46 protein-coding genes (2 of these 46 running past the window's edge) are annotated in these 57,671 nt (G+C 68.7%); 18 read left to right on the plus strand and 28 right to left on the minus strand.

Annotated elements, in window-relative coordinates; genetic code table 11:
• Positions 1–308 carry the 5' portion of an outer membrane protein transport protein gene (locus tag ASG60_RS21310; protein WP_056387785.1) on the minus strand. Its footprint begins 1,012 nt before the window's first position, so the window shows 308 of its 1,320 coding nt (coding positions 1–308); it begins with the start codon at positions 306–308; the stop codon falls past the left edge of the window.
• Between the two features lie 378 nt (positions 309–686).
• Here ASG60_RS21310 and ASG60_RS21315 point away from each other — a divergent pair, with 378 nt between their 5' ends.
• Both ASG60_RS21315 and bioB read left to right on the plus strand, forming a co-directional pair.
• Positions 687–1,571: a fumarylacetoacetate hydrolase family protein gene (locus ASG60_RS21315; protein WP_056387788.1), complete on the plus strand. Its 885-nt coding sequence runs from the start codon at positions 687–689 to the stop codon at positions 1,569–1,571.
• Positions 1,572–1,629: 58 nt separating this feature from the next.
• Positions 1,630–2,652 (plus strand): biotin synthase BioB, encoded by a 1,023-nt coding sequence (gene bioB / locus ASG60_RS21320; protein WP_056261765.1) that lies wholly within the window; start codon positions 1,630–1,632, stop codon positions 2,650–2,652.
• Between the two features lie 31 nt (positions 2,653–2,683).
• On the opposite strand, the gene ASG60_RS21325 is transcribed toward bioB, so the two are convergent.
• The 4 genes from ASG60_RS21325 to ASG60_RS21340 all read right to left on the minus strand — a co-directional run bounded on the left by ASG60_RS21325 (position 2,684) and on the right by ASG60_RS21340 (position 6,865).
• Complete coding sequence (locus tag ASG60_RS21325) at positions 2,684–4,168, minus strand: HAMP domain-containing sensor histidine kinase (RefSeq protein WP_244476737.1); 1,485 nt, start codon at positions 4,166–4,168, stop codon at positions 2,684–2,686.
• Positions 4,169–4,479: 311 nt separating this feature from the next.
• Positions 4,480–5,286 (minus strand): VTT domain-containing protein, encoded by an 807-nt coding sequence (locus ASG60_RS21330; RefSeq protein WP_244476738.1) that lies wholly within the window; start codon positions 5,284–5,286, stop codon positions 4,480–4,482.
• 199 nt (positions 5,287–5,485) lie between these two features.
• A complete protein-coding gene (locus tag ASG60_RS21335) occupies positions 5,486–5,887 on the minus strand; it encodes a hypothetical protein (protein ID WP_056174784.1) in 402 nt (133 codons plus the stop codon).
• A 105-nt stretch (positions 5,888–5,992) separates the two neighbouring features.
• Positions 5,993–6,865: a hypothetical protein gene (locus ASG60_RS21340; RefSeq protein WP_244476739.1), complete on the minus strand. Its 873-nt coding sequence runs from the start codon at positions 6,863–6,865 to the stop codon at positions 5,993–5,995.
• 265 nt (positions 6,866–7,130) lie between these two features.
• On the opposite strand from ASG60_RS21340, the gene ASG60_RS21345 reads away from it, so the two are divergent.
• The 3 genes from ASG60_RS21345 (at position 7,131) to ASG60_RS22320 (ending at position 11,283) form a co-directional block, all read left to right on the plus strand.
• On the plus strand, positions 7,131–8,141 hold the full coding sequence (locus ASG60_RS21345; protein WP_056387795.1) for an LLM class flavin-dependent oxidoreductase: 1,011 nt from the start codon (positions 7,131–7,133) through the stop codon (positions 8,139–8,141).
• 246 nt (positions 8,142–8,387) lie between these two features.
• The gene (locus tag ASG60_RS21350) at positions 8,388–9,419 is read left to right on the plus strand and encodes an aspartate-semialdehyde dehydrogenase (RefSeq protein ID WP_056387798.1); all 1,032 of its coding nucleotides are present in this window, start codon (positions 8,388–8,390) and stop codon (positions 9,417–9,419) included.
• A 163-nt stretch (positions 9,420–9,582) separates the two neighbouring features.
• On the plus strand, positions 9,583–11,283 hold the full coding sequence (locus ASG60_RS22320) for an AIPR family protein (protein ID WP_082531866.1): 1,701 nt from the start codon (positions 9,583–9,585) through the stop codon (positions 11,281–11,283).
• 80 nt (positions 11,284–11,363) lie between these two features.
• Here ASG60_RS22320 and glgB read toward each other — a convergent pair whose 3' ends face one another.
• The 7 genes from glgB to ASG60_RS21385 form a co-directional block, all read right to left on the minus strand.
• The gene (gene glgB / locus ASG60_RS21355) at positions 11,364–13,658 is read right to left on the minus strand and encodes a 1,4-alpha-glucan branching protein GlgB (protein WP_056387801.1); all 2,295 of its coding nucleotides are present in this window, start codon (positions 13,656–13,658) and stop codon (positions 11,364–11,366) included.
• Positions 13,659–16,916, minus strand: a complete 3,258-nt coding sequence (treS, locus tag ASG60_RS21360) for a maltose alpha-D-glucosyltransferase (RefSeq protein ID WP_056387804.1) — start codon at positions 16,914–16,916, stop codon at positions 13,659–13,661.
• A 169-nt stretch (positions 16,917–17,085) separates the two neighbouring features.
• Positions 17,086–20,469 (minus strand): maltotransferase domain-containing protein, encoded by a 3,384-nt coding sequence (locus ASG60_RS21365; protein ID WP_056387808.1) that lies wholly within the window; start codon positions 20,467–20,469, stop codon positions 17,086–17,088.
• 170 nt (positions 20,470–20,639) lie between these two features.
• Positions 20,640–25,547 carry a malto-oligosyltrehalose synthase gene (locus ASG60_RS21370; RefSeq protein WP_056387810.1) on the minus strand — a complete coding sequence of 1,636 codons (4,908 nt, stop codon included), beginning with the start codon at positions 25,545–25,547 and terminating at the stop codon, positions 20,640–20,642.
• Positions 25,547–27,358 carry a malto-oligosyltrehalose trehalohydrolase gene (treZ, locus tag ASG60_RS21375; protein WP_056387813.1) on the minus strand — a complete coding sequence of 604 codons (1,812 nt, stop codon included), beginning with the start codon at positions 27,356–27,358 and terminating at the stop codon, positions 25,547–25,549. Before treZ ends, ASG60_RS21370 begins: the two co-directional genes overlap by 1 nt.
• 185 nt (positions 27,359–27,543) lie before the next feature.
• Positions 27,544–29,640: a glycogen debranching protein GlgX gene (gene glgX, locus ASG60_RS21380; protein WP_056387816.1), complete on the minus strand. Its 2,097-nt coding sequence runs from the start codon at positions 29,638–29,640 to the stop codon at positions 27,544–27,546.
• Positions 29,641–29,716: 76 nt separating this feature from the next.
• Positions 29,717–31,138 carry a trehalose-6-phosphate synthase gene (locus ASG60_RS21385; protein ID WP_056174763.1) on the minus strand — a complete coding sequence of 474 codons (1,422 nt, stop codon included), beginning with the start codon at positions 31,136–31,138 and terminating at the stop codon, positions 29,717–29,719.
• Between the two features lie 376 nt (positions 31,139–31,514).
• Here ASG60_RS21385 and ASG60_RS21390 point away from each other — a divergent pair, with 376 nt between their 5' ends.
• From ASG60_RS21390 to ASG60_RS21420, 7 genes are all read left to right on the plus strand, one after another.
• Positions 31,515–32,129, plus strand: a complete 615-nt coding sequence (locus tag ASG60_RS21390; RefSeq protein ID WP_244476740.1) for a hypothetical protein — start codon at positions 31,515–31,517, stop codon at positions 32,127–32,129.
• 10 nt (positions 32,130–32,139) lie between these two features.
• Complete coding sequence (locus tag ASG60_RS21395) at positions 32,140–32,535, plus strand: phage holin family protein (RefSeq protein WP_056174762.1); 396 nt, start codon at positions 32,140–32,142, stop codon at positions 32,533–32,535.
• Positions 32,532–32,927 (plus strand): DUF3618 domain-containing protein, encoded by a 396-nt coding sequence (locus ASG60_RS21400; RefSeq protein ID WP_056174760.1) that lies wholly within the window; start codon positions 32,532–32,534, stop codon positions 32,925–32,927. The genes ASG60_RS21395 and ASG60_RS21400 overlap by 4 nt, the downstream gene beginning before the upstream one ends.
• Positions 32,928–32,974: 47 nt before the next feature.
• Positions 32,975–33,673: a hypothetical protein gene (locus tag ASG60_RS21405; protein ID WP_082531863.1), complete on the plus strand. Its 699-nt coding sequence runs from the start codon at positions 32,975–32,977 to the stop codon at positions 33,671–33,673.
• A 100-nt stretch (positions 33,674–33,773) separates the two neighbouring features.
• Positions 33,774–34,496 (plus strand): 5-oxoprolinase subunit PxpB, encoded by a 723-nt coding sequence (pxpB, locus tag ASG60_RS21410; protein ID WP_056387819.1) that lies wholly within the window; start codon positions 33,774–33,776, stop codon positions 34,494–34,496.
• A complete protein-coding gene (locus ASG60_RS21415) occupies positions 34,493–35,542 on the plus strand; it encodes a biotin-dependent carboxyltransferase family protein (RefSeq protein WP_056387821.1) in 1,050 nt (349 codons plus the stop codon). Before pxpB ends, ASG60_RS21415 begins: the two co-directional genes overlap by 4 nt.
• Positions 35,543–35,582: 40 nt before the next feature.
• Positions 35,583–36,134 carry an alpha/beta hydrolase gene (locus ASG60_RS21420; protein ID WP_056387824.1) on the plus strand — a complete coding sequence of 184 codons (552 nt, stop codon included), beginning with the start codon at positions 35,583–35,585 and terminating at the stop codon, positions 36,132–36,134.
• Here ASG60_RS21420 and ASG60_RS21425 read toward each other — a convergent pair.
• The 12 genes from ASG60_RS21425 to ASG60_RS21480 all read right to left on the minus strand — a co-directional run bounded on the left by ASG60_RS21425 (position 36,118) and on the right by ASG60_RS21480 (position 45,867).
• Positions 36,118–37,176, minus strand: coding sequence for a TIGR01620 family protein (locus tag ASG60_RS21425; RefSeq protein WP_056358015.1), 1,059 nt, complete (start codon positions 37,174–37,176; stop codon positions 36,118–36,120). The two genes, ASG60_RS21420 and ASG60_RS21425, sit on opposite strands and share 17 nt — an antisense overlap.
• A gap of 7 nt (positions 37,177–37,183) precedes the next feature.
• A complete protein-coding gene (locus ASG60_RS21430; RefSeq protein ID WP_056387827.1) occupies positions 37,184–38,623 on the minus strand; it encodes a YcjX family protein in 1,440 nt (479 codons plus the stop codon).
• A gap of 100 nt (positions 38,624–38,723) precedes the next feature.
• Positions 38,724–39,983 carry a hypothetical protein gene (locus ASG60_RS21435; protein WP_056174749.1) on the minus strand — a complete coding sequence of 420 codons (1,260 nt, stop codon included), beginning with the start codon at positions 39,981–39,983 and terminating at the stop codon, positions 38,724–38,726.
• Between the two features lie 78 nt (positions 39,984–40,061).
• Positions 40,062–40,586: a histidine phosphatase family protein gene (locus ASG60_RS21440; RefSeq protein WP_056387830.1), complete on the minus strand. Its 525-nt coding sequence runs from the start codon at positions 40,584–40,586 to the stop codon at positions 40,062–40,064.
• A gap of 10 nt (positions 40,587–40,596) precedes the next feature.
• Positions 40,597–41,577 carry an aldo/keto reductase gene (locus tag ASG60_RS21445; RefSeq protein WP_056387833.1) on the minus strand — a complete coding sequence of 327 codons (981 nt, stop codon included), beginning with the start codon at positions 41,575–41,577 and terminating at the stop codon, positions 40,597–40,599.
• A 79-nt stretch (positions 41,578–41,656) separates the two neighbouring features.
• The gene (locus tag ASG60_RS21450) at positions 41,657–41,968 is read right to left on the minus strand and encodes a type II toxin-antitoxin system RelE/ParE family toxin (RefSeq protein WP_056387836.1); all 312 of its coding nucleotides are present in this window, start codon (positions 41,966–41,968) and stop codon (positions 41,657–41,659) included.
• Complete coding sequence (locus ASG60_RS21455; RefSeq protein ID WP_244476741.1) at positions 41,958–42,287, minus strand: type II toxin-antitoxin system ParD family antitoxin; 330 nt, start codon at positions 42,285–42,287, stop codon at positions 41,958–41,960. Before ASG60_RS21455 ends, ASG60_RS21450 begins: the two co-directional genes overlap by 11 nt.
• A gap of 50 nt (positions 42,288–42,337) precedes the next feature.
• Complete coding sequence (locus ASG60_RS21460; protein WP_056174741.1) at positions 42,338–43,189, minus strand: MoxR family ATPase; 852 nt, start codon at positions 43,187–43,189, stop codon at positions 42,338–42,340.
• Between the two features lie 119 nt (positions 43,190–43,308).
• Positions 43,309–43,710 carry a DUF2442 domain-containing protein gene (locus ASG60_RS21465; protein ID WP_056387838.1) on the minus strand — a complete coding sequence of 134 codons (402 nt, stop codon included), beginning with the start codon at positions 43,708–43,710 and terminating at the stop codon, positions 43,309–43,311.
• On the minus strand, positions 43,703–43,933 hold the full coding sequence (locus tag ASG60_RS21470; protein WP_056387839.1) for a DUF4160 domain-containing protein: 231 nt from the start codon (positions 43,931–43,933) through the stop codon (positions 43,703–43,705). Before ASG60_RS21470 ends, ASG60_RS21465 begins: the two co-directional genes overlap by 8 nt.
• A 66-nt stretch (positions 43,934–43,999) precedes the next feature.
• Positions 44,000–44,650 carry a hypothetical protein gene (locus ASG60_RS21475; protein WP_056174735.1) on the minus strand — a complete coding sequence of 217 codons (651 nt, stop codon included), beginning with the start codon at positions 44,648–44,650 and terminating at the stop codon, positions 44,000–44,002.
• On the minus strand, positions 44,647–45,867 hold the full coding sequence (locus ASG60_RS21480) for a hypothetical protein (protein WP_056357998.1): 1,221 nt from the start codon (positions 45,865–45,867) through the stop codon (positions 44,647–44,649). The genes ASG60_RS21475 and ASG60_RS21480 overlap by 4 nt, the downstream gene beginning before the upstream one ends.
• Before the next feature lie 247 nt (positions 45,868–46,114).
• Between ASG60_RS21480 and ASG60_RS21485 the strand changes: the two genes are divergently transcribed.
• Positions 46,115–47,992 carry a cation:proton antiporter gene (locus ASG60_RS21485; RefSeq protein ID WP_056174731.1) on the plus strand — a complete coding sequence of 626 codons (1,878 nt, stop codon included), beginning with the start codon at positions 46,115–46,117 and terminating at the stop codon, positions 47,990–47,992.
• Between the two features lie 31 nt (positions 47,993–48,023).
• Here the strand turns inward: ASG60_RS21485 and ASG60_RS21490 are convergent, their stop codons facing one another.
• On the minus strand, positions 48,024–48,197 hold the full coding sequence (locus ASG60_RS21490) for a metallothionein (protein WP_056094491.1): 174 nt from the start codon (positions 48,195–48,197) through the stop codon (positions 48,024–48,026).
• 175 nt (positions 48,198–48,372) lie between these two features.
• Here ASG60_RS21490 and ASG60_RS22980 point away from each other — a divergent pair, with 175 nt between their 5' ends.
• Positions 48,373–48,630: a hypothetical protein gene (locus ASG60_RS22980; RefSeq protein WP_244476742.1), complete on the plus strand. Its 258-nt coding sequence runs from the start codon at positions 48,373–48,375 to the stop codon at positions 48,628–48,630.
• 75 nt (positions 48,631–48,705) lie between these two features.
• Here the strand turns inward: ASG60_RS22980 and ASG60_RS21500 are convergent, their stop codons facing one another.
• Complete coding sequence (locus ASG60_RS21500; protein WP_056174727.1) at positions 48,706–49,080, minus strand: DUF6481 family protein; 375 nt, start codon at positions 49,078–49,080, stop codon at positions 48,706–48,708.
• 205 nt (positions 49,081–49,285) lie between these two features.
• Positions 49,286–49,495 carry a cold-shock protein gene (locus ASG60_RS21505; RefSeq protein WP_056174725.1) on the minus strand — a complete coding sequence of 70 codons (210 nt, stop codon included), beginning with the start codon at positions 49,493–49,495 and terminating at the stop codon, positions 49,286–49,288.
• A gap of 804 nt (positions 49,496–50,299) precedes the next feature.
• Between ASG60_RS21505 and ASG60_RS21510 the strand changes: the two genes are divergently transcribed.
• Entirely contained in the window at positions 50,300–52,237 is a 1,938-nt protein-coding gene (locus tag ASG60_RS21510; RefSeq protein ID WP_244474194.1) for an autotransporter assembly complex family protein, read from the plus strand.
• Positions 52,237–56,604, plus strand: a complete 4,368-nt coding sequence (locus ASG60_RS21515; RefSeq protein ID WP_082531864.1) for a translocation/assembly module TamB domain-containing protein — start codon at positions 52,237–52,239, stop codon at positions 56,602–56,604. The genes ASG60_RS21510 and ASG60_RS21515 overlap by 1 nt, the downstream gene beginning before the upstream one ends.
• A 22-nt stretch (positions 56,605–56,626) precedes the next feature.
• Here ASG60_RS21515 and ASG60_RS21520 read toward each other — a convergent pair whose 3' ends face one another.
• Positions 56,627–56,815, minus strand: coding sequence for a hypothetical protein (locus ASG60_RS21520; RefSeq protein ID WP_056303448.1), 189 nt, complete (start codon positions 56,813–56,815; stop codon positions 56,627–56,629).
• 149 nt (positions 56,816–56,964) lie between these two features.
• Here ASG60_RS21520 and ASG60_RS21525 point away from each other — a divergent pair, with 149 nt between their 5' ends.
• Together ASG60_RS21525 and ASG60_RS23240 are read left to right on the plus strand one after the other, a co-directional pair.
• Positions 56,965–57,462: a peptide deformylase gene (locus ASG60_RS21525; protein ID WP_056387846.1), complete on the plus strand. Its 498-nt coding sequence runs from the start codon at positions 56,965–56,967 to the stop codon at positions 57,460–57,462.
• A 44-nt stretch (positions 57,463–57,506) separates the two neighbouring features.
• Positions 57,507–57,671, plus strand: partial view of a hypothetical protein gene (locus ASG60_RS23240; RefSeq protein ID WP_200947691.1) — the start only. Its footprint extends 282 nt past the window's final position; the window shows 165 of its 447 coding nt (coding positions 1–165); it begins with the start codon at positions 57,507–57,509; its stop codon lies beyond the right edge, outside the window.

Consider the following 57,671-nt stretch of genomic DNA (forward strand, 5'->3'; position numbering starts at 1 on the left):
TCGTTGCTGCCGCCGAGCGGCAGGAAGCCCGGATTCGTGCCGGCCTGCGGGGTGATGTGCCCGGACAGGCCGATGAAGGTGAGGTTCTGCTCGGTGACCCAGCCCGGACGCATGGTCACGGCCGCCGGGTTCCAGAACATGGACGAGACGCCGCCCGATCCGGATGCGGCGCCGGCGAAGGCCTGGCCCTGGGCCAGGGTGCTCTGCTCGCGGATGCCGAAGGCGCCGGCGGACGCATCCGCGATCCCGCCGAGGAGCATCGCCGACGAGACGCCCGCGAGGGCGATGGAACGCAACGTGATTGCCATGGATGTCTTCCCCGCCCTGGAATGATGCTCGAAGCCGGCATCTTGAGGGGCAGAGTGGCGGACTGTTCGCGACTTCGCAAATCGGAGCGTTGCTTGAATTGACTAGTATATTTTCATGACTGACCTGTCGAATGATTGTCGTTCTCGTGCGCTTCACGTATCGCCCCGACGACGGATAATTTTAGTTCAGATGTGAACCGTCTCGTGATCGTTCCCCGATTCGACGCAAAAGTGATCGAGGCTCGGTTTCCGTCGACGGGTGTCGCATTCCTGTAACAGCGGGCCGTGGGGTTTCGGTCTGGCCGCGTCTGCGTCACCCTTGCGGCGGCGCCCTCGGTGAGCGATGGCGTCTCTGGGTTCATGCGAGGGAGTTGCGCGATGAAGCTGATGCGGCACGGTGCGAGCGGGGACGAGAAGCCGGGGATGGTGGACGCGGCGGGCGGTCTCCGCGACCTGTCCGGGCACGTGCGCGATCTCGGCGGTCTGGCTCTCTCGCGGGAAGGGCTCGACCGCCTGCGCATCATCGACCCCGAGAGCCTGCCCCTGCTGCCGCCCGACACGCGCCTCGGCCCCTGCGTCGCCGGCACCGGAAACTTCATCGCCATCGGCCTCAACTACGCCGACCATGCCGCCGAGATCGGCGCCAGCATCCCGGCCGAGCCCATCGTCTTCAACAAGGCGCCGTCCTGTATCGTCGGTCCGAACGACCGGGTGATCCTGCCGAAGGGGTCGGCCAAGACGGACTGGGAGGTGGAACTCGCCATCGTGGTCGGCGCGCGCGCCTCCTACGTCCACGCCAACGAGGCGCTGTCCTACGTGGCGGGCGTCTGCGTCTGCAACGACCTGTCGGAGCGCGAATACCAGCTCGAGCGCGGTGGAACCTGGACCAAGGGCAAGGGCTGCCCGACCTTCGGACCGTTGGGTCCCTGGCTCGTCACCCTGGACGAGATCCCGCGCCTCGACGCCCTCGGCCTGTGGCTCGACGTCAACGGCGAGCGGATGCAGACCGGCTCGACGGCAACGATGATCTTCGGCGTCGCCCAGATCGTCGCCTACCTGTCGCACTTCATGATGCTGATGCCCGGCGACGTCATCACCACGGGCACGCCCCCCGGCGTCGGCATGGGCGCCAAGCCGCCGCGCTTCCTCAAGAGCGGCGATGTGGTGACGCTGGGCATCGACGGCCTCGGCACCCAGCGCCAGGAGGTGGTGGCCTTCGACGACTGGACCGCCAAGGTCGCGGCGGGCGAGCCGACCCACTGAGGGCGCGGGAATTCGGCGGCCGGCTTGATTTTCCGGCCGGGATTCGTCTTCTGGAGCCATGATCGAGACGATGACCGCGCTTGCCGCACCCCGCCCCGCCCTGGCGACCTCCGCCATCCGGCACGATTGGACCGTGGCCGAGATCCAGGCGATCCACGACTTGCCGCTCCTCGACCTCGTCTATCGGGCGGCGGAGGTTCACCGCGCCCACAACGACCCGGCCGACATCCAGCGGGCGGCGCTCCTGTCGATCAAGACCGGCGGCTGCCCCGAGGATTGCGCCTACTGCCCGCAATCGGCCCACCACAAGGAGGCCGGCGTCCCGCGCGAGCGGCTGATGCCCGTGGACGCCGTGCTGAAGGAGGCCGCCGCCGCCAAGGCCTCCGGCGCACACCGCTTCTGCATGGGCGCGGCCTGGCGCCAGCCCAAGGACGGGCCGGAGTTCGACGCGGTCCTCGCCATGGTGCGCGGCGTGCGCAATCTCGGCATGGAGGCCTGCGTGACGCTGGGCATGCTCAACCCCTCGCAGGCGACGCGTCTGGCCGAGGCCGGGCTGACCTCCTACAACCACAACCTCGACACCGGGCCGGATTTCTACGGCGACATCATCTCCACGCGGACCTACGCGGACCGCCTGAACACCCTGCAGAACGTGCGCGACGCCGGCATCGGCCTGTGCTGCGGGGGCATCGTCGGCATGGGCGAGGGCGTGACGGACCGCGCCGCCATGCTGCAGGTGCTGGCCAACCACGCACCGCACCCGGAGAGCGTGCCGATCAACGCCCTGGTGGCGGTCGCGGGCACGCCCCTGGCGGAGCGCCCGCCCGTCGATCCCCTCGACCTCGTGCGCATGTGCGCCACGGCCCGCATCGTGATGCCGCGCGCCCGCGTGCGCCTCAGCGCCGGACGCAAGGACCTCACCCGCGAGGCGCAGATCCTGTGCTTCCTCGCCGGGGCCAACTCGATCTTCTACGGCGAGCGCCTGCTGACCACGGCCAACAACGAGACCGATGCCGACGCCGAACTGCTGCGCGACATCGGCATCACCGTCCCGGGTCTCACCCTGGCGGCGGCCGAGTAGGCCTGCCTGGGCGTCGGCGCAGGGCCTTAAGTCAGGCCCGCTTCTCCGCCGGAAGGGTGATCCGGAACCGGACGCCGGTCTCGCTCTGATCGAGGGTAATCGTGCCGCCGTTGAGGCCGATGAGCTCCGCCGCGATGGCGAGGCCGAGGCCGGTACCGCCGGGCCGGGTCGACCCTTTGAACGGGGCGAACAGATGCGCGCGCGCGCGCGCCGGCAGGCCCGGACCGTTGTCGCTGACGAGGATCATAACGGTGTCGCCGGTCCGGCTCGCCTCGAGGATGATCCGGGGAGCATCGTTCGATTTCTCGTCCGCCATGGCCTGGACCGCATTGCGCACGAGGTTGGCGAGCGCCCGCGACAGCTGTTCGGGGTCGGCATGCACGGTGAGGTCCGCTGTGCACCGCTCCTGGATGACCACGGGCGAGTCCGGCGCGCATCCGGACAGATCGGCCTGATCCGCGAGGAGCGGCGCGAGCGGAACCGTGCGTTGCTGGGGATGGCGTTCCGTCGCCCGCCCGTAGGCCAGGGTCTCCTCGCAGAACCGGATCGCGCGGCCGAGGGTGGCGACCAGGCGCGGGGCGACGCGCTGCACCACCGGATCGGTGACCCCTTCGAGGCGATCGCCGAGCAGTTGCGCGGTGGTGAGAAGGTTGCGCATCTCGTGGTTGATCTTGCTGACGGAGAGGCCGAGATCGGCCAGGTGCCGCTTGGCCCGCAGCTCGCCGGCCAGGGCCGTCTCCATTCGCGCCAAGGCCGTCTCGGCGTCGCCGAGCTCGTCGTTGCGCCCCGACGGAACGATGACCCGGGCGGTCTCCTCCGGATCGTCGGCGAAGGCGGTGATGTTCGAGACGAGCAGCCGCACCGGCCGTACGATGACCCGCTGCAGCACGAAGAAGACGAGGCCGGCGACGACCGCCGCGATGATCAGCGAGGTGCCGAGCAACTGCAGGCAGAACGCCACCATGGCGCGCCGCAGGGGGGCCTCGTCGAGGATGACCTCCACCGGATCGAAGCCCTCCTGGGGCTTGCCGACGACCCGGATCGGCGTTGATGCCGGCAGGAACAGGGTCGACCACGTGCCCGCGATGGAGTGCCCCCAACTGTTGGCCCCGAGATCGACGACGCGGGACACGGAGTCCGGCAGGGGCTCACGGGCGATGACCTTGCGGGCGTCGCTGCCGGACACGATCACCGCGCGGGCGCCGACGCCGCGCAGAAGCCGTTCGGTGAGGTCGTTCGAGACGCCGGAACGGGGCGAGACATCGACCACGAGGGCGGCCACCCGGGCCGCCGCGATCCGGTCCGACAACCACATCACCCGGTAGTTCGCCACCGTCGGAACGTAGATCAGGACCTCGCACAGGCCGACGAGGGCGACGGTCAGCAGGAACACCCGGCCGGAGAGGCCGATCCTCCGGCGGATCCACCAGGAATGGGCCGGTTCCGCGTCCGCCGCCGGGGCGGTGACGGGCGTGCCCATGGAGAGAGTCTCGGGTTCGGAGCGAGACCTGGTCAAGACTTTCAACCTCGGCAATAGGAATTTCGTGTGAAAAGCTCTCAATCGTGATCGTTGTTCCGGATCGAAGTCTCGATCCATCGAACATCACGTATCATGCCCAGCAAGGTCCATCGGAACAGCGACGCGAAATTCGATGCTCGGATCGCCGTTCTGAATAAAATATACGAGGCGACAGTCCAGGTTTTGGCGGGAGGTCTCCCAGCCGGTATGCTTTTCCCGCATCATGACAGGAATCTGGTTGGCTTGGACGCCGTTTCTAGTACGATTCTACATGAACGAAAACCGGGCTGCGCTTTCGGCCGCGCGCGTCAGATGCCGGAACCGATTTCCGCGTCGTCGCCTCGATCCCGTCCCGATCGTCGGGCCAGGCGGCGGCGCAGCACGACGGACAGGAGCGCGAAGGCCGCCAGGGCACCGAGGCCGGCGAGCATTTTCGGAGTGATCAGGCTGCGCAGGGTCAGGGTCTGCCCGCAATCCGCGCCGTCCGCCAGGATGCAGGCGGCCTTCGCGGTCTCGTGCGCCGCCACCACTTCCTCGATGGCGGCACCCGTGGTGGCGTAGACCAGGGCACCGGGGCTGAGGCCGACGATCGTGGCGAGCAGGAAGGTGCGCAGGGGAACGCCGAACGCGGCCGGCGCGAGGTTGGTCAGCCAGAACGGGAAGATGGGCAGGAGCCGCAGGAAGGCGACGTAGCCGAAGGCGTCGCGGCGGAACCCTTCGGCGAGGCCGGCCAGGCGTGGACCCGCCCGCCGTTGCAGCAGTTCCGAGGCGGGTCCGCGGCCGATGGAGAACACGATGGCCGCGCCCGTGCTCGCCGAGGCCACGGCGATGAGCGCACCCGGCACGATGCCGAACAGGAAGCCGCACAGGACCGTGAGAAACAGGCTCGCGGGGACGGAGACGACCACCGCAGTCACGTAGGCGAGGGCCGCCACCGCCATGGCGCCGATCGGATTCCCTGCCACCGCCGTGGTCAGCCAGGCGCGGGAGGCCAGGAGCGTGTCGAGGTCGAGGAGGTGTGCGACCCCCGAGACGAGGATCGCCAGCGATACGGTGACCAGCGACGCGATCGGCAGCCAGCGCAGGGCTCGGCGCCAGCCAGACCCTCGGGGCACGTCGCGAGCCGTCTCCTCTGTGATCATGTGCGGCGCGTCCGACCCGGCGGGCGACGGTGCGGCCGGAGATTCGCCGTTGTAATCGCGACGCGACGGGAATTCGACATGTCTTCGAGGCGAACGAAAGCTCTTCGAGGCGAACGAAAGCGGCGCCGTCCCGGGGGACGACGCCGTTCGATTCACGTCGCGATCGGATCGCTCAGTAGCGACCGGCCAGGGGCGAGGTCGGATCGAGGATCGGGTCGAGCGGCGAGAAGTCGATGTTGCGGATCGCACTCGACCGGGCTCCGATGAAGGGACCGTTGGTGATCGGATCGGCCAGGATGCCGGTGCCGAAACGATCGTTGCGGCCGTAGGGCGGGGAGTTCAGGTAGCTCGCCGTGATGAGCTGCGGGTTGGTGGCCGGGTTGCTGACCGAACCGTTGTTGGCTTCGACGACGTTGCCGGCATCGAGCCAGCTGCGCGGACGAATGCGGATCGGAAGCGGCTGGCTCACGCGCACGCCGGCGGGAGCGTAGCGGCCCTGGGCCTCGGCGGCGGTGTTGAGTCCGACGCCGGAGAGGGTCAGGGCGCCCATCAGGGCAATCGTGGCAGCGCGCATGATGCACCTTGTTCAGATGAGAGGAGGATGTGTAGGCCGAACTGATTAAGAAACTCGGCCGTCCTTATGGGGATACGACGTGCGAGCCCAGGGCTGGTTCCACAATTATGGCCGCGCTTGCGTGTTCCGCCGCACTTGAGCCTCATTTTTTCGTTTGCCCACCACCGCTAGGGAGCCGGTTCGGGTGTCGGGGGCCGGGCGGCAGGCCGGATCGCGCGGACCATCGAAGCCGGGAACGCCTGGCGCCAGGGGTACCAGGGCGTCGAGGGCACAGGCCACGGCGCGGGGCTCCGGTGCCTGCCCGAGGGGAGCGCAGAGCCAGCCTTCGAAGCGGAGCGCCGCGCCGGCCGATCCGGCAAAACCGGTGCAGACCCGGTCGAGGGGGCCGCTGAAGGTCGCCTCCAGGGTCTCGATCAGGCCGAACTTGGTCGCGAGGCGTCCGCGCTCGCCCGTACGGATCACCGAAAGGCCCGGCCCGTCCGCCGCGCGCCGCACCAGGGTGACGAACAGGCCGGGGGTGGGGTCCCCCTGCCCCGTATCGCCGACGGTCATGCGCAGATAGGGCGCCTCGATGTTCGGGAAGGCGCCCTGGTTCAGGGTCTCCTCGCGACGCCCGCTGGCGGGATCGATGCGGGTTCCCTCGGCACGGGCCGGCTCCAGGGCATCGGGATCGTCGAGGCGGAAACGCGGCGCTGCCATGGCGGTGGGTACGGCCGGCCGGACGGCGACGCCCACGCTCGGCACGAACGGCTTCGGCGCCTCGGACATGACCGTCGGGGCATCGCCCGCCAGCGCCCCGGGCGGCGGGCCGGTCCTGCCGTTCTCGCGACTCTCGCGGGCGAGCAGGCTGAGCGCTGCGATGGCGGCCGCCGCGCAGACGAGGCGCGCGGAGATCCGCAGGGCCGTCGAGGGATGCCGCTGGCCGCCGGTCGAACCGGGTCTCTCCGCCGTGTCGTCGCTCGTGGTGATCCGCCGCAACCGCACCCCTCCGCCGGACGAGCGGCCCCCCTGGACGACCCGTGGCGTCGACCCTCGCGGATCACCCGGTACGATCCGGTTTCCCACGCGGGGATCGGCGGCGGATTTCTTGGTCTCGGTGAATCTCACCTTAAAGGACGGGGGCGCCGACCCATGCGGCGGCCGCATGGGAGCCCCGGCTTGTCTCCGCGCTTTCCCGTCGCGATCTCTCGAACGGGGGACGTTCACGTCCGAGCTTGGGCGCGATCAGGGATACCGACACGCTATGATTCCGCTCTCCGTCCTCGACCTCGCCCCGGTGCCCGAGGGCTCGACCCCCGGGGATGCCCTGCGCAACGCCCTCGCGCTCGCCCGACACGCGGAGGATCTCGGCTACCGGCGCTACTGGGTGGCCGAGCACCACAACATGATCGGCATCGCCAGCGCGGCCACGGCGGTGGTGGTCGGTTATCTCGCGGGCGGCACGCAGCGCATCCGCGTCGGTGCCGGTGGCATCATGCTGCCGAACCACGCGCCTCTGGTGGTCGCCGAGCAGTTCGGCACCCTCGAGGCGCTGTATCCCGGCCGGATCGACCTCGGCCTCGGCCGCGCGCCCGGCACCGATCCGCGCACGTCGCGGGCTCTGCGCCGCATGCCGGAGGCGGCCGACACCTTTCCGCAGGACGTGCGTGAACTCCAGGCGCTGTTCGGCGATCTCCAGCCGGGTCAGGCGGTGCAGGCCGTGCCGGGCACGGGGCTGAAGGTGCCCATGTGGATCCTGGGGTCGAGCCTGTTCGGGGCGCAACTCGCCGCCGCCTTCGGGTTGCCCTACGCCTTCGCGTCGCATTTCGCCCCGGACGCCCTGCTGCCGGCCCTGGCGACGTATCGCGCCAACTTCACCCCCTCCCCGCAGTGCCCGAAGCCCCACGCCATGATCGGCGTGAACGTGGTGGCGGCCAACACCGATGCCGAGGCGCGCCGCCTGTTCACCTCGGCCCAGCAGCAGTTCACGCACCTGTTGCGCGGCACGCGCGGCCTGCTGCAGCCCCCCATCGACAGCATCGAGACCTACTGGTCGCCGGCGGAGAAGGCCCAGGCCTCGCGGATGCTCGCCCGCGCCCTCGTCGGGTCGCCCGAGACCGTCGCGCGGGGCCTCGTCGATCTGGTGGCCGAGACCGGAGCGGACGAGCTCATGGTCGCGAGCGCGATCCACGATCCGGCGGCCCGCCGGCGCTCCTACGCGATCCTGGCCGAGATCCGCGACGGTCTCGCGCAGCGGCCGGCGCGGGTGGCGTAGGCGCCCTTCCCCGGGGCTCCGAACCCTTGACAGGTTCGGGAGCAAGGCGTCTTGCTCCCGCCCTTGACGAATCATGCCGCGCTGCGGTGTGACCTCCGCGGCCGGCAGGCGACCGCACCACCCGAAGGGGCGGCGCGGCGCACGGCGGGGAGGGTCTGGACACGGCGTCCGATCCCGAATGGTGCCGCCGCGCTCGTGCCGGGCGCCGGCCCCGGGCCGGGCGCTTCGAGCGGATTGGTGAGGATCATGGGTTACAAGGTCGCCGTCGTCGGTGCCACGGGCAATGTGGGCCGCGAGATGCTGGATATCCTGTCCGAGCGGGCGTTTCCCGCCGACGAGGTGGTGGCCATCGCCTCGCGCCGCTCCATGGGGCAGGAGGTCTCATTCGGCGACAAGATCCTGAAGGTGCAGGCGCTCGATTCCTACGATTTCTCCGACACGGACATCTGCCTGATGTCGGCGGGCGGCGAGACCTCCAAGGAATGGTCGCCGCGCATCGGCCAGACCGGCTGCGTCGTCATCGATAACTCGTCGGCGTTCCGCTACCATCAGGACGTGCCGCTCATCGTGCCCGAGGTGAACCCGGACGCGATCCTGGGCTTCTCCAAGCTCAACATCATCGCCAACCCGAACTGCTCCACGGCCCAGCTCGTCGTCGCCCTGAAGCCCCTGCACGATGTGGCGAAGATCACCCGCGTGGTGGTCTCGACCTACCAGTCGGTCTCCGGCGCCGGCAAGGACGCCATGGACGAGCTGTTCCAGCAGACCCGCTCGGTCTTCACCGCCGGTCAGATGGTGCAGGAGAAGTTCCCCAAGCGCATCGCCTTCAACGTCATCCCTCAGATCGACGTCTTCATGGAAGACGGCTTCACGAAGGAAGAGTGGAAGATGATGGCCGAGACGAAGAAGATGCTCGACCCGAAGATCAAGCTCACGGCCACCTGCGTGCGGGTGCCGGTGTTCATCGGCCATGCCGAGGCGGTCAACGTCGAGTTCGAGAGCCCGATGTCCGCCGACGAGGCCCGGGCGATCCTGCGCTCGGCCCCCGGCATCCTCGTGGTCGATAAGCGCGAGCCGGGCGGCTACATGACCCCGCACGAGGCGGCGGGCGAGGACGCCACCTACATCTCGCGCATCCGCGAGGACGCCACCGTGGAGAACGGTCTCGCGTTCTGGTGCGTGTCGGACAACCTGCGCAAGGGTGCCGCCCTCAACACCGTGCAGATCGCTGAGATGCTGGTGAACCGCAAGCTGCTGCGGCGCCATCAGGCCGCCTGAGTCCCCTCCTCCGGTCCCTCGCGGACCGGGTTTTTCCTGAATCGCTGAAAAACGCCGTCCCGTTCGCGGGGCGGCGTTTTTTCTTTCAGGCCTGCTATCTTGAAAACAAAATCCTACGAGAGCATCCTGCCACCTATATTATGGTATCGGAGGAATATATTTCATGGATTTGGTGACAAAATCTCTTATTCGCGAGTTCTCTAAGGAATTTGAGATTGAAAACTTCGATCAAAGCAAGCAATTTGAAATAATGTCTGCATATCTTACTGTAAAAAGAAATTACTCAGAGAGTTTTAATCCAACAGATATTGTTTCTGGGGGAGGAAATGATCTCGGGATAGATGCTATTGGTATAATAGTAAACGGACAATTAGTCACCGAAATAGACTCACTCGGCGAGATGCTGGCAAGTAAGATAGATTATCTTGATGTTACATTTATATTCGTTCAGGCTGATCGAGGGTCGTTCGATGCGTCCAAGCTTGGATCGTTTGCATATGGCGTAACTCAGTTTTTCACGCCGGATACAAAAGAGCCGCGTAATCAATTCATTGCCGATGCTGCGTTGATGATGACTGCAATTTACGACAAGGGTGCTAAATTTAAGAAAGGCAATCCACGCTGCCTCATGTATTATGTTACTACTGGTACTTGGCCTGTCGATGGAGCTCTCAATTCACGTAGAGATAAGTTTTGCTCTGACCTTATGGCACTTAATGCTTTTCGAGAGGTCGATATTCAACCAATTGGCGCGAGTGATATAAGTCAGCTGTATCGGCTTTCAAAGCATTCACTGCAGAGAAAATTCGAATTTACGAAAAGAAGCGATGTTCCGGAAATTCCTGGCGTCATTGAGGCGTTTGTAGGCTTCATACCCGCAACTCAGTTTATGTCTATAGTTAAAGATGAGGGCGGATCTATAGTAAAATCTATATTTTATGACAACGTTCGGGATTTTCAGGGGGGTAATGAAGTAAATAATGAAATGTATGAGGCATTACAGTCTGACCGTAAGCGCAGATTTGTTCTGATGAATAATGGGGTAACAATTATAACTCGCGGGCTTCAACATACTAGAGAAACTTTTACTATCGAAGATTTTCAAATTGTTAATGGTTGTCAGACTACGCATGTACTATTTGCGAGTGAAGAAACCTTGGATGATACGGTCCTTATTCCATTGCGGTTGATTTGGACGCAAGATGAAGACGTTATTTCAGATATCATAAGGGCAACAAATCGACAAACCGAGGTCAAGGAAGATCAATTCTTTGCTTCGACTGAATTTGCCCGTCGCCTCGAAGATTATTTTAATAGCCATGATCTTAATGAGAAATTGCATTTTGAGAGACGTTCTCGTCAATATGATAGTATAGAACTGGAGAAGACGCGTATTATTAATCAGACAAACGTAGTCAGGGCGTTTGCTTCGGTTTTTCTAGAGGAGCCTCATAGTACAGTAAGAAGTTACAATACGTTGTCCGAAAGAATCGGAAAAGAAATATTCGTTGAAGGACATAAGCTATCTGCATATTACACGGCGGCTTCCGCATACTATCGGCTTGAACGGCTATTCCATAACGGGATAATAGACCGAAATTTAAAGGTTTGCAGATTTCAGCTGCTAATGACGGCAAAGCTATTGATAGAGCCCAAGAAACCTCCTTATTTCAATTCAAATGTCATGGATAAATATTGTAATCCAATACTAGAAGTTTTATGGGATAAAGAAAAATCATTAGAATTATTTAATTCGGCCATAGATGTACTATTGGAACTTAACGGGTTTCTGCTCGATAGGGATAAGATACACACACAAGGCTTTACTCAAAAATTAATCAAGCGGTTTCGCCCTGATGAATAGCAATATGGGGATGCGTTAAAGAGCCGGCGGCGTCGCGAGGACTCCGCCGGCTTTTCATGGAACCCGCGTAGAAACCCGATTCAATCCTCGCGCACAAAGATTGTCGTAGCGAGCGGCGGGATGGTCAGGCTGACGGAGTGGCTCTGGCCGTGGCTCGGGATTGCCTCGGCCCGGACCCCGCCCATGTTGCCGACGTTGGAGCCGCCGTAGCGCTCGGCATCCGAGTTGATCGCCTCGCGGTAGAAGCCCGCCTCCGGCACGCCGATGCGGTAGCCTTCGCGCACCACGGGCGTGAAGTTCGAGACCACCACGGCGACCTCGCCGGCCTCGCGGCCCTTGCGGGCCCAGGCGATGACGCTGTTGTCCTGGTCGTCCGCCACCAACCACTGGAAGCCGGCGGCCTCCGTGTCGCGGGTGTGGAGGGCCGGCACGGCGGCGTAGAGGTGGTTGAGGTCGCGCACCAGATCCTTGACGCCCTGGTGATGGGGATCGTCGAGGAGGTGCCAGTCGAGGGACTGGTTGTGGTTCCACTCCTTCTCCTGGCCGAACTCGCAGCCCATGAAGAGCAGCTTCTTGCCGGGGTGACCCCACATGAAGCCATAATAGGCCCGGAGATTGGCGAATTTCTGCCAGCGGTCGCCGGTCATCTTGCCGAGCAGCGAGCCTTTGCCGTGCACCACCTCGTCGTGGGACAGGGGTAGGATGAAGTTCTCCGAGAAGGCGTAGAGCAGGCCGAAGGTCAGGTCGTGGTGGTGGTAGCGCCGGTGGATCGTCTCCTTCGAGACGAAGTTCAGGGTGTCGTGCATCCACCCCATGTTCCACTTGAAGCCGAAGCCGAGGCCGCCCGTGTAGGTGGGGTGCGAGACGCCCGGCCACGAGGTCGATTCCTCCGCCACCGTCAGGGTGCCGGGGGCGTGACTGTAGGTGGCCTCGTTGGTCTTGCGCAGGAAGTCGATGGCGTCGAGGTTCTCGTTGCCGCCGTAGCGGTTGGGGATCCACTCGCCCTGCCGGCGCGAATAGTCGAGGTAGAGCATCGACGCGACGGCATCCACGCGCAGGCCGTCGAGATGGTAGTGTTCGAGCCAGAACCGGGCGTTGGCGGCGAGGAAGGTCGAGACCTCCGTTCGGCCGAAATTGTAGATGTACGTGCCCCAATCCTGGTGGAAGCCCTGGCGCGGGTCGGCGTGCTCGTAGAGGTGCGTGCCGTCGAACTGGCCGAGCCCGTGGGCGTCGAGGGGAAAGTGGCCCGGCACCCAGTCGAGCATCACGCCGATGCCGGCCGCGTGCGCGGCGTCGACGAAGGCGGCGAAGTCGTCGGGGGTGCCGAACCGGCTCGTCGGTGCGAACAGCGAGACCGGCTGATAGCCCCACGAGCCGTCGAACGGGAATTCCGTGATCGGCAGCATCTCGATGTGGGTGAAGCCCATTTCCTTGACGTAGGGGATGAGCCGGTCGCCGAGCTCCTTGTAGGTGAGGTAGCGGTTGCCCTCCTCGGCCACCCGCGCCCACGACCCGAGATGGACCTCGTAGATCGAGATCGGCACGTAGCGCGGGTCCTTGACCCCGCGGGTCTCCATCCACTTCGCGTCGCTCCAGGTCGGGGTGCTGGTCCCCTGGAGCACGGAGGCGGTCTCGGGCGGGTGCTGCGCCGCGAAGGCGACGGGATCGGCCTTGAGGGGCAGGACCGTACCGTCGGGGCCGCGCAGCTCGAACTTGTAGTGCGCGCCGGCCTTCAGGCCCGGAATGAACAGCTCCCAGACGCCGCCGTTCTGCCAGAGGCGCATGGGGTGGCGCCGGCCGTCCCAGGCGTTGAAGTCGCCGACCACGCTGACCCGGCGGGCGTTGGGGGCCCATACGGCGAAGCGGAAGCCCTGGATGCCGTCGACGTCGCGCGCCTGAGCTCCGAGGATGCGGTAGGTGACGTTGCTGCCGACCTCGCGCAGGGCGTCGATGTCGTGCTGCTCCAGGGACGAGCCGAAGCCGTAGGGGTCGTGGCGGGTGCGCTCGGTGCCGTCCCAGTCCTCGACGGCGAGTTCGTAGAGCGGGCGGCCCTGGGATTCGACCCGGGCGACGAAGAAACCGTCCGGATGCTTGCGCTCGAACGGAATGCGCTGGCCCGCTGTCAGCAGGGTGGCGCCCTTCGCCTCGGGCAGCACGGCCCGAACCTCCCAGGTACCAGGCCCGACCTCGTGGGGGCCGAGCACCGAGAACGGGTCGCCGTGGTTCGCCGACATGATGGCGGCGACCGCGTCGGGGTGCACGCCACGCGTTTCAGGCGCCCGCGTGCCCGTGGCAACAGGCGTTACGTTCGCGGCCCCCGAGGTTGCCGATGCGTGCCCGGTGCGGCCCGCGAACGTCTCGTCGATGCCCGTCATTCAAACGCCTTTCTTGATGTCGTCCAGAATGGTCAGAACCCCACGTGCGGGGATTTCGATCCAGTCGGGACGGTTGTTGGCCTCGTAATCGACCTCGTAGAGGGCCTTGGTCAGGAGGCAGAGCTTGAGCAGCCGGCTCTCCGTCTCCGCGTCCGTCACGGCGGCGCGGCTGACCGAGACGGCCTCCCGGTAGCCGTCGAGGAAGGCTGCATCGATCATGCCGCGCCAGGCGATGGAGGCCCGGCGCGCCCGCTCCTCGGAATCGGCGAAGCGCACGGCGATCTCGCGGGTGACGGTCTCGGCGCCGTAGGCGAACGAGCGCATCATCCCAGCGACGTCGCGCAGGGGCGTCGACTTGAGGCGGCGTTCGTCGGCCGGCCGCGAGGGCTCGCCCTCGAAGTCGACGATGATGAGGTCGTCCTCCGCGGCCAGGACCTGGCCGAGGTGGTAATCGCCGTGGATGCGGGTCTTCATCGCGCCGACGGGTGCCCGGGCCGTGAGCGCCTCGATGGCGTCCTCGACCTCGCGGCGGCGGCCGGCGAGTTCCGTGCTCGCCACGTTGGCCGCCCGTCCCGCCAGGGCGTCGAGGCCCCGGAAGGCGCGCTCGGCCTGACGGCGGGTGTCTTCGCCGAGCGCCTGCAGGTCGGCATGCTCGAACGGCTCGGCCGCGAAGGCCGGGTCGTCCGTCTCCACCGCGAAGGCGTTGTGCATCTCGGCCGTGCGCCGGCCGAGCAGGACCGCCCAGCGCAGGTGGGATTCGAAGGCCTCGTCCGGCGTCGGCGCCTCGCTCTCGGGGGCGAGCACCACCGTGTCGAAGTCGCGGCGCAGGCCCTCGAGCATGAGGGTCCAGGCATCGCCCTGGTTCGGCACGAACTTCTGCAGAACGGCGATGGCGGTGCGGACGCCGTCGGGATCGACATGCTCGACCACGCCCAGCAGCGCCGGCGTGTTGGAGAAATGTGCCGTCTCCGTGAGGAAGCGCCCGACCTCGATCTCGGGATGCACGCCGGTCTGGAGCCGCCGGAGCAGCTTCAGCATCATCTTGGAGCCGATGGCGATGGAGGTGTTGCTCTGCTCGGCGCTGAGGTTGCGCACCTCCCCGGCCTCGAAGGTGATCGCCGGGTCGAAGGCGGAGGTGGTCGAGAACACGAGCTTGCCCGTCTCGGTGGGCAGTTCGCGGCCTTCCCGCATGCCTTCCACCATGGCGACGGCGAAGGCCGGCGAGGCGGAGGCTCCGAACAGCAGGCCCGTGCGCGGACCGCGCCGGACGCGGGCCACGGCGAACGGCATCAGGGTCTCGTCCTCGCGGCCCTCGTCGACGGCCACGGGCACGAAGTAATCCTGCCGCTCGCCGTTGGCGAGGTGGACCGCCACGCGCGGCAGGAGGAAGCGCGCCTCGCCGGTGTCGTCCTTGAGGGCGACGCTGTCGATGACCTGCACGGACTTGATGCGCGAGCCCTTGGCGCCGAACCAGCGCCGGGTGGCGATGAAGCGCGGCGCCACGGTGCGCTCGAAGGCGGTGCGCTCGCGGCCCGCCATCAGGGTGTCGATGCCGCCGGTGAGCACGAGGGTGAACAGTTCCGGCGTCTCCGGCTGCGGGCCGATGCTGCCGGTGTTGGCGGCACTCAGGGAGAACCAGTAGAAGCCGTAGCTCGGTAGCGTCAGCAGGTAGGGCAGCTCGCCGATGGCCGGGAATTCCGAGCCGCCGGTAAGCTCGATGGGCACGGCGTTGCGCAGTTCCGACAGGTCGAGCTGCACCGCCTGCGGGGCCCGCGACAGGTTGGCGACGCACAGAACGCGCTCGCCCTCGAACTCGCGGATCCAGGCCAGCACCTTGCGGTTCGACGGATACAGGAACTGCATGCCGCCGCGCCCGAGGGCGACGGAGTTGTTGCGGATGGCGATCATGCGCCGGGTCCAGTTCAGCAGACTGGTCTGCGACTGGGTCTGCGCCTCGACGTTGATGGCGTCGAACCCGTAGATCGGGTCCTGCACGGAGGGCAGGAACAGCTTCGCCGGATTGGCCCGCGAGAAGCCGCCGTTGCGGTCGGGCGACCACTGCATCGGGGTGCGCACCCCGTCGCGGTCGCCGAGATAGATGTTGTCGCCCATGCCGATCTCGTCGCCGTAATAGAGCACCGGCGTGCCCGGCATCGACAGGACGAGGGACTTCATGAGTTCGATCTTGCGCCGGTCGTTCTCGAGGAGCGGCGCGAGGCGACGGCGGATGCCGAGGTTGATGCGGGCGCGGCGCTCGGCGGCGTAGAACGACCACAGGTAGTCGCGCTCTTCCGCCGTCACCATTTCGAGGGTGAGTTCGTCGTGGTTGCGCAGGAAGATGGCCCACTGGCAACCCTCGGGGATCTCCGGGGTCTGGCGCATGATGTCGGTGATCGGGTGCCGGTCTTCCCGGGCGATGGCCATGTACATGCGCGGCATCAGGGGGAAGTGGAACGCCATGTGGCATTCGTCGCCGTCGCCGAAATACTGCGCCGTCTCCTCCGGCCACTGGTTGGCTTCCGCCAGCAGCATCCGGTCGGGATAGCTCGCGTCGAGGGCGGCGCGGATCGCCTTGATGACCGTGTGGGTCTCGGGCAGGTTCTCGCAGTTCGTGCCGTCGCGCTCGATGAGGTAGGGGATCGCGTCGAGGCGCAGACCGTCGACACCCATGTCGAGCCAGTAGCGCATCACCTCGATGACGGCCTCCAGCACGACCGGGTTGTCGAAGTTGAGATCCGGCTGGTGGCTGTAGAACCGGTGCCAGAAATACTGCTTGGCGACGGGGTCCCAGGTCCAGTTCGACGTCTCGGTGTCGAGGAAGATGATGCGCGTGTCGGAATACGGCGTGTCGGTGTCCGACCAGACGTAGAAGTCGCGTTCCGGCGACCCGGCCGGCGCTTCGCGGGCGCGCTGGAACCAGGGGTGCTGGTCGCTGGTGTGGTTGATGACGAGCTCGGTGATGACGCGCAGGCCGCGCTCGTGCGCGGCCTCCACGAACTTCCGGAACTCCTCCATGGTCCCGTAGGAGGCGTTGACCTCACGGTAGTCGCCGATGTCGTAGCCATCGTCGCGCAGGGGCGACGGATAGAACGGCATCAGCCAGATCGCCGTGACCCCGAGGTCGCGGACGTAGTCGAGCTTCTGCGTCAGGCCCTCGAAATCGCCGATCCCATCGTTGTTCGAGTCGAAGAACGACTTGACGTGGATCTGATAGATGATGGCGTCACGGTACCATTGCGGATCGCTGCGATCGATCATCGCGTCGTTGCCTCATGCATCGAGTTCAAGGGCGTGGTCGGAGTGTGCGCACCGGGGCCCGTACGGGGATCGCCGGGTGCGGCGTCCGTCGGAGGGATAGGCGCCGACACTGAGGCGACACCGCGACGATCGGGTCCGATCGCCGGGGTTTCTGCTGACATGGGTGCGTTCAAGGCGCAACCCGGCGCGGGGCCCGAAGGCGCCAGACGATGGCCGAACGCTCGGCCGGATCGAAGGCGATGCGGTGGGATTTGCCCCGCAGTTCGAACGTGTAGCCCAGCAACAGGTCCTCGACCTCGACGGCGCCGTCGTCGGGTTGGCCGAGAAGCCAGAGCGGCACCTCGTAGGTGCATTCCTGGCGGTTCTTCGGGTCGAGGTTGACCATGGTGAAGATGCAGTTGTCGCCCTCGGGCGTCGTCTTGGCGTAGGCGATGATCTCGTCGTTGTAGGCGCCCGTGAACACCACATTGCGGAAATCCCACAGGGCCGGGTTGTCCTGGCGGATGCGGTTGAGCTTGACGATGTGCTCACGGATGTTGCCGGGCCGGTCGTAGTCCCAGGCCTTCAGCTCGTACTTTTCGGAGTTGAGATACTCTTCCTTGCCGGGATAGGGCGCGGCCTCGCAGAGTTCGAAGCCGTTGTAGATGCCCCAGACGCTCGACAGCGTCGCGGCGAGGGTGGCGCGCACCACGAATCCGGCCCGACCGCTGGTCTGCAGGTAGATCGGGTTGATGTCTGGCGTGTTGGCGAAGAAGTTCGGCCGGTAATACTCGCCCATCTCGCCGGCGAGCTCGGTGGAGTACGCGATGAGGTCGGCCTTGGTGTCGCGCCAGGTGAAGTAGGTGTAGCTCTGCTGGTAGCCGGCCTTGGCGAGCTTCTTCATCATCTTGGGCCGGGTGAAGGCCTCGGCGAGGAAGATCACGTCCGGGTAGCGGCCGTTCACCTCCCCGATCATCCACTCCCAGAACGGGATCGGCTTGGTGTGCGGATTGTCGACGCGAAAGATGCGGGCACCCAGGGCGGCCCAGCCGAGCACGATGTCGCGCAGCTCGATCCACAGGGACGGCAGGGCACCGCCATAGAAGTGGACGTTGGAGATGTCCTCGTACTTCTTCGGCGGATTCTCGGCGAACTTGAGCGTGCCGTCGGGGCGCCACTCGAACCACTCGGGGTGGTCCTTGATCCAGGGGTGATCGGGCGAGCACTGGATGGCGAAGTCGAGGGCGATCTCCATGCCGTAGGCGTGGCTCGCCGCCACCAGCCGGCGGAAATCTTCGAGGGTGCCGAGGTCGGGATGCACCGCCTCGTGCCCGCCCGCCTCCGAGCCGACGGCGTAGACCGAGCCGACATCGCCTTCCAGCGCCTTGAGGGTGTTGTTCTTGCCCTTGCGGTTGGTCTTGCCGATGGGGTGGATCGGGGTGAAGTACAGCACGTCGAAGCCGAGTTCGCGGATCTCGGGCAGGCGAGCGATCACGTCGTCGAAGGTGCCGTGGCGGCTGACGTCCATGGACTGCGAGCGCGGGAAGATCTCGTACCAGGCCGAGAACCGGGCTGCGAGGCGGTCGGCGATGACGGGCACGTTGACGGGATAGCGCGACAGGTTCACCCGCGGTGCGTAGCGGCGGACGAGGCGGGCGTTCTCCGGCGCCAGCATGAGGTCGAGCTGGGCCGCCGAGCCCGTGGTCTCGGCGTCCAAGGCGGTGGCCAGCGCCTTCAGGCGTTCGCGATCGGCGCCGTCGGCCTCGTCGGTGGCGTCGACCACGAAGGCGATGCCCTCGACGGTCTCCAGCTGGACGTCGACCCCAGCGTCGCGCTTCTTCAGGGTGTCGCGCATCCAGGACGAGAAGGCGTCGCGCCACGCCCGGATGGTGAACTCGTAGCGGCCGTTGCGCTCCAGGGGAAAGTGCCCGCCCCAGCGGTCGTTCTCGATGAACGCCATCGGGTCGGAGGCCCAGATCTCCTCGCCGACGACGCGGGACAGGATCTCGGCGTCGATGATCTCGTGGCCGTCGCTGAAGATGTCTGCGGTGACGTGGACGCTCTCGCCGACCACGCGCTTGACCGCCGAGCGGCCGCCGTCGATCTCGGGCGACACCGCCTCGATCACGACGCGGCCCTCGCCCGTCGGCGTGGTGAGCGGCGGATCCTTCGCGACCGTGTCGCGGGTGGCGCTCAGGATGCGGACTTCGCCGGGCTGCAGGTCGATGCTGATGCCGGGCGTGAACGCGATGGGGGCGACGTCCGGCGTGCGGTCGGTGAAGGCACCGAGCATCCCGCCCGTGCGGGCGACGAGGGGGGCGGCGTCCAGCGTCACGGGCGTCGCGCCGGGATTGTGCAGCACCAGCACGGCGTTGCGGGCCGAGGCGCCGTGGCCGGTGTCGAAGCGCAGGAGGGCGACGAAATCCGCGTCGGGGGCCGAGATCCGCGCCTGCGCCCCCTCGACGTTGGCGGCCGAGAGCTCGGCCCGCAGGGCGTTGATGGCGGTGACATAGGCAGAGATATCGATGCCGGTGCTGGATTCACGGGCCTCGGGGGTGGTCTCGACCACGTGCAGGCTCTTGGCGTAGCCCCACTCGTACCCGATGGGCATGAGCACGCCGGCCGAGAAGAAGGCCGCGAGCGCGTAGCGGGCCTTGAGGTGGCGGGCGACGGCCTCGGCATCGCCGTCGAGATCCGCCGCGAGGCGGGCCATGTCGTGGTTCTCGGGGAACGCGATGGAAGGGGCGACGACGCGCAGGCGGTCGTACTGTTCCAGGGCCCAGGGAGCCCGGAGGTCCCACCAGGCGAAGCTGTTGAACAGGTAGTCGAACCCGGCGCCCGCCGTCGCCTGCGCCTCCTCGAAGGTGCAGCCGAGGGTCTCGGCGGCGAACAGGCACCCGGGCTCCACCGCCTTGGCGGCCCCGATCAGGTCGCGCCACACGGGGGCCGGCACCTTGTAGGCGGCGTCGCAGCGGAAGCCGGCGACACCGAGATCCTGCAGGCGGTTGACGTAGCCAGACCACAGGGCGGTCAGCTCCGTGCGGCTTTTTTCCGTGTGATAATCGAGCTCGGCGAGATCGCCCCAGACCGTGCGCTTGCTCGGATCGTCGGGATCGACGGCGTAGGGGCTCTCGATCTCGCCGTCGGCGTCGCGCAGGAACAGGTCGGGCCGGTCGCGGGCGAGCGCGCCGTCCCGGGCGGTGTGGTTGACCACGAGGTCGGTCATCACCGAAAGGCCCTGAGCGCGGGCTGCGGCGCAGAACCGGCGGATCTGCTCGTCGTCGGAGGTGCCGTCCTGGTCGCGGAAGCGCTCGTCGAGGCGGTCGGTGTCGGCCACCGCGTAGAGGCTGCGCGAGCCGCCGGTCTGGTGGAACGGGTTGAGGTACACCCAGTCGAACCCGAGGCCGGCGATGCGCGGCAGTTCGGCGGTCCAGGCCGAGACCCGTCCGACGAGGAGCGGGAACAGGTTGTAGATGCGCGGTCCCTCGGCGCGGGGTGCGAGGCTCTGCGGGAGCGTCACCACGCCGGCGTCGGTCCGCGGGGCGGTACGCGTTGCGGGGCTCGGTGCGTTCATGCGTGCTCCATTGGGGTTTGGTGTCTGGCGCCTTCCCTCTCCCCTCTGCGGGAGAGGGTGGCCCGCGAAGCGGGTCGGGAGAGGGGAGCGCGGTGTCCGGAGGGGGCGTCCCCTCTCCCGCCTGCTCCGCAGGAACCCTCCCCCGCAGGGGGGAGGGTTGTGAAAGGCGTTTAAGCCGTCCGCTTCAGGACCGCGTAGGGCAGACGCGCGAACAGGCGGTCGAGTTCGATTCGTCCGTCCGTCGCCTCGGCGGTCTCCCCGGTGACGAGGTCGATCCAGGCACTTTCAGCCATCACCGGCAGGTATGTTCCAGCGAACCCCGCCCCGCTCCACACCGCATCCCCGACGAGGTCGGAAACGAGGCGCGGCACGGCCACCAGAAGGTCGCCCGTGCCACTCGTCGCATCCGAACGTGTGAACGCGATGACATGGGCGGCGCGCCCGCCGGTCGGCACCACGGCCTGATAGTCCGCCTCGGCGTAGAAGGCCGGCCGCTCGGTGCGGTCGGCGAGCAATCGGGCGAGGGTCGCCTGCTTCACCCGTCCGTCGCTCCAATGCGCCAGGAGGTCGGCGACGTCGCCACCCTGTTCGAGGGACCGGGCCAGCGCCGGATAGTCCACCGGGCGACGATTGTCGGGATCGACGAACGAGAAGTCCCAGAACTCCGTGCCCTGGTAGGTGTCGGGCAGGCCCGGCAGGGTCGCCTTCAGCACCGTGCGGCCGAGGCCCGCGATCATGCCGAGATGCGCCAGACGCTTGGCGAAGGGCCGCATCCGCGCCAGGAACTCCGACCCCAGGACCACGAGCTTGGCGAAGAGGGCGTGGACGGCGCCCTCGTAGGATTCGTCGACGTTGACCCAGCTCGACCGGCGCTTCGCCTCGCGCAGGGCTTTTTCGGAATAGGCGTCGAGGCGCGTGCGGAAATCCTCAATGGCCGCGGGCTCGTCGTCGTCAAGCAATTCCAGCGGCCACGCGCCCAGGATCGCCTGGAAGAACATCCACTGGTCGTTGGCATCCGGCACCGCCTCGCCGTCGATGGTGGTGAGGTGCGGCCCGGCCAATTCCCGCCACGTGGTCCAGGCCTCGGCCCAGTCCCCGGGCATCTCCGAGAGGGCGAGCAGGCGCGAGCGGGCGTCCTCGCCCCGCTTGGTGTCGTGCGTCGCCGTCGCGATCATGGCGTTGGGCCAGTCGCGGGCCCGGGCCGCCTGGAGGGCGTGGAAATGCTCCGCGTCGATGCCGTACTCGCCCGGATCGCCGCCGACCTCGTTCAGCGCCAGCAATTCGGAGAAGCGGTAGAACAGCGTGTCCTCCAGGCTCTTCGCCATGACCGGGCCGGTGAGCTGCTGGAAGCGGCGGCGGAAGCGCAGGATCACCGCCGGATCGGGGCGGCCTGGTCCGGTGACGTCGATGCGGCCCAGCATGGCGTCGGCGGCGAAGTCGTGCACGGAGCGGTCCGGCAGGGCGCTCCAGCGCTTGGCCTTCTTCACCGCGTTCTCGATGAGGCGGACATCCTCGTCCTCGACGTCGCTCTCGTCGAGGTCACCCGGCAGATAGCTGCGATAGGTGGGGAAACGCGCGATGATCTCGATGAGCGCCCGACGGATGGCGTTCACCGAAAAGTCGCGGGTGCGTCGGTCGGCATCCGCCACGGCCTTGAGGTCGGAGGTCATCACCTCGAGTTCCGAAGCGAAGCTGATCTCGAGGATCTCGGCCTTGGCGGCCCGCAGCTGGAACTTGTAGGCCTCGTCGAAATGCGTACGCGCCTCGTAGAGATCGCGGATCGCCGCTTGCTTGCTCCTGTCGACCAGGATGCCGTCGAGCTGGTTCAGCACGTCGTAGCCGGTGGTGCCGGCGACGGGCCATGGCCGCAGGCGCTCGCCGGGCTCCAGAATCTTCTCCACGACGACGTAGAAGCCGGGGCCGACGGCGGCCTGCAGGGCGCGGGCGTAGCCCTGCGGATCGGCCAGACCGTCGATGTGGTCGATGCGCAGCCCGTCGATGCGGCCTTCGCGGATATGGCGGAACACCGTCTCGTGCGAGCGCTGGAACACATCCGACTTCTCAACGCGCAGGCCCGCGAGCCCGTTCACGTCGAAGAACCGGCGATAGTTGATGTCGCTCGCCGCCACCCGCCAATGGGCGAGCCGGTAGGATTGCTGTTCCAGCAGGCGGTGCAAGGGCCCGAAGCTGTCGGGATGGCCCTTGGCGCCGTTCAACAGGCGAAGGGTCCGCCCGATGGCCTCCGCGATGGCGGGCGACGCCGCCACCGCTTCGACGAGGCGCTCCTTCAGGTCCTCGGCCTCGGCCGGGAAAGCCATGCGGCGTTCCGCATTGGTCTCCTCGCCCATGAGGCGCAGGCGTTCGGAGATCCCCAGCACTTCGAGGGCCGCAGCGTCCTCGATGTCGCCCAGCGCCGCCAGCGAGCGGTTGAGGATGGTCGGATATTGCTGCGGGCAGATCGGGAATTCGTGCTCGTAGTGCCAGACGCTAAAGGCGCCTTTCTGCGGGTCGAACTTGAGTTCGAGCGTACCCTTCTCCAGGGCCTCGCCGTAGCGGTCGCCGAGGAACGGCACCACGAGCTTGTTGTTCGCGCCGAGGCGCGACCAGTCGATGTCGAACGCGTCCGCGTGGGGCGACAGGCCGCCCCATTCGAGCACCGAGAGCCACCACGGATTGTCGGCCCCGCCGACGCCCATGTGGTTCGGAACGATGTCGAGGAGCAGCTTCAGTCCGGCCGCGTGCAGGGTCTCGGAGAAGCGCACGAAGCCTTCTTCCCCGCCGAGCTCCGGGTTGATGGTGGCGTGATCGACGATGTCGTAGCCGTGGGTCGAGCCCGGCCGTGCCTTCTGGATCGGCGAGGCGTAGACGTGGCTGATGCCGAGCTTCGCCAGGTACGGAACGATCTTTTCCGCGTCCGCGAAGGTGAAGTCCTTGTGGAACTGCAGGCGATAGGTGGCGCGCGGCGGGGCCGAGGCGAGGCGCGCGGCACCCGAGCGCGGCCCGCGTTCCTCGGCCGCCAGGGAGGCGGCGAGCTTGGCCAGCGGCCCGCCCGGGGCCGCGATGGCCTCGAGGGTCCGGTCGAGCTTGCGCCGCCAGTTCGGGTAGCCCTCCGTCGAGCCCGGCACGTTGGCCTGAGACAGTTCGGAGACCACGTCCTCGTACTGCACGGCGGTCAGCATCGACGGCGCGCGGGCGAGGTAGCGCGCGGCGGCCTCCAAGGGCGCGGCTTCCGGCGGATCGTAGCTCGGCAGCAACTGCTCGGCGGCCAACGCCTCGGTGAGGCGGGTGCGCTCGTCAACGCGCTCGCGCCGCTCGGCGTCGGCGCGCTCGGAATCGTAGAGGCCGAGCGCCTGGCGGGTGTCGGTGTCGACGCCGCGCCACCAGCCGAGGAAGGTCGGCAGGTCGTGGGTGGTGATGGCCGTCAGCGCCTCGCGCGGATAGGCGGCCGGCGGCTTGAAGCGGGCGCCCTGCTCGCGCTCGAAGGCGAGGATGCGGTAGCTCAGGATTCCGGCCTGCATCAGGGCATCGGAGAAGCCCTCGGGTGCCGTGCCGAGATCCTCGGCGATGACGAGGCACTTCGCCCGGTGGCTCTCGAGGCGCAGCACGGCCAGCATCGGCTCGAACGGCATCGCCACGTAGGCGCCGGCCTGGGCCGTGGCGCCCAGCGGGATCAGGAACAGGCGGGCGAGCTGGAACGCGTGGTCGATGCGGATGGCACCGGCGTGGCGCATGTTCGCCTGGACCAGCGCCCGGAAGGCGGCGAGCCCGTCCCGCTCCAGTTCCAGCGGATGGAAGGCCGGGAGGCCCCAATCCTGGCCCTTCGGGGCGAGCAGGTCGGGCGGGGCGCCGATGGAGACGCCGTTGGCGAAGCGCTCGGGGTGGGACCAGATCTCGGACCCGCCGCGATCGGCGCCCACGGCGAGGTCGCGGTAGAGGCCGAGACGCATGCCGGTGCCCAGCGCGATCTCGGATGCCTCTTCGAGCTGCCGGTCGGCGAGGTACTGGAGCCACACGTGATAGGTCACGGCCTCGGCGTGCTCGACCGCGAAGGCCCGCACGGCCTCGGTGCCGTTGCGCTGGAACTCTTCCGGCCAATCGCCGAGCCATTGGGCGCCCTGGCCCTGGAAATGTTCGGCCAGCGCCTCGAACGTGCCGTGGGCTTCGAGATCGGCCCCCCCGGCGGTGCGGAAGGCGGCAAAGCGCGCATCGGTGCCGTCGCGGACGGCGGATTCCTGCCACAAGGCGCGGAGCACCGGCGAGAGCACGCCCCAGATACCGGCGTGGTCGACGAGCTTCGATTCGCGCAGGGCCTCGACGCGCGCGGACATGGAATCGAGGAGGGCGGCCGCCTTCGAGCCGACGAAGCCCGGCAGGACACCGGGCTCGATGAACAGGGTCTCGAGGAACAGGCGCGAGGACGGCGAATAAGGCGATATCTTGGTGCGGTCGGTGGCGAACAGGGCGTGGACCGGGCTGAGGCCGAGGAACGACGCGCCGCGCAGGCCGGCGTCGCGGGCGGCCCGCCCGGCATCCGCGTAGGAGCCGATGCCGAGGTTGTCCGGCGAGCGCAGGCCGTAGAGCTGGGCCGCGAGCCCCCAATCGCGCGCACCCTCGTCCGCATAGGCGCGCGGACGCCAGCAGCGCTGCGGCGCGGCGATGACCCAGGACTCGGCGCGGTGCTCGCCGAGGGTCGCGGTCAAACGGTGGTAACCGGGCGTGAGCGGGGGAAGCTCGAAGCCGGCGTCACCTGAGGCCGAAACCGCGACGCGGCCCTCGCGGACATGGCCGCGCTCGTCGACGAGGCGCCACGCCAGGGTGCCGGCCGACGACGCCCGCAGGGGTACCCGCGTGGCCCGTCGGGCCTCGACCGGCAGGAGCGACGGAACCAGGCCCTCGCGGACCGCCATCACTTCCGCGAGACTCCCGGCGATCTCGGCATCGGTGCCCACCGGGAAGCCGAGGGCGGCGATCATGCCGGCCCGGGTCTCCAGGCTCGTCTCGACGGGCTGCCCGAAGGCGTCGGTGTAGCCGGGGGCGACGCCGAGGAGATCGGCGAGGCGTTCGAGGTCGCGGCTCATCAGTTCACACCCGTCAGGAAGATGCCCGTCCAAGACGGGAGTTCGATGGTCTGCCCGGTGACGACGTCGGCGCCGTTGCACCAGACGATCTGGCCGCCGCCGCGCGCCGTCTGGAGCGGCGCGTCGCCGAAGTTGGCAACGAAGCGAAGCCAGCCGCCGTCGTAGCGCCACGTGCACTCCACGGCGTCCGGACGCGGCAGGGAAGCCGTTGCTCCCCGATAGGCGGTCTTGGTGAGCGGCACGACGGTCTGATGCCGGATCTGCAGCAGGTTGCGGGTGTCGGCCCAGACCCCGCGATGCGGCGCACGCTCGATCTCCGACCAGTCGATCCGCGAATCCGTGAAGGTCTTCTCCTCCGTCGGATCGGGAATCACCGAGGTGTCGTCCGCGAACGCCGCGAAGCTCTTGAACTCGCGCCGCCGGCCCTCGCGGACGGCCTTGTTCAACTCCTCGTCCGGCGCGAAATCGACGAAGAACAGGAACGGCGCCGTCGCCGACCACTCCTCGCCCATCCACAGCATCGGTATCTGCGGGCTGAGCAGCAGGCCGGCGCGGGCGAGGGCCAGCTTGGCCGGGTCCGAGAGCGCGCTCAGGCGCTCGCCGAGGGCCCGGTTGCCGACCTGATCGTGGTTCTGCAGGAAGGTGACGAAGGCCGACGGCGGCAGATGCGCCGAGGGTTCGCCGCGCGGGTGGTTGTCGAGGGTCGGGAACGGCTCGCCCTGGTAGGCGAAGCCCTCCGACAGGCAGCGGGCGAGATGCGCGACGGGTTTGTCCGCGAAACTCTCGTAGTAGCCGGCCTCTTCGCCCGTCAGCAGCACGTGCCAGCAATGGTGCAGGTCGTCGGCCCATTGCGCCGTGTGCTGGACGGGCTGGCCGTCGTCCTTGCGCTCCAGCCACTTGGCCTGATTGGCCTCGTTCTCCAGCACCAGATGGATGTGGCGGCCGGGCAGACGCGCCCGGATGGTCTCGGCGAGCTCACCGATGAAGTGTTTCTCGGAATCGTCGAGGATGGCGTGCACCGCGTCGAAGCGCAGGCCATCGAAGTGGTACTCTTCGAGCCAGTACAGGGAATTCTCGATGAAGAAGTCCCGCACCGTCCGGCCGCTGGTCTCGCCGTCGAAGTTGATGCCCGCACCCCACGGCGTCTGGTGCCGCTCCGTGAAGAACGTCTTGGCATAGGCGTGGAGGTAGTTCCCGGCCGGCCCGAAGTGGTTGTAGACCGCGTCGAGGAAGACCATCAGGCCGAGCGAATGCGCCTTGTCGACGAGGCGCTTGAGATCGTCGGGGCGGCCATAGGCACCGTCCGGCGCGTAGGGCAGCACGCCGTCGTAGCCCCAGTTGCGGGTGCCCTTGAAGTCGGCCAGCGGCAGAAGTTCGATGGCGGTGACGCCGAGGTCGCGCAGCTCCTCGAGCTTGCCTTCGAGGGCCGCGTAGGTGCCCTCTCGCGTCGCCGTCCCGACATGGAGTTCGTAGAGGACGGTTTCCTCCCACGGACGTCCGGTCCAGTCGGAATCGCTCCAGTCGAAGCTGCGCGGGTCGATCACCTCGCTCAGGCCGGACACGTCGTCGGGCTGAAACCGCGACGCCGGGTCGGGCACCACGAGATCGTCGTCGATGCGGTAGCCGTAGCGTGCCCCGGCTTTCACGCCCGGCAGGGTGACGCGTCGCCAACCCTCGCCGGCATCCGGGATGTCGTGGTCCGTCCCATCGACCACCAGGGCGACGCTCTGTGCCGTGGGGGCCCAGAGGGCGAATCGCACGCCGTCTTTTCCCGCCTCGCCGCCGAAGGCCATCGCATGGGCTCGCCGCATTGCGGTTCGTCTTTCGTGATCACGTGAGGGGCGACGGGCGGACGCAGCCGCCGACCCTTCAAAAGGCTACGGGCCGCGCTCTGGTTCCATCGTTTCGAGGTAAGGCGGACCCGCGCTCCGGCAACCGCCCACCCCAAGAGAATTGTGCGGTGCGGGATCGGTTCCTCGACCAAGTGGACGTGGCCTTAACGCCCGTACGTCGCCGGTCGTGTCCGCAGGACATAGAGCGCACGCGGCTCGAGATGCACGCGCGCCCCGGCCGGAAACAGGGTCTGCCCTTCGGGTACGGCACCGGTCGCCCGTGTGGTGTCGAACATCAGGCTCCAGGGTCCGTCGATGATCGGCGCGAGGGTGAAATCGCACGGGGACTCGGCGGCATTGACGAGGAGCAGGAGGCGGTCGGCATCGGGCAGATCATTGCCGATCTGCATGCCGAAAGTCTGGCGGCCGTCGTCGGCCCAGGCCGCGCCATCCATCTCCGCCCCGCAGGGCGACAGCCAGTGCACGTCGCGCAACGGGCCCTCACCGACGGTACCCCCGGTGAGGAAATCGCGTCGGCGCAGGGCCGGCTGCTCCCGGCGCAGGCGGGTGAGGTTCGCGACGAAGGCCGTGAGCGCCGGATCGGGGTCGCTCTCCCAATCGACCCAGTTCGTGGCGTTGTCCTGGTTGTAGGCGTTGTTGTTCCCATTCTGGCTGCGCGAGCGCTCGTCGCCCATGAGCAGCATCGGCACGCCCTGCGCCAGGAAGATCGTGGCGAGGATGTTGCGCTTCTGGCGGGCGCGTACCGATAGAATCGCGGGATCGTCGCTCGGACCCTCGACGCCGTAATTGCGCGTGAGGTTGTGGCCGTGGCCGTCGCGGTTGTCCTCGCCGTTGGCGAGGTTGTGCTTGTCCTCGTAGGCGACGACGTCCGCGAGGGTGAAACCGTCGTGCGAGGCGGCGTAGTTGATGCTCGCCAGCGGCGTGCGGCCGGAGGCGGCAAAGATCTCGCGGGAGCCCGACAACCCCTGCGTGACCTTCGACAGCACGCCCGGGTCGCCGCGCCAGAACCCGCGCACGCTGTCACGGAACTGGTCGTTCCACTCGCTCCAGCCGCGCGGATAGGCGCCGAGCTGGTACCCGCCCTGGCCGATGTCCCACGGCTCGGCGATCATCTTGACCCGCGAGAGGACCGGATCCTGGGCCACGGCCTGGAAGAAGGCAGCCTTCGCCGAGAAATCGTGCGGTACGCGCCCAAGACTGGTGGCGAGGTCGAAGCGGAAGCCGGCGACGCCGTAGGCCGTCACCCAGTGGCGCAGGGAATCGAGGGTGAGCTGCATCACCCGGGGATGGTCGAGGTCGAGGGTGTTGCCGCAGCCGGTGCAGTCGATCTCCCGGCGCGGGTTGGACGGGTCGAGCTTGTAGTAGCTCGCGTTGTCGATGCCGCGGAACGACAGGGTCGGGCCGGAATGGTCGGCCTCGGCCGTGTGGTTGTAGACCACGTCGAGGAACACCTCGATCTCGGCCGCGGCCAATTCGCGGATCGCCGCCTTGAGGCCGCCGATCCCGGCCGGCCCGCGATAGCGCGGATCGGGGGCGAAGTAGTTGAGCGGCGAGTAGCCCCAGAAATTCACCAGCCCCTTGTCGACGAGGAAGCGGTCGTCGGCGAAGGCCTGGATCGGCAGGAGTTCGACGGCGGTGACGCCGAGCTTCAGCAGGTGCTCGATGATCGCCGGATGGGCCAGGGCGGCGTAGGTGCCGCGCGCGGCCTCGGGAACGTCGGGGTGGAGCTGCGTCAGCGCCTTGACGTGGGCCTCGTAGATCACCGTCTGCGACACGGGCCGGCGCACGGGGTGGATGGCGAGGTCGGGCACCTCCGGCGCGGTGACGACGCCGCGCGGCGTGTAGGCGGCACTGTCGCGCCGATCGATCTGGTCCTCGCGCAGGAGGCCGCGGCGGTGGCCGTAGAGGGCGTCGTGCCAGCGAATACGGCCCTGGATCTCGCGGGCGTAGGGGTCGAGGAGGAGTTTCGCCGGATTGAACCGGTGCCCACGCGCCGGGTCCCACGGTCCATGCACGCGGTAGCCGTAGAGCTGCCCGGGAAACACCCCGCGCAGGTGCCCGTGCCAGACATCGTCCGTGCGGCAGGGGAGCCGGATACGACGCGTCTCGAGCCGCTCGCCCGGCTCGAACAGGCACAGGTCCACGGCGGTGGCATTCTGGGAGAACAGCGCGAAGTTGACGCCGCGGCCGTCGAAGTGGGCCCCGAGCGGCGCAGGCACGCCGTCGTCGAGGCCGATCATGCTGTCAGTCACAGAAACGTCCGGGATAGGGAGAGCCAGACGAGCGGCAGCCGCTCGTCATGGGGGCCTGCAAGGCTTATTCCGCAGCGGCCGCCGTGCGGGTCGGCTCACGCTCCACGCTGCGAAAATTCTCCAGCTCGGTCATGAAGTTGCGCGCCCACCAGTCGACGTCCTCGCGCGTCATGCGCTCGACCATCGGCTTCCACCGCTCCAGGCGTTCGCCACGTGGCATGTAGAGGGCCGTACGGATGGCCTCGGCCACCTCGAACCGGTCGTAGGGATTGACGAGCAGCGCTTCCGGCAGCTGCCGCGCGGCGCCGGCGAACTTCGACAGGACCAGCACACCCGGATCCTCGTCGGACTGGGCGACCACGTACTCCTTGGCGACGAGGTTCATGCCATCGCGCATCGGCGTGACGAGACCGACGCGGGCGGCGCGGTAGAGACCGGCGAGCACCGGCCTCGGATAGGCCTTGGTGACGTACTGGATCGGGGTCCAGTTCGGTTCGCCGAGCGCCCCGTTGATCTCGCCGACGGTCTCGTTCACCTCGCGGCTGAGATCCTCGTACTCGGGGACCTCCGTGCGCGATTTCGGCGTGATCTGGATGTAGACGACGTTGCCGCGCTGGTCCGGGTTCGAGGCGAAGAAGCGCTCCACCGCCTCCATGCGCTCGGGCACGCCCTTGGAATAATCGAGGCGGTCGACGCCGATGAGGAGCTTGCGGGTGCGCAGGCCCGCCATGGTCTCGCGCACGGTGCGGTTGGCGCCGGCATTCTCCGCCGCTTCCTTGAAGCCCGCCACATCGATGCCGATGGGGAAGCTGCGGATGCGGGTCCGGCGTCCGTCCACCATCAGCGAGCCGCCGCCGAGGGGAATGGCGCGCAGCTCGTCGATGAGGTTGCGGGTGAGGTTGTGGACGTCGGGGTCTGTCTGCAGGCCGATGAGGTCGTAATCGGCGATGCCGCGCAGGAGGTCGTTGCTCGCCGGCAGGGTGTTGAACACGTCCGCCGCCGGCCACGGGATGTGGTGGAAATACCCGATGGGGTTGGCGATGCCGAGGCCGCGCAGCTCGGAGGCGAGCGGCAGCAGGTGGTAATCGTGCACCCAGATGATGTCGTCGGGCTGGATCAGGTCGGCGAGCGCCCGGGCGAAGATCCGGTTGACGCGCTGGTAGCCGGCATAGTCCGATCGGGAGAAGGCGCCGAGGCCGAGCCGGTAATGCATGATCGGCCACAGGGCGCGGTTGGCGAACCCGCTGTAATATTCCCGGTGATCCTGGGGCGAGAGATCGACGACGGCGTATTGCACCCGCCCCCGGTCGATCAGAGTCGGCTCCGTCGAGGGATTCTCGACGACGTTGCCGCTCCAGCCGAACCAGAGACCTTCATAGGCCGTGAAGGCCTCCTTGACGGCAACGGCGAGACCACCGGCCGCCACGGCCTTGCCCCCATCCTCGGGGACTGCAACGCGGTTCGATACGATGACGAGACGTGCCACGAAGCCGGCTCCGGTCCTCAGGGCGCTGCGCGGGAATCGCGCGCGCTCAGACTGATACAGTGGGTGAACGCGCGGAAGCCGAGCGCGATCCGTTGCTCGCAGCCAAGCGCGTTAAGACTGGTGCGGTCAAGGGGCACTCAACCCGGCCTCACGGCAAAATACGCAAGCCGGCCGGCTTAGGCCAGACCGGTCGACCCCCCACTCCCACGTTCGGAACTATCGCCACTGTCATGCCCTCCGGCCAAGCTTTCCCTAACCTAGGCGAATCGAGCTGAACACGGACTGACACGCCCGCCGCGGCCGTTCGGAACCCTGTCTCCGCACACGCTGTTGAACTGCGGCAACAGCGCATCGATCAGCGCCGAGGAGTAATACCGTGACCATCAATCAACCCACAGGATCGCCCGCCACAGGATCGCCCGCCACAGGATCGCCCGCCACAGGACCGCTCGGCGCCGAGTCCGCCGCGACGCGCGAGACGGCGGATTGGAAGGCCCTGCGCGGCGATGTCGAGGGGATCGCCGACGTGGCGGTGGAGCGCGGCCGCGGCTTCGTGTCCGCCGCGCGCGGACACGCGGAAGAGTATGTCGAGCGCCGCAAGGGCGACGCCGCCCAGTCGGTCAACGACCTCGCCCGGACCGTGCGGGATTCGAGCAAGACCTTCGAGGACCGTCCCAACATCCGTGCCTTCTTCGACAGCGCGGCGGAGGGCCTCGAGCACCTCGGCACGCAGATCGAGAACAAGAGCTTCTCGGAATTCTACGAGGACGCCGAGGCGCTGGCCCGTCGCGCACCCGTGGCCGTCGCGGTCGCCACCTTCGTGACCGGCTTCGTGGTGGCGCGCTTCATCAAGTCGTCGAGCGTGTCGGCGGTGCGTGATCTCGATCGCGACCTCGATTTACGCGATGCGCCGATCCGGGACGGCTCGCTTCGTGGCGGAACCCTCCGCGACGTGCCCGCCCCCGGGCTTCAGCGCGATCACGGCGTCTGAGGCGGCGCGCATGTCGAACGGACCCAATTCCAGCATCCAGGGCCTCATCGGCGACGCCCTGCGCGAGACCAATGAACTCGCCCGCAAGGAAATCGCCCTCTTCCGCAACGAGATGACGAGCAACGTGCGCTCGCTCTTCGTCGGGCTCGGGCTCCTCGTCGGTGCCGCCGTGTTCGGCGTCGTCGCCCTGTTCGTCCTCGTGGACGCCCTGGTGAAATGGCTCGCCACGGTGGTGCATTCGGAAGCGCTGGCCGCGCTCATCGTCGGCGGCGTGCTCCTCGTCGTCGCGGTGGTCCTCGCCCTCGTCGGCCGAAACGCCATGTCGCTCTCGACCCTCGCTCCCGTGCGGACCTCGCGTCAGGTCCGGCAGGATGCCCGTGCGTTGTCTGAAAGGGTCTCCGGATGAGCGGATCGTTGAACGAACTGGAGAAGGACATCGAGGCGAGCCGCGCCCGCCTCGACCAGACCATCGACCAGATCCAGGAACGGCTCTCGGTGTCGAGCATCGTCGACGAGATGCTCGGCAACGCGCGCCGCACGCCCCTGAGCGGGGTCTACGACGGCGCCCTCGACGCCGTGCGCCGCAACCCCGTGCCGGTCCTGCTCATCGCCGCCGGCGTGGGTTGGCTACTCCACCGGATGTCGTCCGACGCGGCCTCCGCCGTTGTGGCCCGACGCCGGGTGCGCCAGGCCGATGACGGCCTCCCCGTCGTCCAGACCGGTGCCGACCGGGTCTACGATCCCGACCTGCCGACGCGCCATCCCGTCAAGGATCTCGGCCAGGAAACCCAGATCTGAATCCGATCCGGGCCGCCGACGCGGCCAACCCCTACGAGGAACCTGCCATGACCCATTCCCCCAAGCCCGGCGACGAATCCCGCTCCCTGCCCGACGACATCGCTCTCAAGGCCGGTATGCCCCGCGGCCACTTCGACGATCGTCCGTCCGCGTCGGGTGTCGACGACCTTCGCTCCGGCGACCTGCAGTCCCGAGCCGGTGACCTGCGCGACGCCGCCCTGGAAACCGCAGACGACCTGACCAACCGCGCCGCCGGGATCGCCGGGGACGTACGCGCACGGGTCAGCGACACGGCTCAGGATCTGCGCGACCGGGCCTCCGGAGCCTACGGCGATGCCCGGGACTGGGCTTCGGACGCCCGCGACACCGGCCGCCGCCGCATCGGCGACCTCACGGACCGGGGGACCGAGCGTTTCCGCGACGGCCGCTCGGCGGTCGAGGATTTCGTCACGGAGAATCCGCTCCTCGTCGGCGTCGTCGGCCTCGCCGCCGGCCTTCTCATCGGCGCGCTCCTGCCGCGCACGCGCCGCGAGGACGAGACCGTCGGTCCGTGGGCCGACGAGGTTCGCGACCAGGGCTTGCGTTACGCCCGCGATGTGACCCATCGGGGCCGTGAATTCGTTGCCAGCGCCCTCGACCCCGAGAATCTCCAGGCCGCTGCCCAGCGCGCCACGGCTCCCGAGGGTTCGACGGCGTCCAGCGAATCCTCCGCCTCCCGCGAAGGGTCGGCTACACGTCCGCACTGACCCGCGTTCGCCTCGGAGGTCGATGGCCGGGGTGGTGTCCGCAAGGGCGCCACCCCTCTATCGTTTGAGACGATCCCCCGGTGCGTGAGGCTGTGGACCCGTGACTCCTCCGGCGATCCGCCTGCTCTGGTGCGGCGATACGGCCCTGACCGTCGAGTTCGGTGACCGGATCGATCCAGCCCTCAACGCGGCGGTGCTCGCCCTCGACGCCCGAGTACAGGCCGCGGACCTGCCCGGCATCGTCGAGACGGTGCCAACCTACCGGTCGCTGACGATCCACCTCGACCCGCTCGCTGTGGATCCTGCCAGTCTGGAGACGGCCCTGCTCGATCTGGCCGGACGTCCCGCGCCCATTCGACCACCCGCCCGGGTCTGGCGCGTGCCCGTCGTCTATGGCGGGGCGTTCGGGATCGACCTCGACGCCGTGGCCGCGCAGCACGGCTTTTGCCCGTCCGCCGTGGTCGAGCGGCATGCCGCGCCCGAGTACCGGGTGGTGATGATCGGGTTCCTGCCGGGCTACGCCTATCTCGACGGTCTCGACCCGAGCCTCGCCCTGTCGCGCCGAGCGAGCCCGCGTCCGACGACGCCGGCGGGCACCATCTCCATCGGTGGCGCCCAGGCCCTCGTCGCCAGCATCGCGGCGCCGAGCGGATGGCACCTCCTCGGTCGCACGCCCGTGCGTGCCTTCCTGCCGGGGCGCGATCCGGTGTTCCTGTTCGAGCCTGGCGACGGCATCCGGTTCGTGCCAACCGACCCCACCCGCTGGGACGAACTCGACCGTGCGGCGGCGGCCGGCGAACCCGTGGCCGAGGTGGAGCGGTGAGCGCCCGTCTGGTCGTCGAGGCCTGCACGGGCGCCTCGAGTTTCCAGGATGGTGGCCGGCACGGCTACCAGCGCCAGGGCCTGTCCGGCTCCGGTCCCATGGACAGGCTGGCGCTGGCAGCGGCCAACGCCCTCGTGGGCAACGCGTTGGGGATCGTCGCCCTCGAACTCGGCTTGGGCGGCGGGCGCTTCCGCCTGGAGGGCGGCGACCTTTGGATGGCGCTCGCCGGCGCGCCCTGCGCCCTGCGGGTCGACGGCGTGCCGGTGCCCGACCATCGGGCGTTTCCCCTGAGCGAGGGATCGACCCTCGCCATCGATGCGCCGCGCCGGGGCGTGTTCGCCTATCTCGCCTGCGCGGGCGGGTTCGCCGTGCCGTCGATCCTCGGCAGTGCCGCCCTCCACCAGCGCGCCGGCCTCGGCGGTCTCCATGGCCGTGGCCTGCGCACCGGTGACGTCATCGACGGCGAGAATGCGTCCCGCGGTGAACTGGGGTCGTTCGGCATCCCGGGATCCTTGGATCCCCTGCCCCTCGAAACGGATGCCCCCGTGCGGGTGGTTCTCGGTCCGCAGGCGGACCGGTTCACCCCCGAAGCCGTCGCGCTGTTCACCGATGCGGCCTTCGCCGTCTCCCATCGGGCCGACCGGATGGGCATCCACCTCGATGGGCCCGCCCTCGCCCACGGACCGCACGGTTACAACATCGTCTCGGACGCCACTGTGATGGGCTCCGTGCAGGTGCCGGGCAGCGGCCGGCCCATCGTGCTCATGGCCGATCGGCAGACCACCGGCGGCTACCCGAAGATCGCCACGGTGATCTCGGCCGATCTTCGAAGAGTCGCCCAGCGCCGGCCGGGCGAAGCGATCCGGTTCCGGGCGATTCCCTTGGCCGAGGCCTTCGCCCTGGCGCGCGAGCGGGCCGCCCGCACGGCCGCCCTCCCCGGGGCGGTCCGGGCCCATGCGGCCTCGGCGGGGGATCGGCTCGCGGGGGCCAACCTCGCCGGGGCGGCCGTCGATGCCTTCGCCGATCCCCTGTGCGACGGGCCGTGAAGGCTCGACGGGTCCGGACCGACGCGGTATCGCGATGCCCATGAAGATCGGCGATTGCGACATCCTCATCCTGCCGGGCTATGCCGGCTCCGAAGACGGCCACTGGCAGGCCCGCTGGGCCGAGCGCCTGTCCACCGGCCGCATCGTCGAGCAGGACGATTGGCACCATCCCAACGCCCCGGCCTGGCGCGCCCGCATCGTCGCCGCCGTGGCGGAGGCGACGCGCCCGGTCCTCATCATCGCCCACAGCCTCGGCGTGGTGGCGGCCGTCCAGGCGGCCCCGGACTTCCCGCCCGGCGTGGTGCGGGGCGCGATCCTGGTGGCGTTTCCCGATGTCGAGACCACGCCGAACCTGCCGGCGAGCGTCACCGCCTTCGCGCCGGTGCCGCGCGATCCCCTGCCCTTCCCGTCCCTGGTGGTGGCGAGCCGCAACGATCCCTACTGCACCTACGAGCGGGCCGAGGATTTCGCCTATGCGTGGGGCGCCGTCGTGGTGGATGCGGGCGAATCCGGCCACATCAACGTGGCCTCGGGCCATGGCCCCTGGCCGGAGGGCCTGATGCGCCTCGCCGGGTTCATGAAGACCCTCTGACGCCGCCCTCCTCCGCCGCCTCGGCGGACTTGAACAGGGAGCCCGCCACGTCGGACAGGCGCGGCGCTGCCTCGCGCACGAACGGCAGGGGCCGGCAGACCGCGAGGGCCGCGAGGCCGAACCGGGCGGTCATCAGGCCGTTGAGCACACCCTCCCCGAGCTTGGCCGAAACCTTCGCCGCCAACCCCAGCCCGAGGGCCTGCTGGATCATGCTCTCGCCCACCGCCATGCCGCCCGTCACGGTGAGGTGGGCCAGCGCCGAGCGGGCGAGCCGCAGGAAACCGAGGAAGCCGGGGCGCCCGCCGTAGATGGTGGCGATCCGGCGCAGCAGCCGCACGGCGGCGAAGATCACGAACGCCACGTCGACGATGGCGCGGGGGCTGAGCGCCGTGACGCCCGAGACCTGCTTCGCCGCCGTCGCGATGGCCTGGCGGGCCTGCCGGTCGAGGGGGGCCAAAAGTTCGTGTTCGGCGAGCCCGAGGCGGTCGTCGACGTCGAGGATGGCGTCGCCCAGGGTGTCGAGGCGGGTCCGCCCGGCCGCCAGGGCCGCCCGTCCGGCATAGAGGGCGCTGAGATCCCGCACCACCGCCTGAGCCGCGCTGTGGTCGCGGGCGGCGAGCGCCTCGACGGCTCTGGCCCGCAGACGCTCGATCTGCCGCTCGCGCCAGATCCCGGACAGTTCGCGCACGACGAGTCCCAGAAGGCCGAGGGCGGCGACTCCGAGGAGAACCAGCGCGACGGCGCCGAGCCACGGGGCGGCGCTGAACAGGTCGGCGATGAGCCGCTCGACGGAGAGGCCGACGCCGAGCGACACGAGGCCGCCCAGCGCCACGAGCAGCATCGACAGCCATGGTGCGCGGGATTTCGGCGCCACCGGAACGGGCGTGCCGTCGGCGGCCTCGACGATCTCGAACGGCTCCTCGACGATGCGGACTTGGGCAGGCGAAGCCGAGGGCGGCACGAAGCCCTCGGCCACCCCGGCCGGTTCAGCGGCGGGGATGCGGAAGGCGCGGGGGCGGTTCGGCGGGGGCGTGGAGGTCATGCGGGCCTCAAGAGAGCTTGTCGCCGAGGAGAAATTGCATCGCCCGGTCGAGGCGGATCTGCGGCAGGTGACCGGGGCGTCCGAGGGCGTCGGGCTTCACCAGGGGTGGGCGAAAGCGCGGGAAACGTAGGGAGCCGGGCGGCACCGCGCCCTCCAGCACCGCCTCGGGTCGCTCGGGGAGTTCGCCGGGGAAGATCGCCGCCTCGCTCAAGCCGTCGAAGGTCTCGTCGCCGACGGATTCACCGGCCTCCGGCGTGCCCGAGACGGCGCGGAGCACTTCCGGCCCGTCGTGGATCGTGGTCTCGCGGGTGGCGCGCACGGAGGCGAGGGCCACGGTGCCGACGCGGGCGCCCGCGGCCTCCGTCCGGCGCATGGCTCGCGACACGAGGAGGCGCAGGAGCGCGTCGAGGCGGTCGTGACTGGTCTGGTGGAGATGGTCCGCCTTCGTCGCGGCGAACAGGATGCGCTCGGCGCGCGGCGCGAACAGCCGCGACAGGATGGTGTTGCGGCCGATGCGGAAGCTGAGGAGCACGGAATCCAGCGCCTCCTCGAGCTCCGCCAGGGCGGCCGGGCCGGCATCGACGGCGGCGAGCACGTCGACCAGCACGATCTGCCGATCGACCCGCTGGAAGTGGTTGCGGAAGAACGGCTCGACCACCTTGGCCTTGTAGGCCTCGAAGCGCCGCTCCATCAGCCCCGCGAGACTGCCGGGATCGAGGGGATCCGTGAGGTCGTCCAGCGGCGCGAAGGTCAGGGCCGGCGAGCCGGCGAGGTCCCCCGGCATGAGGAACCGACCCGGCGGCGTGGTCGCCACGGATTCCGGCCCGGCCCTGAGGGCGGAGAGGTAGGCCTTGAACGCCGTGCTGGCGCGCTCGGCCACCATCTCGTCGAGCGGCGCCCTCGGGTCGAGGCCCTTCAGGGTGTCGAGCCAGGGGGCGGCCATGGCGGCGCGACCGCTGCGGCGGGTGCCTGAGATGGTGGCGCGGGACCACGCCGTGTAGCTCTGGTCGATGAGAGCGAGGTCGAGGAGCCATTCGCCGGGATAGTCGACGACGTCGAGCATCAGGGTGCCCGGCCCCGAGCGCCAGCCGCCCTTGCGCTCGTACTCGATGGCGAGGCGGAACTGGCTGATCCGGTCGGTGGAGCGCGGCCACAGGCGGTCCCGCGTCAGGGCCGTGACGTGCTCCTCGAAGGGAAAGCGCGGCAGGTCGTCGTCGGGCTGGGGCACAAGGCGGGCGCGACGCAGGCGGCCCTCGTGGGCCGGGGCGAAGGCCGGCAGGGCATGGGCCTCCACGAGGTGGTGGATCAGGGCCGTGGTGAACACGGTCTTGCCCGAGCGGGCGAGGCCGGTGACGCCGAGCCGGAGCGTCGGCTGGATCAGGAGGTCGCTCGACGCCTCGGCGAAGGCCTTGACCGCGGAACCCGCACGCGCGGCAAAGCTGTTCATGAACGACTCGATGGTGGGCGGGGAGAAACAGCGGGAAGTCCAACAGAAGATCCGGCAGGGCTGAAGTGGCGCCGGGGCACCCGGCCCGCAAGGTCACGGCTCACGGCGTCGGGGCCGGCGGGCCGATGGCCGCCAGGGTTCCGGCATCCAGGCGGGCGACGGCCGCGTCCACGAGGGCCGGGCCGGCCCGCAGGGTGCCGAGCTCGACGTTCGACATGGCGAGCATCACCGCGCGCAGGGCGGGCAACGGGCGCCCGTCCGGCCCGAACAGCTTGAGATCGTCCTCGACCTTCAGGCCGACACTGCCGGCGATGCGCGCGGCGTAGTTGCGGATGCGGGTCTCGTCGTTGCTGCACAGGGGTGCCGGCACGGTGAGATCGAGGGGGCGCAGGGCGCCGAGGCCCGCGGCAATGGGCGGGAGCGCGGCGGATTCCGTGACGAACCGCTTCTGCAACTGAGCTGTCGCAGTCTCCACCGCACGGGTCGCGTTGCCCAGGACCGCACTCGGTTCGACGAGGAGCACCGACGGCTTGGCAATCAGGACGGACTGTTTCACCAGGAGTTCGGAGGGGCGGACCAGTAGCCCGTGCCGCGGCGTGGGGGCCGGTCCGGCCGCGATGGAGCCCTGGACCCTGGAGCTTCGGCCTCCGTTAGCCTGGGCTTTCGGAGCCGGTCCTCTCGCGGGCTGAGCCTTGCGATCCGGTGCCGGCGGCACCCGTCCGCCCATCCGCGCCAGGGGCGACCACGGCTGGACCCTGAGGGGGCCGCCGCGTGATGCCAGCGCCCGGCGCGGCATCCCCGCCCGGGTGTTGCGGGCGAGGAAGCGCGCCCGAAGGGTTCCGCCGAGGCCGCGCGGCGCCACCGGACCCGACACCCGCGGGCTTGCGGCAGGCGTGCCCCGGCATTCCGCGGGAGCCCAGCGCCTGACGATGGAAAGGGCCGTGCGCCGGTTGAGATCGCGGTAATAGCGTCGAAGCAGGCCGGCCGCCGCATCCGCGCCGTCGGCGGCGGTGGCGAAGCCCGTATGGCCTTCGGCATCGGCGCCGATCTCCCCGGACCAGCGCGCCGACTTGATGCACCAGTAGTTGTTGAGCTTGACGCAGCGGGCGACGAAGGCCGGCTCCGTCGTGGACCAGCGTGCCGCCAGGGCGAGGGAGACCGGGCGAAGTGCCTCGCCCGCCTCGATCCGCCAGTTCGAGACGGCACGGCTCTCGGGCACGAAGCGCGGCGCTTCCACGGGCTTCGCCGCGACGGCCGCCCGATCCCGCGCCGGTCCGGACAGACCTAGACGCACGGTTTCGAGGCCGCCCGCGATGGACGACGCCAAGCTTGTCAGGATCAGGAAGGATGCGAGGAGCACGACACGCGAAAAGCTTGACCGGGGATCGGGGAAACGGCCCGGCGCCGCAACGGTTCAATGAGAGGTGGAGGCTCGGGTTCAGGCCGCCTCGTCGGCATCGAGATCGCGGGGCGCCACGAAGCGCTCCAATCGCCCTGCGCCGGCGCGGACCTTGGCCCAGGTCTCGACGTCGAAATCCAGGACGGCCAGTGCCCCGGTGGGGAACCCCTCGGCGAGGCGGTCGCGCGCCGCGGCCGGGCCGGACCCGACGAGGCGAAGCGCCACGTTCTGCAGGCCGGGATTGTGGCCGACCACGAGGAGGCAGCGTGCCGAATCGGGCGTCGCGCGGACAACCTTCAAGAGGGCCGAGTCGGGCGCCTCGTAGATGTCCGGCACGATGGTCGCGTCCGGGGCACCCAGGGCGGCCTGCACCGGTTCCCAGGTCTCCCGCGTCCGACGGGCCGGCGAGACGGCCACGTGGTCGGGCCGCAGGTTCTCGGTCACGAGATAGCCGGCCATGAGCGGCGCGTTCCGCCGGCCGCGGGGGTTGAGGGGCCGGTCGAGGTCGATCACCCCGGCCGGGCGATCGGACTTGGCATGGCGCAGGAGCAGGACACGGAGCATCGTCGATCTCTCAGTTGAAGCCCACCACGGCGTGCGGAACGTAGGGACGCTCCAGGGTCGCCATCTCCTGGGGCGTCAGCGCGAGGTCGAGGGCCGCCGCGGCATCGTCGAGGTGCCCGGGCTTCGAGGCGCCGACGATGGGGACCGTCACGGGCGATTTCTGGGCGACCCAGGCCAGCGCCACCTGCGCCCGGGGAACGCCGCGCGCCTGCGCGATGGCCGCCACCGCTTCGACCACGGCGCGGTCGGCGGCTTCCGTCGCGTCGTAGAGGCGCTTGCCGACCAGATCCGTCTCCTGGCGGGCGCTCGACACGTCCCAGTCGCGGGTGAGACGCCCGCGTGCGAGGGGGCTCCACGGCAGCACGGCGATGTCCTGATCGGCGCAGAGCGGCAGCATCTCGCGCTCCTCCTCGCGGTGGAGGAGGTTGTAATGGTTCTGCATGGTCGAGAACCGCGTCCAGCCGTGGCGGTCGGCGAGGAACAGGGCCTTGGCGAACTGCCACGCATACATCGACGAGGCGCCGATATACCGGGCTTTCCCGGCCTTCACCACGTCGTGGAGCGCCTCCAGGGTCACCTCGATGGGCGTGGCGTAATCCCAGCGGTGGATCTGCAGGAGGTCGACGTAATCCGTGCCGAGGCGCGTCAGGCTGGCATCGACGGCGGCGAAGATCGCCTTGCGCGACAGGCCGCCGGCATTGGGACGGTCGCTGAGGCCGTAATAGCACTTCGTCGCGATGACGAGGTCGTCGCGGCGCGCAAATTCCTTCAGCGCCCGGCCGACGATCTCCTCGCTGGTCCCGTCCGAATAGTAGTTCGCCGTGTCGAAGAAGTTGATCCCCATCTCGACTGCCTTGCGCAGGAGCGGCCGGCTCGCCTCCTCGTTCAGGGTCCACGGATGGGGGCCGCGCTCGGGAATGCCGTAGGTCATGCAGCCGAGGCAGAGCGGCGAGACGTCGAGGCCGGTGCGGCCGAGTTTCTTCATCTTCATGGAAGCGGGTCCGCTGCTGGGGATGGAACGCGGCGATGGGCGCTATCTGGGTCGCGAAGGCGTGTTCGGAAGGGCTGCCTCAGAACAGACGTTCGAGATCGCGCCGCCCGTCGATGACGCGGACGATTTCCCCCGTGACGACCGGTCCCTCGTCGCGGTCGGGCGAGGTCTCGTACAGGATGAGAAACGGCGCTTCCACGAGAACCCGCGTCGACGGTCGAATGTCCGGTCGGCGTGGCCCCATGCGCGGATGGTCCATGAACTGCAGGGACCGGAGTTCGATGCGGTCGTAGATCCGTTCGGCGGCCAGCCTGTTCTCGGCGCAGATCGCGAGGTAATGGTCGAGCAGATCCTGCCGCACGAGGATCGACCAAACGACCTCAACCGGCATCGGACGTCCGGAAGCCTTGCGCGTGCGTGGCCGCGAGCCGGTCGCGGGCCTCGCGGCGAAGATCCTCGAAGTCCAGCTTGCCGTGCGTCCCAGCGGCCTTGCCGGCATCCCAGGCCCGCCGCAAATCCGCGACGTCCCGTTCGCCGCGAACGCGCCGGTCGGACCAAAGGCGCACGGCATCCTGCACGGCGTCGCTCATCGACGCGTACTCGCCAGCCTGCACGGCCGAACGAATCTGGGTCGCGAGGGGTTCGGGAAACGAGACCGTCACGCGCTCGCCCTCGGCCATTGCGATGCACTCCCACTCGGTGACGGCCATAGGTCCGCTGGAGGCACCTTAATTCCGAACGCGATCGGAGACGAGCGCCTTCAGCCGCTCCGCCCTTCCCGCCGCATCATGAAGGCGAGTTTCTCGAACAGGCTCACGTCCTGCTCGTTCTTGAGGAGCGCGCCGTGGAGCGGCGGGATCAGCTTGCGGCCGTCGCGCTCGCGCAGGGTCTCTGGCGTCACGTCCTCGGAGACGAGGAGCTTGAGCCAATCCAGCAACTCGGAGGTGGAGGGCTTCTTCTTCAGGCCCGGCACCGCGCGGGTCTCGAGGAAGACCCGCAAGGCCTCCTCGACGAGGCGGTGCTTGATGCCGGGGTAGTGGACTTCGACGATGGCTTTCAGCGTCTCGGCATCCGGGAACTGGATGTAGTGGAAGAAGCACCGGCGCAGGAACGCGTCGGGCAACTCCTTCTCGTTGTTCGAGGTGATGATGACGATAGGCCGGCGCTCGGCCCGGATCGTCTGCCCGGTCTCGTAGACGTGGAACTCCATCCGGTCGAGCTCGGTCAGGAGGTCGTTGGGGAACTCGATGTCGGCCTTGTCGATCTCGTCGATGAGCAGCACCGGCCGCTCGGGATGGGTGAACGCCTCCCACAGCTTGCCGCGGCGGATGTAGTTGCCGATGTCGGACACGCGCGGGTCGCCGAGCTGGCTGTCGCGCAGGCGCGAGACGGCGTCGTATTCGTAGAGCCCCTGCTGGGCCTTGGTGGTCGACTTGACGTTCCAAGTCAGGAGCGGCGCGCCCAGACCCTTGGCGATCTCCTCCGCCAGGACCGTCTTGCCGGTGCCGGGCTCGCCCTTCACCAGCAGCGGCCGCTCGAGCACGATGGCGGCGTTGACGGCTGTGGTGAGGTCGGAGGTCGCGACGTAGTCGGCGGTGCCGGAAAAGCGCATGGGGCGTCGGCTTTCTTCGGGAGATGCGTTCGAGAGAGGAGCCGCAGGGAAGGGCCAAAAGGCCCGTTTCATCGGGGCATACGGACAACGGAAGCTTCAGGACAGGACGGCCTTCCGCTTCAGGCGGATTTGCGCGGCCGGCCTCCCTTGGCCCCGTTCGCCCGCGAGGCCGAGGCTTTCGCCGCCGAAGTCGCGCGTCCCGCATGAGCGGCCATGAAAGCCCGGGTGCCGAAAATGCCGGCCAACAGGCCCGGTACGGACATGTCGACGTCGAGGTCTCCCCAATGGAGACCGTAACCGGCCCCAAGAAGCTCGATATCCGCGAGCGTATCGTCGTCCGCACTTTCCAGTCCTTGAACCAGGCGAGGCGGAAACGAGAACGTGCAACCGTTGGTCAGAACGATGACCACGTGGCCGTTCTGGCGATCGTAGGATGCGGACGCCGCGCGTGGTTCCGTCGATCTTGCGAGTCGGCCTCGCTCTAAAGCATCGGCGATCGCGTCATCGGCCAGGTCAACCATGGATCGTCCTCCAACGGGTGAGAAGACTGTTGCGTTGCTCGACGACGATCTTCATCGCTTTGCGAAGCTCGCCTCGCGTCATCCCCTCGGCCCAGACAAGAACAGGCTCCGGCACGAGATTAATCTTCGCATGTCCGTCGCCGAAAACGTGCACGTGAGCCGGTTCATGATCATCGATGAAGATGATCACCCGCATCCCACCCGAGCGAAAGACCGTGACCATCAATAACCCATCGCGATGGGTTATTGATCTATCAGTTGTCGCGGAACCGGTAAAGCCGGCGTGGTCTCACAGGGTCTTCCCGTCGTGCCACACGCAGTTCGAGGCCAGGATGCCGAGGTTCACGTCTGACTTCTGCGGCTGCGGCAGGGTCTTGCCGTCCATGGCGAGATCGATCTTGATCTCGACCTGGCCCTTGGCCTCGTTGGTGCGGCGGGAGAAGTAGCAATATTGCTGGAACGGCTGGTCCTCGTTGGCCCGGAAGTTCCAGCCGGTGACGATCTGGCCGTCCATGTAGGGCACCTGCTTGAACACCGTGAAGGTGGTGTTCACGATGGCCTTCGAGGCGGGCGCCGCGTCGTTGCCGAGCTGGGCCTTCGTCGGGGTCGGCGTGGCGGCGGGCTTCGGCATCCCGCCTTCGAGCTTGAGGACGTTGTCGGTGAGGGTGACCTCGCCCTTGGTCTTCAGGGTCACGTCGGAGAGGGCCGCCTGCATGGCGGCGGCGATCTTTTCCGCCGCCGTGTCGAACTGGTTCATCGTGGCGTAGCCGTAGGAGGCCGCGCCCAGACCGATGCCGGCGAGCGCGCAGAAGGCGCCGAAGCCCAGCGACCGAAACAGGAAGGCGCGGGCGGCGATGATCTTCGTCTCCGCGCGCAGGCGCCCGTTGACGTTCTGCGCCAGGACGACGTTTTCCGGCGTGCCGGTGGTGTGGATGCTCATGCGCCCGCTCCCGCGCTGGCCGGCAGGGTCACCTGGGCCGGCGGACGCCGGTCGATGGGAATGACTTCGCCGGAGGCGGCGTTCGCTTCACGCTGGGGCTCAGGTGCCTCGCGCGGGGGCTTGGGCTGGGCCAACCCGATCTCCTGCCGCAGGGCGTCGGTGATGGAGTCCAGCATGTAGGGCGTCGCCGCCGGATCGACGGTGGCGCCGAGGTCGTCCTCGTCCATGAAGGTCTTGCGGACCGAGACGGCGCAGAGGGCGAGGATCGTCGACGCGAAGGCGGCGCACAGGGCCGGCACGAACACGAAGATGCGCAGGAAGGCGTGCACCTGCGCATCCGTCACATCGATGGGATCGACCCCGTACACCATGGCGGTGAACGAGTGCAGCTGCGAGCGGTTGACCGAGTTGCGGTAGGCCTGCTCCGCATCCGCGACCTTGCGGTCGACCACACCCCGGTCGAGGGCGCTGCGGGCCTGCCGGGCCTCCTCCAGGGCTTTCGTCACGCCGGCGCGGTCGCTGCCCGCCTTGGCGACGCTGGCGTTGAGGGTCGCCGTGCGCGGGTCGGTGACGCATTTGAGGTTCGAGTAGCGCTGGCCCCGGCTGTTGGTGCCGGAGACCCGCTCGCAGCGCTGGGCCGGCAGGGCCGAGAGCTGGCTGGCGTTCTCCGCCGCGCGCTTCTCGATCTGGTCGAGTTCCGTGGTGTATTGCGTCACCCGGGCATCGGCCGCCGCGATCCGCCCATCGATGGTCGCCCGGTCGGCCTGCGCGTCCTTGAGGGCGGTCTTGGCCTTGGCCGCGTCCATGAGGCGGGGGTGGAACATCATCTCGCCGAGCTGCGAGACCGATTTCGTGGTCACGCCGGCGGCGAAGACGATGCCGATGATGGCCATGATCCGGATGGCGTAGGAGCGCTGCGTCCGCGCCAGGATGCCGAGCGGAACCCGGCACAGCTCCACCGCCGCGTAGACCAGCGGCGCGAGCAGCATGAAGTAGAACGCCTTCGAGTCGCCGTCGCTGTAGACCCCGGCGAACAGCCAGGCGCCCCACAGGGATGCGCCGATGACCATGAACTCCACCAGGTAGGCGATGCCGACGTAGCCCCACTTGATGCGGTAGCCCTTCTCGACGTGGCGCTCGTGGGTCCACCGGTCGGATTCCCGACGCCATTCGCGTCGCTCGCGCTGGACATCCCGGCTGGGCGGCGTCTTTCGCATGGGGCACTCGTGTCTCGAAACGCGACGAACGTGGGACTTAACATTCCGTTACGCCCCCGGCTAAGCGGCCATTGTGCCGATTTTGCGCCGCGCTGTGGGGTGCGTCTTCGGTGCAACTCTGCCGGGCGTCGGTTTCGACGAATTCGGAGGACAATCCGATTGCGCGTCCGCGCCCTCCCCCCGCATGATCTGCGGGGCCGACGATCCTCCGTCCACCCATCACGGCTCAAGGAAATCCCCAGCCTCCATGACGGACATGCACGCCGGTTCCTACAAGGAAGCGATCCTGTTCCTCGTCACCGCTGGCGTGGTGGTGCCGCTGTTCCATCGCCTGCGCATCTCGCCCGTACTCGGCTTCATCGGCGCCGGCGCGCTTCTGGGTCCGTTCGGTCTCGGCCGCTTCGCCGAAGCGATGCCGTGGCTGTCCGCCGTCACCATCGCCAACCGCGCCGAGATCGCGCATCTGGCCGAGTTCGGCGTGATCTTCCTCATGTTCATGATCGGCGTCGAGCTGTCGTGGGAGCGCTTGCGCACCCTGCGCCGCCTCGTCTTCGGTCTCGGCTCGATCCAGGTGGTGGCGTCCGCGGTGGTGATCGGCGCGATCCTGTTCGCCCTCGGCGTGCCCCTCGCGGCCACGATCATCGTCGGGCTTGCCCTCGCGCTGTCTTCCACCGCCGTGGTGCTGCCGGTGCTGGCCGAGCAGAAGCGCCTCAACACGCCCGCCGGCCGGGCGAGCTTCGCGGTCCTGCTGTTCCAGGATCTCGCCGTCGCCCCCGTGCTCTTCGCCATCGCGGTGCTCGGGCGCAGCGACGGCGCCGATGTCGGGGCCGCGCTGGCCTTCGCCCTCGGTCAGGCGGTGGTGGCCCTCGTGGTCATCGTGGTGGCGGGGCGGCTCGCCCTGCGGCCCCTGTTCCAGCTCGTGGCGCGCACGCGTTCGCCCGAGCTGTTCATGGCGGCCTGCCTCCTCGTCATCATCGGGACGGCCCTGACCGCTGCCGCCGCCGGCCTGTCCATGACGCTCGGCGCCTTCGTGGCCGGCCTGCTGCTCGCCGAGACCGAGTACCGCCGGGCCATCGAGGCCACCATCGATCCGTTCAAGGGCCTGCTGCTGGGCGTGTTCTTCGTCTCCGTCGGCATGAACCTCGATCCGGCCCAGCTGATGTCGGCGCCGGGCGCCATCCTGGGCCTCGCCCTGGGGCTGATCCTGATCAAGGGGGCGATCATCGTCGCGGCCGCCCGGTTCCTCAGGCTGTCGCGCGCCGTCGGCCTCGAGGCGGCGCTCCTGCTCGGACCGGGCGGCGAATTCGCTTTCGTGCTCATCGGGGGCGCGCTCGCCGGAAACCTCGTGCCCGAGGAGGTCGGGCAAGCCGCCCTCATCGTCACCACCGTGACGATGATCGCGATTCCGGCGCTCGCCGTGCTCGCCCGGCGGCTCGGCAAGCGGATGTCGCGCGGCCCACTCGGGCGGGCGCGGGCCGAGCCGGTGCCGGACAAGCAGCAGAACCGCGTGATCATCGCGGGCTACGGCCGGGTCGGGCGCCTCGTCGGCGAGATGCTGGCCCGCCACAAGATCCCGTACCTGGCCCTCGATGCCGACGCCGCCCGGGTCTCGGAGTACCGCCGCCTCGGCAATCCGGTCTATTTCGGCGATTCGGCCAACGCCGAACTCCTGCGCCGCTGCGACATCGCCAATGCGCGCGCCCTCGTGGTCACCCTCGACAACCCGCGTGCGGTGGAGGCCGTGGTCGAGGCGGCGCGGGCGGAGCGGGCCGACATCACCATCGTGGCCCGCGCCCGCGACGCGCGCCACGCCACCGCCCTCTACGAGATGGGCGTCGACGACGCGGTGCCGGAGACCATCGAGGCGTCCCTGCAACTGTCGGAGGCCGTCCTCGTCGATGTCGGCGTTCCCATGGGCCTGGTCATCGCCTCGATCCACGAGCGACGCGACGAGTATCGCGCCATGCTCAAGCGCAAGGAGACGGAGGTGCGTCCGGCCTTCCGGGCACGCCGCACCGTGGGCAAGGGAACCCTCGGCAACGCGGCGGGCGGGAAAGGAACGGAGACGGCCCGCGAGGCCGGCCTGCCGAAGGAGGCGGCCGACCCCGTGATCAGGAGCGCGTAGGGCGGCGACCCGCCCCACGCCGTCCGGTCGTTCAGCCGTGGCAGGCGCAGCCCGAATGTCCGCAGCCGTCATGGGACGCATGGCCGTCGGCGCAGGCTTCGCAACAGAAGGTCTTTCCGTCCCGCTCGATCCCGGTGCCGGTCTTCACCTTGCAGACGCAGTCGGCGCAGGCACAGGGAACCATCTCGGCGGTCGCATCGGCCATGGGAACAATCCTTCGTTCGCTGAGGGGAGTGAGGACAGTTTCGCCAACGGGACGCCCGGCCGCAAGGCGCGCACGGCCACTGTCGCGAAGATAGTCCCCACCGATGGGGCGAAGCGTGCTAGGGAATGGCCAACCCCGCACGACTCCGTGCCCTGGGCAACTCCATGAGGCCCCAGTGGCGAACGCGTTCAAGAGCGGTGCATCCCAGTCGCGCACGACCGACGATTTCAACGAGCGCGCGAAACGCCTCTCGGAGCGGCTCGGCGCCATCGAGAAGCCCGCCCAGATGAAGCGCGGAAACGCGCCCCGGCGTTCGTTCAAGGCCGGACCGCGCCCCGAGGCCGACACCGAGCCGAAGGGCGAGGTTGCCGAGGGTCAGAACGAAGCCGTCGAGACCAACGAATCCGAGACCGAGACCGAAACCGAAGCCTGAGCGACGCCGGATCGGACACGAAAAAGGGGCCGATGACACCATCGACCCCTTCCTCTCGATGTCCGAGGCACCCGTTCAGCGGCGCGCCTTGGCTTTGCGGGCGGCGTAACGCGCGTCGCGCGCGGCCTTCTTCTCGACCAGTTCCGCTGCCTTCCGCTCTGCGGCGGCGAGTGCTTCCGCTTCTTCGCGAGCGATCTGCGCCGCGAGTTCGGCCTCTTCGCGGGCCCGCTTCTCTTCCGCGGCCTGGCGCTCGGCGGCGATCCGGGCGGCTTCGCGTTCCCGGGCCCGCTCTTCGCGGGCACGTGCAACGGCGGCTCGGGCCTCGGCCTTCGCAATCATGTCCGGGTCATCCGCCGGGGTGCGGGCCTTGAATTTTTCCAGCAGCATCTGCTTGGCGCTGGCGGAGTTCTTTCGGCGGTCGTCGAAATTCCTGTAGTCGAAGGCGCTCATCTGACCTTTCTCGTGGCATGTCGCGGCCGGACGCACCGCATGGGGTGGGCGACCGTAGGGTGAAACAGAACAGCTGAAAATTCGGGTCGATCGGGGGTGCCAATGCCCCAACGCAGGTGCGGAATCAACAGAAGCCGCCCGGTGACGAGCGGCTTCCCGTCGGTATGTTGAATCGATGCCTCACCGGGAAGCATCGACGGGAGCCTCAGGCCGCCTGGAGGTTGCCCGCTGATTGCTTGCCGGTGCGACGGTCGCTCTCGATCTCGTAAGAAATCTTCTGCCCCTCGATCAGGTTGCGCATTCCGGCCCGCTCGACGGCGGAGATGTGCACGAACACATCCTTGCTGCCGTCATCCGGCTGGATGAAGCCGTAGCCTTTGGTCTCGTTGAACCATTTCACGGTGCCCGTGCTCATGGCTTATCCTTTCGTCCAGTGAAGTCGTATCTGCCCTTCCCGCACGATGACGCGCGGAACCCAGACCGCAGGTTCGGTGAATTGTGGCGGATCGAGGCAGCATCCCCGCACGGTCCGAAAAGGACCGAAGGAATGCACGAACCCTTTGGGGCGGCCTTGGATCGACAGATCGGATGTATGAAGCCTGCGACGCACAGACAAGGCGCGAAGGCTTGTCGGGTTCCCCGCCGATCCGGGTTTTCGCCTCCACCGACGGAGGCCTCATGGTCTTCCCGCACGACCGCACAATTGTTCGGGCTGGTCTCGGCCGCATGGCGTGTCGTCGTTTCTCGGCGTTGCGCGCAGAACTTCCAAGGATGACTTCCCGAGGATGGTGGCCATCCACCCCAGAGTTGAGGCCTCCCGTTGCGGTTGCCCCGGTGTGGCATGATGGCTACGCTGGATGGCTACGCTGGATGGCTTCTGCACGACGACGCGCCGAACGGCGTATCTGCCGGGGAACCACGACGATCGGCGGCACGTCACCGATCGGGCAGGATGCTTCACAGCAGGATGCTTCACGATCGTGCGGAGACGGCCATGTCGCGCCTGTTTAACCGCGCGGAGACGGATCGACACGGTTAGTATGGACCGGCATCGAAGCGGGGGCGGGATGACGGCAGCGAACAGGACCGGTCCGAGACCAGTCCGGGAAACGATCGACATGGCAGGACGAACCGGAAGACGGAACGGGATGTGCCGTTCGTGAGAATCGTCTGGTCCGGTTCGCGTCCCGCCGTTGCGCGCGCGCTGGCGTATGCTGCCTTGCCCGTTCTGCTCGGACTCGCCGGCGGTGGGATCGCGGCGCGGCCGGCGGCCGCGTTCGATCTGTTCGGCCTGTTCGGATCCGAAGAGGAGCCCCCGGTTCCGAGCGCCGGTGCCCTGCCCTACACGGTCAAGTTCCAGGGGATCGACGACGACGACGTTCTGCGGGCACTGCAGGACACCTCGACCCTCTATCGCCTGCGCCAGGACGCACCGCCCGACGGCGAGGGGTTGGTGCGCCGGGCCGAGGCCGACCAGCGCCGCCTCGCCGACGTGCTCTCGGGCTACGGCTACTATCAGGGCACGGTGCAGATCCGCATCGATGGGGTCACGCTGACGGGCGAGTCGAGCGTCGCCGCCGCGGCCGGTGCCGCGGAGGGCTCCCGCGCCCGCGCCCTCGTGCCGGTTCGGATCTCCGTCACGGCCGGTCCGCTCTACACCCTGCGCACCGTCGGCGCCCGCGATCCCTCCGGCAGGTCTTTTCCCGAGGAGGTGCTGCCGCCCCGTTTCACCCGTGTGGACAGCGACGTGCCGGCGCGTTCCGCGACGGTGCTCGCCCGCGAAGCGAAGATCGTCGATCGCTTCCGGGCGCTGGGTCACCCCTTCGCCAAGGCGGTCTCGCGCGATCCCGTGGTCGACGACACGGCCCACGTCATGGATGTGGGGTTCACCATCGATCCGGGTCCCATCGCGGGCCTCGGGGAGGTCGCGGTGCGGGGCACCACGGGCCTCGATCCGGCGGTGGTGCGCTCGTTCATCTATGCCGAGCCGGGCGATCCCTACTCGCCCAAGGCCATCGCCGACATCCGCCGGTCGGTGGCCAAGGTCGAGGCCCTGGGCTCGATCCGGGTGCGCGAGGGCGAGGCCCTCGATCCCGCCGGCAACCTGCCGATCTTCGTGGACGTGACCGAGCGCGACCACAATCTCATCGGTGTGGCGGCCCGCTACTCCACCGTCGACGGTCCGGGCATCCGTGCCTACTACGCCAACCGCAACCTCTTCGGTGGCGGCGAGACCCTGCGGCTCGACGCCGACGTCTACTACCTCGGCAACGACCTCTACGCGACGCAGCGCAAGCTCGCGGGCATCGATTCCAACGGCCTCGGCGGTCGCCTCTCGGCGACCTTCGTCAAGCCGGCCCTGTGGGGCACCCGCAACGACCTCGTCGCCAACCTGTTCGTCGGCCGCGAGGCGCAGCAATCGTACGTCAGCGACGCGGCCGGCGGCACCGTCGGCATCCGCCACCGCTTCTCCGACGCGTTCTTCGCCCAGGTCGGCATCGACGGGCAGGCCGGCCGCTCGCAGGACGCCCTCGGCAAGGTCGACTACCGCCTCGTCGGCGTGCCGGTCTCGGTGAACTACGATTCCACCGACAACCTCCTCGACCCGACGAAGGGGTTTCGCGTGATCGCGTCGGCGACGCCCTATGCGGGCTTCCTCGGCTCGGACCCGTCGATCTTCGTGGCGAAGGCGCAGGGCTCGACCTACTACGCGCTCGACGACGAGGCCCGCTACATCCTCGCCGGCCGCATCGGTTTCGGCTCGATCTCGGGCGCGAACCTCGACGAGATTCCCGCCAACATCCGGTTCTTCGCCGGCGGCGGCGGCTCCGTGCGCGGCTTCCCCTACCGGACGCTCGGCCCGCGCGGTCCGTTCAACCTGCCGATCGGCGGCCGCAGCCTGTTGGAGGCCTCGTTCGAGGCCCGGATCAAGGTCACCGACACCATCGGCGTGGTGCCGTTCTTCGATGCCGGCACCGCCTTCGCGTCGAGCGTTCCCGACTTCGAGGAGCGCATCCGCTACGCGGCGGGGCTCGGCTTGCGCTACTACACCGGTATCGGCCCGATCCGCGTCGACGTCGCCTTCCCCCTGGACCGCATCAAGGGCAACCGCGAGCGCCCCGTGGCCCTCTACATCAGCCTGGGACAATCGTTCTGATGGGATTTTTCGGGGGAGTCCGCGGCCGTCCGACGGCCCATTCCGCGCGCGGCGGAAAAGCACCGGTCCGCGCCGTCCTGGTGGTGGTGGCCGTCGTGACTCTCGGTCCCGCGGTTCCGACCCACGCGGACGAAGCCGAAAAATCCGTCCTCGGCGGCCTGCTCTCGAAGGCGCTCTCCACCCCCGGCTCGCAGGTCGCGATCGGTGCCGTCGACGGCGCCCTGTCCTCCGACGCCACCATCCGCGATGTCGTCATCAGCGACGCCAACGGCGCCTGGCTGAAGCTCGACAAGGCGCGCTTGGTCTGGCGGCGCCTCGCCCTGTTCTCGGGCCGCCTCGAGATCGACAGCCTCGAGGTCGGCCGCCTCGAGGTTCTGCGCCGCCCCCTGCCCGCTCCCATCTCGGCCAAGCCGGAGCCGGACGGCTCGCTGCTGCCCGACCTGCCGGTGAAGGTCGAGGTGAAGGCGTTCAAGCTCGCCGAACTCGTGCTCGGCGAGGCGTTGGCCGGCCAGCCGGCGCGCCTCGCCGCCGACGGACGGGCCAAGCTCGGCGCCCCGTCCGAGGGGCTCGATCTCGATTTGAAGGTTCACCGCCTCGACGCGGCCGGCGATTTCACGGCCCGGTTGCTGTTCGTGCCCAAGGGCGAGACCCTGGAACTCAAGACCACCCTGATCGAGCCGGCGGGCGGGCTGCTCTCGAAGGGCGCCAACCTCCCCGGTCATCCGGCGATCAACCTCGACCTCGACGGGCGCGGGACCCTCGATTCGTGGAACGCCCGCCTGGACTTCGATGCCGGACCGGACCTCGGTGCCAAGGGTACGGCCCGGATCTCGCGCATCGGCACCGACCGGCGCCTCGCCCTGGACCTCGCCTCGCGCATCGAGGGTCTGCTGCCCGGCCCGGCCGCCGCCGTGTTCTCCGGCACGACGAAGCTCGAAGGGGGCCTGCGCTTCTCCGACAGCGGCGCCTTCGGCATCGACCGGCTCGATCTCACCTCGCGCACGGCGCGCCTCGAAGCGCGCGGGTCCCTGACCCCCGACCGCATCGCGGATTTCATCATCGCGGCGCGCGCCGTGCCGACGGAGGGGGGCACTACAAAGGCGGGGGACGCCGAACTCGACACCCTCGTGTTCGACGGCAGCCTCAAGGGGCCGATCGCCCGTCCGGCCGTCAACGGCGTGCTGAAGGCCGCCGGCCTGCGCGCCGATGGCAACGCCCTCGACCGGATCGACGCAACCGTCGCCATGGCGCCGACGGGGCCGGATGCCGCGGCGACGCGCTTCGCCCTCAGCGCCGACGCGAAGGTCGAGGGCCTGTCCCTCGCCGACCCGGCCCTGCGCCGCGCCATCGGAGCGCGCGCCGCCCTCGTGTTCCGCGGCACGCTCCAGCCCAGCGGGATCGTCGACGTCGCCCGGTTCGAGATCGACGGACCGACCGCGCGCGCGACGTATGCGGGCAGTGTCGGCCAGAACACCCTGACGGGGACCGTCGATGCGACGCTCTCCGATCTCGCCGCGTTCTCCGAGGTCGCCGGCCGCTCCCTCGCCGGGAGCCTGACCGCGCAGGCCAAGCTCGGCGGCGACCCCGCCCGCAAGGCCGTGACCGCCGATGTCGATGTCCGGGCCGATCGCCTCGCCCTCTCGGTGCCGGCCCTCGACGGCCTGCTCGGCCGCACCCCACGGTTCACCGGCCGCCTCGCCCAGGTCTACGACGGCTACAGCTTCGACGGCGCACGCCTGGAGGGCGCCGAGATGGTGGCGCGCCTCGACGGCCGCGCCACCGCCCGCCTGGCCGACGCCAAGCTCCTGGTCGATCTCAAGGACCTCTCCGTCGTCGATGCCAACCTGTCCGGCCGGGCGCTTCTCGACGGCCGGCTGACCGGCACCCTGGAGAAGCCCGACCTCACCGCGACGGTCACGGGGGACGATCTGCGCGCACAGGGGCGGCCCATCCGCGACCTGCGCCTGGAGGCGACGCTCCGCGACCTCACCGGCGCCCTGGACGGAACCGTGAAGCTGAACGGCGACGTCGCCGGAAAGGCCCTGCGCGGCGACGCCCACCTCGCCCGTCTCCCCCAGGACTGGTCCCTCGACCGCCTCGCCTTCAGCCTCGGCTCCGTTTCAGTCACCGGCAGGGCCACCGTCGATGCGCGCTCCTTTCTCACGGAAGGAAACCTCAGCGTGACGGCGGCGAACCTCGACGACCTCTCGCCCCTGGCCCTCACCGCCCTCGGCGGAAGCCTCGAGGCCGCCGTGAGCCTGTCGCGCATCGGTGGCCGCCAGGATGCCGCGATCCGTGCCAAGGCCGCGTCGCTCCGGGCGGGCACCGTCGGCCTCGCCCGCCTCGATGCCGACCTCACGGGCCGTGACCTTCGCGCCCGCCCCGTCGTCGACGGCCGGGTCGACGCCGACCGGGTGGTGGTCTCCGGCGAGACCCTCGACACCGTGCGCCTCGCGGCCGTCGGAACTCCGAGCGCCAGCGACATCACCTTGACGGCGAAGGCGCGCGGCTTCGACCTCGACGGCGCCGCGCGCCTCGTCCCCGCCGATCGGACCCGGATCGAACTCGCCCGCTTCTCGGCCACGCGCGGCGGCGACCGTCTCGCCCTCGCCGGGCCCGCAACCATCACCCTCGCGAACGGCGGCGCGCTCATCGACAACCTCGTGATCGCCGCCGGGTCGGGTCGGGTCAGCCTGTCGGGCCAGGCCGGATCGCGCCTGGACCTCAAGCTCGGCCTCCGCGCCGTACCGCTCGCCATGGCGCGCATCGCAGCCCCGAGCCTCGCCCTCACCGGCACCCTCGACGGCGAAGCGGATCTCCGGGGCACGTCGCAGCGGCCGGAGGGACACTACGCCCTGACCCTGTCCCGCCTCGTGACGCCCGAGACCCGCAAGGCCGGCCTGCCTCCGATCGACGCCAAGGCGAGCGGGACCCTCTCGGACGGGCGCGCCGGCATCGAGGGGCGCGTCTCGGCCGGGCGCGGCGCCGAGATGACCGTCTCGGGGTCTGTCCCGGTGGCGGCCGGCGAGGCCATCGCGCTGAAGCTCCGCGGCACCCTGGAGGCCGCCCTCGCCAATTCGATGCTCAGCGTCGGCGGTCAGCGCGTCACGGGTCGCGTCGCCCTCGATGCCGGGGTGTCCGGCACCCTCGCGGCCCCCCGCGCGGACGGCACCGCGACGCTCACGGGCGGGTCCTTCACCGACCCGCTCCAGGGCATCCGGCTCACCAACATCGAGGGCCGCGTCACCGGACGCGGCGACACCCTGGTGGTCGAGCGCCTGACCGCCCTGACCCGCAACGGCGGCACGTTGCGGGCCGATGGACGCGTCGCCCTCCAGCCTGCGGCGGGCTTTCCCGGCAGCCTGCGCCTCAATGCCGAACGGGCCGAACTCGTCTCCAGCCCGCTGATGACGGCGGTGGCGAGCCTCAACCTCGCCCTCACCGGTCCCCTCGCCAGGACCCCGAAGGTGTCCGGCCGCGTCGATCTCGTCTCCGTCGATGTCACGGTGCCGGATCGCCTGCCCGCGAGCGTGAAGCCCTTGGAGGGGGTACGCCACGTCAACACCCCGCCGGATGTCCGTGCCCGCCTCGCCGCCCGTGCCGACCGCAAGGCCGCCGTCGCTGCGGCCGGACGCCGGCGGGGCAAGGCCGCCCCCCCCTTCGACGCCACCCTCGATGTGGCGGTGAACGCGCCCAACCGCATCTTCGTGCGGGGACGCGGCATTGATGCCGAGCTCGGCGGGGCGCTGCGCCTCACCGGATCCTCGCGCGACCCCGTCGCGACGGGCGATTTCGAGATGCGGCGCGGCCGTCTCAGCGTCGTCGGCCAGCGCCTCGATTTCACCCGGGGACGCCTGACCTTCGGCGGCGAGATCGCGCAGCCGGATCTGGATTTCCTGGCCGAGACCAAGGCCGCCGAGATCACCGCCCGCATTGCCGTGACGGGCCCCGCGAGCCAGCCGGTCTTCGCCATCACTTCGGACCCGACCCTGCCGCAGGACGAGGTGCTGTCGCGCCTGCTGTTCAAGAAGGCGTCCGGCGGCCTGTCGCCGTTCCAGGCCCTGCAACTCGCCCAGGCCGTGGCCCAGTTCTCGGGGGGCGCCGGCGGCGTCGATGTGTTCGAGCAGGCTCGCAAGGGGCTCGGCCTCGACAGCCTGGACATCTCGACGGGGGCGAGCGGCGGGCCGGCCGTCGGTGCCTCTCGCTATCTCAGCGACCGGCTCAGCGTCGGCGTGAAGGCCGGTGCCAAGCCGGCCGACACGGCGGCCACCGTCGATTACGACGTGACGCGCCGCATCAAGATCCAGGGTGAAGCCGGCAGCGACGGCCGTACCGCCGTCGGCGTTGGGGCCGAGTGGGAGTACTGACCGGCGGAGTCGCTCGCCGGCGCTAGCGCATCAGCCAGAGCGACTGCCCGAACCCGCTCAAGGGCGCGTGGAAATGCGTCACCAGCACGATGGCCCAGAGCAGCCCGAGCACGCTGGTCAGGCTGAGGAGGATCACCTCGCCGTACTCGTGGGCGCCGCGCCGGGCGCCGTTCGTCGTCGGAGCTTTTGCATCGTGCCGGGTGCGCGCCATTCGGTATCCTCATCGTTGCCCCGTCACCGTCCGAAGCGGTGACGTTCGGATACCGCCGCAAGGGCCGCGCCATCACACCGGCTCATCCCTACGTCGAGGGCAGGTGAGATCAGCCCTGCCTGCACCCCTTCTCGCACCGGAGTCGCGCCGTGCCCGCTCGATCCCTCCTGTTCTACCCGGACCCACGCCTGCGCCTGCCCGCCGAACCGGTCCGCGCCTTCGACGATTCCCTGCGCAGTGCCGCCGCCGATCTGTTCGAAGCTCTGAAGGCCGTGTCGGCGCTCGGTCTCACGCTGCCCCATCTCGGACGCGCGCAACGGGTGATGGTGGTTCGACTGGAGCCCGACGATCCCGCGACCACCTACGTGAATCCCGAGATCGTCTGGGCTTCGCCCGAGCGCGCGCCGCAGATGGAGGGCAGCGTCTCGATGCCGGGCGTCACCGATCTGGTCGATCGTGCGACCCAGGTCCGCCTTCGCTACCGGGACCTCGACGGAGCCGAGCAGGAGGAGAGCGCGGCCGGGTTCCGCGCCGCCTGCCTCCAGCACGAGGTCGACCAGCTCGACGGCATCTTCTGGATCGACCGTCTGTCGCGGCTGCGCCGGGAGCGCGCGGTGAAGCGCTTCGGCAAGCTTCGGCGGCCCTGATCCCGATGTTCCGCCCGCGCCGCGCCCATGATACGCCGTTGGTCATGCGGTTCGCCCTTTCGATGCTCCTGCTGTGCTCGGCCGCCGTTGCGGCGCCCGCCCCCGTCGCGGCCCCCGCGGCGCCGGCCGTCATCGGCTGCGCCTCGCTCGCGAATTTGCGCATTCTGTTGCGGCAGACCGCCAACGATCCGGCGAAGGCGGCCGCCCAT

Origin of the sequence: Methylobacterium sp. Leaf469 (genome assembly GCF_001424745.1) — a bacterium.
Lineage (GTDB): Bacteria > Pseudomonadota > Alphaproteobacteria > Rhizobiales > Beijerinckiaceae > Methylobacterium.

Coding starts and splice junctions, on each gene's coding strand:
- glgB (WP_056387801.1), bottom strand. CDS start 13,658: ATGACGGGCATCGACGAGACGTTCGCGGGCCGCACCGGGCACGCATCG.
- ASG60_RS21365 (WP_056387808.1), bottom strand. CDS start 20,469: ATGAACGCACCGAGCCCCGCAACGCGTACCGCCCCGCGGACCGACGCC.
- ASG60_RS21370 (WP_056387810.1), bottom strand. CDS start 25,547: ATGAGCCGCGACCTCGAACGCCTCGCCGATCTCCTCGGCGTCGCCCCC.
- ASG60_RS21470 (WP_056387839.1), bottom strand. CDS start 43,933: ATGGTCACGGTCTTTCGCTCGGGTGGGATGCGGGTGATCATCTTCATC.
- ASG60_RS21505 (WP_056174725.1), bottom strand. CDS start 49,495: ATGAGCACGGGCACCGTGAAATGGTTCAACGAGACCAAAGGCTACGGC.
- ASG60_RS21440 (WP_056387830.1), bottom strand. CDS start 40,586: ATGCTCCGTGTCCTGCTCCTGCGCCATGCCAAGTCCGATCGCCCGGCC.
- ASG60_RS22320 (WP_082531866.1), top strand. CDS start 9,583: ATGGATTTGGTGACAAAATCTCTTATTCGCGAGTTCTCTAAGGAATTT.
- ASG60_RS21400 (WP_056174760.1), top strand. CDS start 32,532: ATGAGCGGATCGTTGAACGAACTGGAGAAGGACATCGAGGCGAGCCGC.
- treS (WP_056387804.1), bottom strand. CDS start 16,916: ATGATCGATCGCAGCGATCCGCAATGGTACCGTGACGCCATCATCTAT.
- ASG60_RS21315 (WP_056387788.1), top strand. CDS start 687: ATGAAGCTGATGCGGCACGGTGCGAGCGGGGACGAGAAGCCGGGGATG.
- ASG60_RS21350 (WP_056387798.1), top strand. CDS start 8,388: ATGGGTTACAAGGTCGCCGTCGTCGGTGCCACGGGCAATGTGGGCCGC.
- ASG60_RS21405 (WP_082531863.1), top strand. CDS start 32,975: ATGACCCATTCCCCCAAGCCCGGCGACGAATCCCGCTCCCTGCCCGAC.
- ASG60_RS21500 (WP_056174727.1), bottom strand. CDS start 49,080: ATGAGCGCCTTCGACTACAGGAATTTCGACGACCGCCGAAAGAACTCC.
- treZ (WP_056387813.1), bottom strand. CDS start 27,358: ATGCGGCGAGCCCATGCGATGGCCTTCGGCGGCGAGGCGGGAAAAGAC.
- ASG60_RS21335 (WP_056174784.1), bottom strand. CDS start 5,887: ATGCGCGCTGCCACGATTGCCCTGATGGGCGCCCTGACCCTCTCCGGC.
- ASG60_RS21460 (WP_056174741.1), bottom strand. CDS start 43,189: ATGCGCTTTTCCGGCACCGCCGACTACGTCGCGACCTCCGACCTCACC.
- bioB (WP_056261765.1), top strand. CDS start 1,630: ATGATCGAGACGATGACCGCGCTTGCCGCACCCCGCCCCGCCCTGGCG.
- ASG60_RS21420 (WP_056387824.1), top strand. CDS start 35,583: ATGAAGATCGGCGATTGCGACATCCTCATCCTGCCGGGCTATGCCGGC.
- ASG60_RS21445 (WP_056387833.1), bottom strand. CDS start 41,577: ATGAAGATGAAGAAACTCGGCCGCACCGGCCTCGACGTCTCGCCGCTC.
- glgX (WP_056387816.1), bottom strand. CDS start 29,640: ATGATCGGCCTCGACGACGGCGTGCCTGCGCCGCTCGGGGCCCACTTC.
- ASG60_RS21490 (WP_056094491.1), bottom strand. CDS start 48,197: ATGGCCGATGCGACCGCCGAGATGGTTCCCTGTGCCTGCGCCGACTGC.
- ASG60_RS21480 (WP_056357998.1), bottom strand. CDS start 45,867: ATGCGAAAGACGCCGCCCAGCCGGGATGTCCAGCGCGAGCGACGCGAA.
- ASG60_RS21465 (WP_056387838.1), bottom strand. CDS start 43,710: ATGGTTGACCTGGCCGATGACGCGATCGCCGATGCTTTAGAGCGAGGC.
- ASG60_RS21345 (WP_056387795.1), top strand. CDS start 7,131: ATGATTCCGCTCTCCGTCCTCGACCTCGCCCCGGTGCCCGAGGGCTCG.
- ASG60_RS21515 (WP_082531864.1), top strand. CDS start 52,237: ATGGGATTTTTCGGGGGAGTCCGCGGCCGTCCGACGGCCCATTCCGCG.
- ASG60_RS21520 (WP_056303448.1), bottom strand. CDS start 56,815: ATGGCGCGCACCCGGCACGATGCAAAAGCTCCGACGACGAACGGCGCC.
- ASG60_RS21430 (WP_056387827.1), bottom strand. CDS start 38,623: ATGAACAGCTTTGCCGCGCGTGCGGGTTCCGCGGTCAAGGCCTTCGCC.
- ASG60_RS21425 (WP_056358015.1), bottom strand. CDS start 37,176: ATGACCTCCACGCCCCCGCCGAACCGCCCCCGCGCCTTCCGCATCCCC.
- ASG60_RS21395 (WP_056174762.1), top strand. CDS start 32,140: ATGTCGAACGGACCCAATTCCAGCATCCAGGGCCTCATCGGCGACGCC.
- ASG60_RS21455 (WP_244476741.1), bottom strand. CDS start 42,287: ATGGCCGTCACCGAGTGGGAGTGCATCGCAATGGCCGAGGGCGAGCGC.
- ASG60_RS21485 (WP_056174731.1), top strand. CDS start 46,115: ATGACGGACATGCACGCCGGTTCCTACAAGGAAGCGATCCTGTTCCTC.
- ASG60_RS21450 (WP_056387836.1), bottom strand. CDS start 41,968: ATGCCGGTTGAGGTCGTTTGGTCGATCCTCGTGCGGCAGGATCTGCTC.
- ASG60_RS21475 (WP_056174735.1), bottom strand. CDS start 44,650: ATGAGCATCCACACCACCGGCACGCCGGAAAACGTCGTCCTGGCGCAG.